This is a genomic window from Flavobacterium pokkalii, assembly GCF_014596575.1.
Lineage (GTDB): Bacteria > Bacteroidota > Bacteroidia > Flavobacteriales > Flavobacteriaceae > Flavobacterium > Flavobacterium pokkalii.
The window spans coordinates 1-57,671 of sequence record NZ_NASZ01000006.1 but is presented as its reverse complement, the minus strand read 5'-3'; the positions used below and the strand labels follow the sequence as shown (position 1 = coordinate 57,671).

Genomic DNA, 57,671 nt, shown 5'->3' with positions numbered 1-57,671 from the left:
TGCTAACCCAATTCCTAAACCACCAATTAATCTATAAATAATAAAGGGCGTAAAAGTGTCAACATAGCCAGTTCCAAAAGCCGAAAGAGAAAAAAATACGGCAGCTAAAATCAAAGGGTTTTTTCTACCAAAACGGTCCGATACAAAACCGGAAATCACAGCTCCAAAAATACAACCTACTAGAGCACTACTCATTGCCCATCCTTGTAAAGCAGGAAGGCTACTGATTCCAAAGAAAAGTTCATAGAATGGCTTAGCTCCTCCTATAACAACCCAATCGTATCCGAATAAAAATCCTCCCATAGCAGAAACCAGTGCTAAAAAGAGTAGGTAAGTGAAATTAAATTTAGTAGTATCCATATGGTTTTTAGGTTATTGTATTTATTTGAAAAAATATTAATCTTTGGTTGTTTTACTATCCCACCAATTAGCATTGGGTTGGAAATCTTTACTTAAAAAATCTTTGCGTTGTTTCTCTAAATCAGAACGCATTTTTGTTTTCCTGTTTTCATATTGTTTTTTTGATAAAGCATCATCATATTTAGAATTCTGGACAGGGATTTTTGCTTTTGTTTCAGTTAAAAAATCATCTAACTCTTTTCTAAGTTGTGTAGCAACAGTCACATTACTTTTGGAAACTTCATTTTTCTCGCCCATATCTTTATGCAAATTATAAAGCTCGTCGTGTCCATCCTCCCAATAATGAATTAATTTCCACTCCCCTCTTCTAATAATACTTACAGGTTCGCCACCTTGATTTCCATAATGTGGATAATGCCAAAACAAAGCTCTTTCATTTACCGATTTTCCTTTTAATAAAGGTGCTAAACTTATACCATCAATTTTCTGTGTTGGTTTGATTTTTACCCCTGTTAGGTCTAATAATGTTGGATAAAAATCCACCCCTGATACAGGATATTCAATCTTTTTGGGACCATTTTTTAACTGAGGTACTTTCATTAGATATGGTTCTCTAATTCCGCCTTCCCATTGATATCCCTTACCACCTCTTAAAGGTAAGTTTGAAGTTGAAAAAGCATCACCACTGGCAACACCACCATTGTCAGAAGTAAATACAATGATGGTATTTTCATCTAAATGAAGTTCTTTTAATTTATCCAAAACCAAACCTACCGCATCATCCATACTTTCTACTAGCCCAGCATAAACAGGATTATCTTGTACCACTCTAATAGGTAAAACACGTTCCATTTCAAAACCTGAATTAGGGATGCCTTGCGCTTCGGCTTTATTTCTATACTTATTCCATTTTTGCTCGGTTGTTTCAATTGGACCGTGAACTGCATAAAATGATAAATAGGCAAAAAATGGCTTGTCTTTATTTTCTGTTATGAAATCAACTGTTTCTTGAGCTAATCTCATTGTTAAGTTTTCACCTTCATATTTGTATTTTAATTTCGGATTATCCCAAGGTGCATAATAGCCTCCTTTAGGACTGCCTACTTCCCATCCTCCAATGTTAATATCAAAACCATTATTTTCAGGTGTTGAAGGTTCATCACCTAAATGCCATTTACCAGCAAAAAAAGTCTTGTAACCACCCGCTTTCATTGCTTCAGCGATAGTAATGTCTTCAGTTGGAATTGTGTGAACGTATTCTGAGGGCAGAATTTTAGTATTGTTTCTTTTAGCCCATTTTTCTCCAGTCTCTGCGCCAATCCAGTCTGTAATACCATGATTCACTGTAAACTGACCTGTTAATATACTTGCTCTAGATGGACTACACACCTGGCATGCGGCATAGCCTTGAGTAAATTCTACTCCTTCATTTGCTATACGGTCTATATTAGGAGTTTCATAATATTTACTACCTGCATAACTTAAGTCATTCACTCCTAAATCATCAGCCAAAATAAAAATGACATTTGGCTTTTTACTTTTTTCAGTTTTAACTATTGCTTCTTTGTTTTTACAACCATTTATAAAAACAGTTGTAAAACAAAGACAACAAACTAAACTAACCACTCTATTTATTCTCATTTTATATTTTATTTTATTAATAGTCCTGTTAATGTGCTAATCGACCTTGCTTCAATGCTGATATTATTTTTACTTATACTAGTTGCTTCTAGATTCTTGTCTTTTGAAGTAACAAATAGTTTATCTAATGTAACACCTGGAATTTCTAGCTCTTTATTTTCATCACTATAATTAATGGCTACTATTGAAACTTCTGAAGTTTTAGTATTCAGATAGGCTGAAAGCATCAGATCCTTATATTGGTCTTTGAGTTCTTTATTACTACTAGACTTTATGTCTATACGAACCATATTAGGTTGTACAAATCTTGAAAAATTCCCCAAAGCCCATAACAATTTTGAATCGTGAAAATTTCCATCTTTCTTAAGCGATTCTTTGTTATACATATCGTTCTCGATTCCAGTATCTAAATAAATCAAACCATCTTTAAAATCAGCATCAGATATTGCTGTCCACCATTGCCAGGAACTTGCATTTGCCAGTGTTAAATCTGCGTGAATTACCCTAGCGACATACAGAGCAGTATCCATTCCTAAATCTCTTTTACCACCGCCGCCGATATCATCTGATTTCTCTAGAATACAAAATTCACTTTGCCAATATTCTAACTTAGGATGTTTTGCTAATTTATCATTTAGCTTTTGCCTAATAGCGATTAAACTGTCTACAGGCCAAGTAGTAAAATAACTATGCCCGGAAATTTTATTTTCTACATTTTTAAAAGACTTTTTTTGACTAAAAAAATAATCAATTTGATTCCCTCGTTCCGGTTTGTTAAAATTTGAATACAACCAACGCAAATCAGCTGCCTCAGCTAAAACTATCTTTGTATCAAGATTACTTTTTTCAATATGAGCATCCAACAATTGTGTGAGTTTTAGAACATTGTCATTGGTTGCAGGCGTGCCTTCTTGTGTTTTTGTTTCCCAATCCCATTGTGGTTCATTTATAGGACTCAAATAGTCAAAAGACAATCCTTTAGATTTAAAATGCTTTAAAAACGCGACCATAAATGCAGCATAATCATCAAAATGTTCTTCTTTTAGATTGATTTCTCCATCTTTATTCCCTACACCAAAGCCTTTACCGTTTTTTGACCATTGAACAGGAGCTGCAATTGAGAATGCTAAAAACTTTTCTACTCCATAGGATTTTGCTTTGTTTAAGAACCATTGTTGGCCTTGTTGTTTATTCCAATTATAATTACCAGTAGCATCTATAAAAGAATCCGCACGCCTCCATTCATTTTTAATCTCTGAACTATCTCCTTGTTCTGCAGTGCCAGCTCCAATATAAAAACGCCATAATGAAAGACCAATTCCTTTAGGGTTTCCGTTTTTGTCAAGTTCTTTGCTAAATAATAATTCGGCTATCTTCTCTTTTTTACTTTCTGGCCAATTTTTACCCACAAATTGGCATCGCCACGCATCTGAAGCACCAAAACCATCTATTGTTTGAAAAACCTTATTCCTGTTTATTTCAACTTTTAATTGTTGTGCATATAAATTTGCACCTATTAATAGAGACATAATAAGAAAACTAAAAACATAAACGATATTGGTATTGTATTTTTTCATTTTTGTTGTGCTCAAATAAGCTATAATTGGCTTGCTGTTATTATACAAATTTAGAGTTATGATATCTTTTAAAAATAGACATAAAAATCATAAATATGGACAATAATACTTTTAAGGTATTTACTTGGCTTTTAATACTATTTTATAGATTTGATATTTACCTTCTTTATTTACATTAAAAACAACCTCATTATTCTTGTTTAATTTAGCCGTCACCTCTTCTGTAATATAAGAAGCTGCTTTATTCGTTTCATTGTAATCTGCTGGCACATATCTTTCAATCTTTTCAATTGAACCGATAGTGAAGTTTGCCACTTTAACAGCTGTTAGAGCCGCAGTTTCCTTTCCTCCTGTAACAAAAACCACCATTGTCTGTGCATCATTCAAAGCCGCTGCAATATGAAATTTATTTGAAATCGTTTTCAGTGCGAATCCTTTGTAGGATTTTGATAATTCTCCCATAATTTGCCCAACTGGAAACACAGTTGAAAAATTCCAATTAGTCAACCCTAAACCTGGAATAGAGGTATTAACTGGAGGCCAATATGCCGCTGCATTAGCATTAGACCTAGCATAAATCTGAATCATATCTGGAATAATATTAGCTGCTTCCATATATAATGCACGATCATTATAATCTCTAGAAGGCATCCACTCAGACAAATAGATAAATTTTTTGTTTGGATTAAAATTAGTAGCACAGGCTTTTATCCTTGACTCTAACTCGGACATATTGTGCGTATCAGTCTGATAACCCGCATAAGTGTGAAGTGCAACACCATCAATAACGTCATAAGCCGTAGTAAACTGTTGCTTCATTGTGGTAAATTCTTCAGGTTTAGTATAATCGCCATTTACCAATAACTTAAACTTATGGTTGGGATATTTTATATTTAGATGTGCTGCCAATGCCATAGCTATATTTGTATATTTAGTTAACTTTTCAGCTCTACTAACTCCTCCAGCCCATTGCAACCACCACTCATTTCCAATTTCAATTATTCCTGATTGTTCTAAACCAGCTTTTGTAATTGCTTTTTCAGCTGTTGCTTTTAAAGTTTCCACAGCCGTATTAAACTGTGCAGATCCTACAGCCTTATCCATTGCTAAAGTAGTAGGAATCACAATCGAATAACTGTTAATATTAGACTTGAGTGTTTCAATAGATGCTCCTGCCACAGATGGTGCAGAATTCCAAGTTGGAGTAGTATTGGTATCCCAATCATAGTACTCAGACTCCCATCCCCCTGGATACCTTACTACCGTATAATTGATACTTTTTAACATATTCGCAAAACCTGTAAAAGTTGAATTAGGAATTTGTTTCCAATCATTATTAACCCCAAAAATTTCAGGATTAATGGCTATTTTATCTGAAGCATCTACAGTTAAAACTACATCTGCAGTTGGTCCATTATCATTATTATCGAGATCATTATATTTAGGATCGTTAGGATCAGTCGGATCATTGTTAGTACATGACACAATTGAAAGCCCTATAATCATTAAAAAAACAATTTTTATTTTATTGATTTTCATTTTATAAATATTTTATTATTAAACAAACTATATGTAATAATTTTAAAAGCTTTAATCAATAGTTAAATGAAGGATTAGTGCAATGTAATCTTTAGGGTTTTGTCCAGATTGCAATAATCAAATTCAACAAATCCAAGCTCTTTCTTAATTAGTTTCATAACTAAAAAACTAAAGACTATTAATGGAATTAATAGTCTTTAATTCATTATCCTTACCTAAAAGACATACTAATAGCCTGGATTTTGTACAATATTACCTCTAGATAACTGAATTTCTTTTGGAGGTATTGGCCACAAAAGATGCTTACTAACGTCAAAAAAGATTCCTTTTTCTTGAGACTCATTTAAATTAGTTGTTTCATAAGGATCTGTACTAATTTGGGTATTATATTTCACAAAAGATCCATTTGGCCCCATAATCAAAGCCATTCTGGGAATACCATCAATTTTTTGTCTTCTTAAGTCATAAAATCTTTGGTGTTCAAGTGCCAACTCTAATCTTCTTTCTTTCCAGATTGCATCTCTCAATGCTATACCTGTTAGCGACATATCGGTTGGTAATTGCACTCTGTCTCGAACTTTTTTCAATGATAATTTTGCCGATGTAGGGTCGTTATTAAAATAGGCAGCTTCAGCATGAATTAACAGTACATCTGCTAATCTTAAATGAATATATGGCAAAGCAATTTGTCCTCTTGCATAAGGCACTGGTCTCTTGGCCACAGGGACATAGTATTTTCTATTAGTACGTCCTGATTTATTCTCAGACGGCAAAGCGTTAAATGATGTCACATCAGGATCACCATACACAGGTTCACCATGTTTAATAATAGTTGAACGCAAACGGATATTATCACCTTCACTTAAAAAAGCATTTTCCAAATCACTAGTTGGACTACCCCAACCCCAACCTTGATCACCTCTACTACCATTGGTAATTGGTAATTGCGCTCCAATTTCTTGAAAAACGGGGTTGTTAATGTAGTCGATTTCGAAAATAGATTCTACTCCATGATGATTATCAACACTATAAATATTTGCAAAATCGGGTTCTAATTGATATTCCCCAGATACAATTACATCGTTAGCATTGGTTTGAGCCAAAGCCCATTTTTCCTCAGTCAAATATACTTTTGCTAGTAATGATTGCGCTGCCCCTTTTGTTGCTCTACCCAAATCTTTAGCCGGATATTCACTTCTTAACGGTAAATTATTTATGGCTATTTGTAAATCTTCTTCTATCAATTTGTAAACATCTGCAACAGAAGAACGTGTTTTATCATTTATCGCAGGTTCTAATAACTCTGTGTATGTTGTTACGATAGGAACACCACCAAAATTACGCACCAAGTCAAAGTAAAAGAATGCTCTTAGAAAATGAGCTTCACCCAACATTCTCCTTTTGATGCTCTCTTCTATTTCTATGGCTGGAATTCTATCTATTGAAATATTTGCTCTAGTAATTCCTATATAGTGATTTTCCCAAAACGAATTAAAATATTGTGATCCTGGAAAAACATTATAGGCAGATATCCCCGAAATATCTGGTCGTGGTTGCGCAGTGTTTCCAGACCAGTTATCATCAGTAGCCATATCATTAATTTGTCGTTGAAAATTGGCCTGCCACCAACTTTCACCATTTACTTTCTTATAAATTCCATTTATAAATGCTTCCGCATTTTGGGGGGTAGAAAAATAATCATCTAACTGTTGTCTCCCTCTTAAGGGTTGATCTAAAAAATCTTCATTATTACAGCATACCATCAGAAAAGATACACAAATAATACATAATAAAACAATCTTTTTCATAATATTTTTATAGTGTTAAATTAAGTCCTAATAAATATGTTTTTGTTACCGGATTTCTAGCATAGTCTATTCCAAAATCATTGATAACATTTCCTCCTGCAGCTACTTCAGGGTCAAACCCGGAATATTTAGTTAGTGTAAGTAAATTTTGTCCTGAAATATAGAATCTACATTTTTGAAATCCTTTAATATTAAAATTATAACCCAATTGTACATTACGCAATCTCAAATAAGAACCATCTTCAATAAATAAATCCGAAGGTCTTTGATAGTTTCCGTTACGATCCAATTGTGTCAATCTTGGATATTTAGCTCCTGTGTTCTCAGGTGTCCAAACTTTATTCAAGGCTCCCTCAGCAACATTCACGTCCTGTACTCCAGAATACAAAAATGTGGAAGGGTAGTTAAAAACATCATTCCCATAGGTTCCATACCATTGCATTGAGAAATCTATGTTTTTATATTGAAGATTTGCTGTAAGTCCTCCATAAAAATCGGCAAATGGATTTCCAATTACTTGTAAGTCATTATCATTTAATAGACCATCTTTATTTTTATCAACAAACCTTAAATCACCTACTTTTGCATTAGGTTGAATGGCAGTACCATCATTAGAGGTATGGGAATTCAATTCTGTTTGATTTTGAAAAATCCCATTAGTTTTAAATCCGTAAAACAATCCAACTGTTTGACCTAATTCACTTATTTTGATAAATCTACCTCCTAAGTCTGGACGGTTTTGTCCAAATATTTGTTCATTACCTGGAGCAAGGGCAACTGCCTTACTTTTGTTTGTAGAAATATTAAAATTCAACCCTAAAGTAAAATCCCCCATTTTTTTGTTATAACCCAATTGTGCATCGAATCCTTCAGATTCAAAACTTCCTACGTTTTGAGCCACTAAACCTGGAATTCCGGTATAATTTGGCAACTCTACATTAAACAATAAGTCTTTGGATGTCTTTTTATAATATTCAAAAGAAAAATCTAATGCACTATCAAAGAAACTGGTTTCAATACCTATGTTTTTATCTCTTACGGTTTCCCATTTAAGATTGGTGTTTCCAAATTGAGACAAGAAGCTACTAACAACTCGCTCTCCATTAAAAACATAACTATCAGAACCTACTGAGAAAAACTGACCTGCTCTACTAATATTTTGATTTCCTACTTCACCAATTCCTACTTTCAAACGTAAGTTGTTAATAACAGAACTTTTGAAAAAATCTTCAGAATCAATATCCCAAGCAAATGAAGCACTTTTAAAATTACCTGTCCGATTATCTTTTGGAAATCTTGAAGACTGATCCCTTCTTAAAGATCCGGTAAAATAATACTTATTGTCATAACTATAGATAGCTCTAAAAATTGCTGAGAAAATATTATCCTGCGCTTCGTTTCCATTTACTGTAATTCCTTCACCCTGAGCCGCATCAAGATATCTCAAATCAGGGTTTTCATTATCTGGCACTCCATCTCTTGAAGCATTCAAATAATTATAATTTTGAGCATCATATAAAATACCTCCTAGAAGATTCATATAATGTTTTTCCTTAATGGTCTTTTTGAAATTAATGGTATTATTCAATACATAATCAAAATTTCTATTCGTATTCCTAGCTATGTTATTGATTTCATTTTGCTGATTTGGAGTAGTAAAATATTGTGGTGTAAAAACATCGGTTTGTGCATTTGTAACATTAAGCCCTAATTGACTGCTAAAAGTTAATTCTGGTGTGATTTTATAATCCAATTGTGTGTTTGAGAAAAATCCAAAAAAGAAAGTTTCATTGAATTGGCGTGCAATATTACCTACAGGATTGGGGACATTATTTTTACTTGCCGCATAGATACTATAAATATTACGTCCTACTCTCTCACTTTGAGGCAAGTACACTTCAGTCAAAGGATCAATTCGTAACAAATTATACAAAGCTGCAGGAGTATTTTCATAACGTTCTACTCTTGGACTCAAATCTTGTTTTAATTTAATTTTATCTGATATTTTAAAATCAACATTGAAACGTCCAGTTACTTTTTGATACCAACCTTTATCATAATTAGATTGTTGATCAAAAAAACTAACACTAGCTGCATAATTTATTTTTTCTGAACCTCCAGATGCTCTAACATTGGCATTTGTTATTGGTGCATAATTTTCGATTACTTCATTCCACCAGTCAGTGTCTGTATTAAAATTAGCCGGATCATATAAAGGTTGTGCGCCATCATTAGTTCTTCTTAGATTCACAACTTTAATATATTCGTCAGCACCAGCCATATTAATTTTTTGCATCTGCTGCATTCCGTAAGAAAGATCAACATTTACAATTGACTTTCCTTCTTTCCCCCTTTTAGTGCTAATTAACACCACTCCATTTGACGCTCTGGAACCATAAATAGCGGAGGCCGAAGCATCTTTTAAAATTTGAAAATTTTCAATATCAGCCGGATTCAAAAAGTTAAGCGAAGTCCCGTCAGGCAACATAACTCCATCCAGCACAATAAGTGGCTGACTCCCATTATTTGTTGTTATACCTCTAACTAATATTTGAGGTGAAGCACCTGGACTACCACCAGAAGAAAGTACCTGAACACCGGCTGCTTTACCTTGTAAAGCTTCTGCTGGATTACTCGCTGTTGTCTTAGCGATATCCTCTCCTTTAACAGTTGAAATAGAACTTGTAATCTCATCTCTTCTCACAGAACCGTACCCAATGACAACTACTTCTTCCAATTGAGCGCTATCTTCTATTAATTTAACTGGAATCATTTGTCTTCCATTGACAACAACTTCTTGTGTTTTAAAACCAATATAGCTAAATACCAAAGTAGCTTTGTTACCCACTTTAATCAAATAGTTCCCATCTAAATCAGAGGCAGCACTGTTTGTTGTATTCTTTTCTAAAATATTTACCCCGGGAATAGGCTGTCCATTTTCGTCTTTTATAGTCCCTTTTACTGTATGTTGGGCTACTGCTGAAAAACCTACCAGTAGAAATCCCATTATAATTAAAATTGCACGTTTCATATAATTTCTTTTGATTGTTTATTTTATCGTCTTATTACTGATAATCTATTTAAGTGGCTATCAAAAATGATGGTATAATTTTTACCATAGGCCTCTGTAGGGAAAACAAATGATGCCCCCCCACCTGGAATCGCTATTGAAGGATCGGTTGCATCCATTCTCCAAAAAGGAGCCCAAGCACTAGTATTTGCGTTTATAATAAATTGATTTAAAGAAGTTGAATTAGGCTCATCATCAATCTTAACATCAATAGTCCACAAATAGGAATTGTTAGCATCTTTAACAAACGGTTTCCCTGAATTAAAATGAAAACACTGCAAACCTCCTGTAACATTTGATACACAGGTAGAGGTATTCCCTACAAACACACCGGTTCCAAGAATGTAAATTTGATCATAAGGTGTGTCGGTTGGTGTATATGGCGTAACGGTATAAGTTTGATTTTTTAAATCCATTTTAACTTCGTAATAGCCTCTTTGAGGTAGCGTAATTGGATTGACACTTATATCAGTTCCCACTATAAGTTTTCCTGGAGTAACAGGATCTGCACCAAAAGAATAGGGACCGAAAGAAGTTTTTTGAGGAATGAATCGTACTTTAGCATTTGCATTTGCCGCATAATATTTTGCTGTAAACACATAACCCTTTTCATTAACTAACTGACTAGCTGTGGTGTTATAAGGAGTACCAAACATATCAGAAACTAATAAATCCTCTTGATTTACATCTGTAACATACATCACATCAAATAACAATTCATTTAAAACATTTACTGTAATAACCTTAGTTGTTGTATTGCCTGATGTATCCTTAACTGTTATTACAAAAGAATATTTATTCGGAGCATCAATATCTAATGCTTTAGTATAAGTGTATGTGGTGCCTGAAATAGGAATAGTTTCATTTAAAACGGAGCTTTCAATTTTAAACTCTGCTAATTTTGTATCTGTAACTGTAACTTCCAACTCAACCTCTTTTCCACCACCTATTAATACAGTAACACCGTCTATTGGTTTTACTACATTTATAACTGGCTTCACAATATCTTGGTCTAAAGTAACTTTAACTTCTTTAGTTACGGATACTCCTCCTGCATTAATAATAGTAACAAGAATGGTATGAGTACTATTTACCTCTGCGGTTGCAGGTACTTTAAACTTGTAATTCAAATCATATGTTTTAGGAAGAGAATCAAAAGCGATTGTTTTGTCTAAAAACCATGACTCATACTTCATATTTATAAATTTAATACCAGCAGGATCTGATACAGTACCTGTAAAAGTAAATGTGCGATCTGGAAGTGAAGAAACTTCTTGAACTAAAGATTGAAATTCTGGAATAGAATCTACTTTTGATGCATTATCATCACTACAGCCTATTACAATAGTAACAATGCTAAAAATGAGCACTAAAATTGTTTTGGTTGTTTTCATTTTAAAAATTTTATTAGTTAGTTAATGAATTGTTTGAAAAAAATAGTACAAATACAGCTGTCATTACAAAAAGACCAAAAAAGATAGATTATTTCACTGAATAAAGCCACCCTTAACTTCTTCTTAAAAACTGACAAAAAAACCATATTAATAAAAAAAAACCCTAAATTTTACATTATAAAAAAAATAACATATCATTTAATACAAATATACAATTGACCTTAAGATCTAAAAATAGACGTAAAAACTGAAAACATGGATAATACTATTTAAAAACTAAGTCATAAATAATTTTCCGACACAAAACCATAGTACAATATCTTTTATTTAAAATATTGTTAATTAAAACGTTTAAGACTCTCAAAGGATCTTTTGTTTTTTAACTATTAAAAAAGCATCGACTTAATATCGAAATATATGAGTTGTGATTTAAGCAATCTTAAACAGATATTGTATTTTGACTTTATCCATGAATTATACAGATAATAAAATGACACATCTGAAAAATATTGCTTATTTATTGTTTTTTTTTCCGCAACCTTAAATAGCACCATCTAATCATAGACGATTACACACAGAATAACCAATAATATCAAAACACCAAAAACGACATTAAATACGTCATTTTAATAAAATAACCATATATTTACTAAATTATAATTGTAAATTATCATTAATAAACCTAAAATATATAGATTTTCAACTTAACACAAATAGACATTAAATTATAAATAATGGACAATAACACTCTAAAAGAAGGCTTTCTAGGTCAAAAAATGATTGCCCTTCCTAAAAACATTATCAATACAGCTAAAAAAAACGCTATAACTCAAAATTTTTATGTGAGCGATTTAGGTTATTATCCCATGGCAAACCATCACCACCGGATAAGAAAAAATGGCGCTAATCAATACATTTTCATTTATTGCACAAAAGGAAAAGGAGAAATAAATTTAAACAATATCAAAACTTTTATTTCACCAAACCAGTTTTTCATCATTCCAAAAAATGTTAAACATGAATACAAAGCAGATGAAAATGACCCATGGAGCATATATTGGTTTCACTTTAAAGGATCGCTTGCTCCTGAACTTTATGATCGATATATTGCCACACATTCTAATAACTACAAAAACGTACCGTTTTCAACAACAAAAATTAAATTATTTGAAAAAATATTTACTCTTTTTAACAATAATTATCAAGAAAACAATATTGAATACGCAAACCTTTTAAGCCTAAACTTTATAAGTTCATTTATATATTACGATTTCGAATCAAACATTAAAATTGAACAAAATGATACTTTAATTGATTCAATCATTGAATTCTTATTGAATAACTTAGAGCAAAATTTTACTTTAGACGAAATTGCAGAAAAATTCAACTATTCTAAATCCTATTTACACACAAAGTTTAAAATAAAAACAGGATATCCTCTAATCGTTTTTTTTAATTTGAAAAAAATTCAAAAGGCATGTGAGTTTTTAAATTATACCGATTTAAGTATTAAAGAAATTAGTTTTAAAGTAGGAATTGAAGACCCCTTATATTTCTCACGTATTTTTAAAAGTTTCATGGGAAAATCACCCAGAGATTATAAAAAAAGCCTAAAATAAATCCTAAAACTATAAGAAAACATTTAATTGCAATAATTCTAAATAAGTTTAAAAAAACTTCTAAACTTAATTTAATGACTAAAATAAAAGCTGTATTCTTTGATTTTGACGGAACATTAGTAAATTCTGATAATTTTCATTTTAATTGTTGGAATGAATCTTTAAAGAAATTCAATGTTAAATTGAAATATCATTATTATTTAAATCATCTTGCCGGAATTCCAACTTCATTAAATGCAGAAACATTAATAAAAAAGTATGCATTATCCATTACTATAAAAGATTTATCAACCCTAAAAGATAGCATAACCAAAAACAAAATAAAAAAAGAAGAAATTAAATTTATGCCAAATGCTCTTGCCATTTTACAACGCTTTGAAAAAGAAAAAATTTCAATGTTTTTAGTAACAGGCAGTCCTAGAGTTGAAGTTGATTATATTTTAAAAAAGATAGAAATTGAAAAATATTTTAAATCTTCTATCACAAGAAATGATGTTACAAAAAGTAAACCTGCACCAGACCCCTATCTAAAGGCAATTCTAAAATCAAATATCAATCCTAAAAACATCATAGTCTTTGAAGACACACCAAATGGAGTCGCCTCTGCTAAATCTGCAAATCTTAAATGCTTTGCAATTCAAACCAATCTTAAATTACAAAAAAAATTAATCAATGCTGATAAAACATTTAAAAATTTCAATCAAGCTATTGAATATTTAGAGAACAAAAAATTAATTTAAAAAAAATCAACAACTATTTTTAACTACATCATCTAAAAAGCAAAGGCTGTATGAAAACATTCTTCCCACACAACCTTAGTCTCCGTTATCAAAACGTCTCTTGAAAAAAAAATTAATTGAACAATTTAAAACCTTTATACTCCTCATTAACAATCAAAGTTTTTTCAGCAAAACCTAACTTTTTCCCTTCACCAATATAGAGACTTACTTTCTTTTTCCTTTTAACCTCTTCTAGCCTTACAATTCCAAAACGACCTTCAAAATTTAATTTCAAGTCTTTATTCGAATAAACAGAATCTGCTTTATCCTGACAGATAATATAGTCGGTAATTAGCGTTTTATTTATTTTAGAAATCACTTTGGCTCCCACTACTTTATTACCATCCATCAAAGGCTCAACACTTTGAACACTAGACTCGGAATTTAAAGAGGGTTCAAATACCGCAATAAAAGGTTTGTCCCAGGCTTCACCATTTTGCCTGATAGCCACTACTTGCGTTTTCTTTTTCAGATACCCATTTTCAGCCTCACGTGTGGGTGGTGCTAAGGCGGTAGTGAATTCACGTTCCACTCCTTTTGGCACCATCATGTGCATGTATTTCTTATCAAAATCAATTTTGAAAGTCACATCCACTCCGTCTTTTATGGACTCGGTTACTTTGGTGTTTTCAAAATAGCGCCATCCTGGAGATTGTACTGGGTCACCAATATCATTGTTGTAACGGTCGGTCTCTTTCAGACTTAAAAGTTGTCCTTTTTCATTTTTTATAATGGTTTCATCACCAATATTGTGATAGATATAATCATGAAATTTATTTTCTCCATTCGATTTCGAACGGAAAATATCCAAATAGTAGGCAGTTTTTTCGCTAGTTCGAATCGTACTTAGTGTTCGCTCCTGAACACAATTATTAACCTCGTCTTTTAAAAATTGAGTAGCAAAGCTAAAATTTTCAGCTATCGGATTTTCCAAATGTTTCGGTTCGGCAGCTATATTTACCGCGTTGTTTTGCCAAACATAAGCATCTCCTTTCCATGAACCTTCATCCAAACCATGAGAACTTCCGTTGACAATTACCGAATTATTTCCGGCATACAATCTGAAATATTTTTCATGAAGCGGAATTTGTCTTTCTTTTACTGAAGCAGGAAGACCTGCATTGGGTCCCATTACATAACCCGCGCCATATAATTCCATAGAAATCCCGGTTAAATGCGAATGCACATACGAAGCACCTCCAATGATACCACACAAACCATAAATTTCATTTTCTTTGGCAACATAATTACGTTGAAGTGCTATACCTGCATGTTTTACAATAACCGTAGGTTTATTAAAATTAATGCGTCCGTCAATTTTTTCAGGAATAGGTTGTCCCCAAAACAAATCTAGTATTTGAAAATTGTTGAAAATATTATCTTCTAATTTAGGCTTATATCCTCCTTTGGCTTCATATGATTGTTTTAAGGCCAGTTGTGCCTTTTGTTTAATATCATCGTAGCCTCTTCTTTCGGCAATATTTAATGTATATAGATACAAATCCTCCGTACTGTCATTATTTCTCTTTGAATCACCGAATCGAACAAATTTCCTATTAGGATGTCTTAGATAATCAAACAGAAAATTGCCATTCAAAATGTGTTGATTTTCCTGAGTCACATTCATTTCTGGATAAATACGATCTACAATATTTAAAGTCATCGTAATAATTGGCATAAAACTATAACTCAAGGATTCCGGCCAAACGCCTTGCTCTCCAAACATTGGTAGAATGGTATTTTTAAATGAATTTTGGTGTGCTGTTCCTTTTTCCCAAAAAACATTAAACAAGCGCTGACGTTCTTTATCATCTTCAATACATAAAATACTAAACAAAGCTCCTGATGCTGTTAAGATAGGATGATTTGAGATAGTTTTACCATGCTTGTCGGGTTTGCCATACTCTTGCAATACATTACCAGCTACATTAGCCATTGCTTTTTGAGCTTTTGCATTGTCAAAAGGAATGCGCTTTTTTTGCGTTTTAGAATAGACCGTTGCATTGGCTTGTTTTAAATACGGGTAAATAAAATCGTAGGTTATGGCAAAAGGCCCATAAGTAGTCCTTGGGTCAAAAAACTCATAGCCACAAATTGTAGTCGTTTGAGGAGTTAAAGGTGCAATATGATCAATATAAACGCCCAAAATATCTGCTGCAAATTGGGCATATTTTTCGTCTTGGGTCAAATAATACAAATAGCCCGCATCCGAGGCAAGCGCCAACACTTTATTGTGCGCTGATGCAAGGGGAGATGCTTTTTGCTCTGAATTTTCACGGTCGTCTTTGGCAAAGGCTGGGACGGAATTCAAAATCGCATTGGGGTCCGATTGATGTTTTTGGAGTGAACCCTCTACCCGCTCATGCAACTGATTGACAATGCTTTTAGCCCAATCGTATTTTTTGATATTTTCCAAAATCTGAGGTCGTTCCTCACTAGTAACCCAAATTACAGGGTGTTTTAAAGACTGTGCTTGTATTGGATTTAAAAATATTGAACTGCTTATTAACAGTAATCTACAACAAAATATTTTAATTGATTTATTCATTTTATATCTATTATTTTTCAGCACCAATAACCTTTACCTCTTTTACTTCTTCCCCTAGACTTCTAGCTCGTTGTTTTACAAAATAGGGTTGAAAATTATATGATGAATTTATATCCCACTTTTCATTTGTATTTGGTAAATATTTTTTCAATCTTTTGATTTCACTTTTATACTCAGGAAACTTAGCTAGATTGGTAAATTCATTAGGATCTATTCTATGGTCGTATAACTCTTGTCCTCCATCTTCATACTGCGTAAATCTATATCGTCCTTGTCTAACAGAATGATTGTTTGCTCCATAAGTTGTGAGTGCAAATGATTTATTCTTGGCTTTATTACTTTTCATAGTTTCGACCAAACTGATACCTTCATTTCTATCATAAGCAGGAAGACCACACAATTCCAAAAGCGTTGGATAAATCGAAAGCATTTCGGCAGGAGTATCAATTACTTTTCCTTTTGGAAGACTAGGAGCCACAAATAAAAGTGGTGCTTTAGTAGCTGAATCCCATAAACCATGTTTAGCAAATGTACTTTTTTCTCCTAAACGGTACCCGTGATCTGACCAAAGTACTATAACTGTATTGTCAGCATATTCACTTTTATCCAAAGCATCTAATACACGACCTATTTCATAATCTACATAACTTATGCAAGCAAGGTAAGCTTGAATCATTTTTTTCCACTCACCTGTTTGAATTGCCCATTCTGTTGAGGGCATCATTGGCAAATCATTAATATCCAACCCTACCTGTGGAATATCATTTAAATCATCCGATAAATAGGGAGCCACTTGAATGCTTTCCAAAGGATGCATATCAAACCATTTTTGAGGTACATACAACGGCACATGAGGACGAAGAAATCCTAATCCCATAAAAAATGGTTTATTATAGGTTTTATTCAAATGCTCAATAGTCCAATCTACAGATTGATGGTCTGGCATTTGGTCATCTCGTTCTGGAAATGCTCCCCAATCAGTACTGGTACGTCCGTATTTGCTTTTATCGGCTGGACCTAAACCGTCCCATATAAAACGTTTTTCTGGTAGTGGACCAAAACCACTCACTCTTCCACCTGATTCGTCAAAGACACCCTTTGGAGCATGGTCATGAAACAATTTCCCCACACCCATAGTATAGTAGCCGTTGTTTCTAAAATATTCTGGTAGGAAGATAATATCATTTGTTTCTGCATTTTCTTTATTGCGTATGGCATTATCAGAGATCATTCCATAGATTCCGGTAGATGAAGGTCGAAGTCCAGTCATAATAGAAGCCCTAGAAGGACCGCACAATGGAGCTTGACAATGCGCATTAGAGAACAAAACACCTCTGGCCGCTAGTCTATCAATATTTGGAGTTTTAGTACCTGAATAATTTTTTAAACACCCTAACCATGTATTTAAATCATCTACTGCTATAAATAACACATTAGGTTTACCTGATTGGGCAACTTTAGATTGTGCCGTAATTGTTGTTCCAACTAAAACAAACACCAATATTACTATTATTTTACTTCTAATTTTCATTTGCTTTTTTTTAATTAATCAATAAAAAGTTCATCAATATAAGGACCGCTTTGACCTGTTGTTTCCAGTCGGATGTTATTGGCACCCGATTTAAAATTCACAATAGTATTTACAAATTCCCAGTTTTGAATCCAGCCTCCTGTGGCAGGAAATTCAAAAGTTTTGATATAAACATCGTTTACAAATAACTTCATTGGGTAAGTCTTGCCTTCATCGTTGTGCATATACCCAAATCGGATGCTAAAATCACCTGCCTCACCATCATTTTCTTGGTAAAAAGTAATACTACCTTCCTTATTATCAAATTTCACAAAACCAGTTCCCTTAAAGTGTTTAGCATCATTACTTACTTTTGCACCCCCTTTTAAAATAGCTTCTTCAGCGGCAATATTTACCCCTCTACCATTCCAAATGTTAGCTGATTTTTCATCTCCCCAAAACAATCCTTGATTAGCACCAAAAGTTTCTTCTAACTGTAAAATCAATTTCCCATTTTGTTTCACAATCGCTTTGACTGTGGTATTGTTTTCTACTTCGAATGGCTTTGTATAAGCAGCTCCTTCTTTCAGAGGGTCAGCTCCATTGGTTGTATATAAAACCTCCAAATTCGATTTAGATATTTCTCCAATAATTCCAATTTTTTGTACATCAATTGAAATCAGATTAGAAAGATACAATGCCTTGTCACCCAAAATAGAGGCCGTAATAACCGAAGCTTTTTTAGCATTATCTTTTTCTCTTAAAAATAGACGTCCTTTTCCAAAAAATAAAGTTCTAAAATCCGATTTGGTACGACTAATAGAATCGATAGGATTTCCATTTTCCATAGATACTTTTTCTACATCCCCTGATATATGATAATAGACTCTGTTTTCACCATAAGGATAAAGAGTAGCTTTCGAATCTATGGATTCGCTTGTAAAAATATAACTTGAAGAAAATCCACCCTCAGCTTTTAGCTTATTGAGACTGTTTTTTAAAGATTGAGGTACACCACTTGTTGCAATTGAAATTCTCTTTTCTTCTTTACCATTATTATAGGCAACAGCCTCTAGTTTTCCTTCTTCATAAGGCACCATCCAGTCGCATTGCATTTCGTTCCAAACAGTTCCAGGTTTGTCTTTTCCTAATGATTTTCCATTTAAGAATAATTCTACCTCATCAGCATTTGAATATACCCAAACAGGAATTACCGTTCCTTTTTTCATTCTTGGATGTGTCCAATGTGGTAAAATATGTACCATGGTTTCCTTAGTCCATTGGCTTTGGTAGAAATAATACAAATCTTTTTCAAAACCCGCCACATCAAGTGCGCCACCCATAAACAAATTAAAAGGCAAACCACCGTGAACCAAACCCGCTTCACCGTAATAATCAAAACCAGTCCAACGGAAATGCCCGCTATGCCAAGGCGTATCTCGCATTACTTCCCAATTTTTACGGGCAGAAATACGAACCGTAGCATTATCATAAGAGGAATTATAACGTTGTTTTCTGTTCTTCCATTTTTTTGGGTCTAAACCTTCGTAAAAAAAGATTTCCTTTTCGGTTAAATTCGGTAACGGATAAGTTCCTGGCAATTCATTATCGCGCCACCAAGTTTGGGTTCTATAGTAGCCACGTGTTTGCCAAGTATGAGGTGCTTCAGTAGATACAAATGGTTTATCAAATTTAGCAAACTCTAAGAATGATTTGGTTTCTGAACCACCGTTTATCCCAGTGATATCCATATCTTCAGGATTACCCGCACCTGATGAATACAAACGAGTATCATCTAAACTTTTTCCAAATTTAACTAACTCAGGAGCCACAGGGCTATGTGTTTCATTCCCTAAACTATAAACAAAAACACTTGGATGGTTTCGGTCTCTGGTAATCCACTCTTTCATATCAGCTTTCCACCATTTATCAAAAGCCTGTTTACCATAATCTTGAGGTGCTTTTTTGTGCCAACCATCAAAGATTTCGTCCATTACCAATAAGCCTATTTCATCACAAATATCATAAAACATAGGAGGTGTTGGGTTGTGCGAAGGACGAATGGCATTGATTCCCATATCTTTTAACAGTTGTAATTTCCAGCGCAACATTGGTTTGGTCCATGCACCACCAACTGGCCCTCCTTCCCAATGCTCGCAAACGCCTTTTAGCTTAACATTTTTGCCATTCAGCCAAAAACCAGTTTTTTTTTTCCATTCGACGGTTCTAAAACCAAAGTTTGTCTTAACCTCATCAATTACTTTTTTATTTTGAATTACTTGAGTGATTAACTGATATAAAACCGGTGTTTCTGGACTCCATAATAATGGATTATTAACCGTTAGGCTAGTATTACTTTTATCTCCATCTAATTTTTGAATCTTAGACTGAATCTTTTTACCTGTTGGCGTTACTACTGTAAACTGATATTGTAATCCGTTAGATGGATTGATGTAATCCACTTCCACATTAACTTGAGCTTGATTAGTCTGGATTTTTGGCGTAGTAATAAATATACCATTAGGACTAATATGACTTTTTGAAACTTCTATCAATTTTACAGGCGCATAAATTCCACAAGGATGGTACCAGCGTGCCGAAGGTTCTAAACTATTATCTACTCTAACAGCTATAGTGTTTTTTCCTTCTTTCAAATATTTTGAAATGTCATATCTGAAACTGATGTATCCATAGGGTCTCTTTCCTAGATGGTTTCCATTTATCCATACATCGCTATTCATATAGACCCCGTCAAAATCGATGTAAATTGTTTTAGTTAAACTAGATTTATTTACAGTAAAAAATTTTCGATACCAACCAATACCCCCATCGTGGTAACCACCACCTTGTCCTTGGTCGCCTCCTTTACGAACTCCTTTTTCAAAAGACCAGTCGTGAGGCACATTGATAGTTGCCCAATTTGAATCTACAAAATTTTCAGCGGAGAATTCTAAATTATCCGTATCAAGTATGAATTGCCAGTTATTATTGAAATTGGATTCTGTGCGTTGTGAATAATTATTTATGGTACATAAAAAAAACACAACTGATAGAACAATTTTAATTTTCATAATTTTAATGTTTTTTGGTGAATTCGTTTTCAAAAAAAATTGAACTATCAAAGTTAAGCTTATATAAATTTTGGTCTGTCCTGTATTGTTATGCTCTTAATATATTTTAATCACCTAAAAAAATCCATAACAAACTTTTCACAAATAATGATCTATAGTAAGTCATCCCGTTTAAAAATAATTTGACATATTTCCAGTTCAAAAGATTTACCCTTCAAAAGGCACAACACATACAAATAAAACCTAGCAAAAAATGTATTTTTGGAAGTTATTGTATATTGTAAAAATTAAATCTAAACTAAAATGAAGATAAAATTCAAAAAATTGGATCATGTCCAAGTTTGTATCCCTATTGGTGAGGAAGAAAGAGCTCGCAATTTTTATTGCAACATATTAGGATTACAAGAACTTGAGAGGCCTAAATCCATACAAAACATTGCTGGATTTTGGCTAAAAATTGCTGATATTTCACTTCACATTGGTACAGAAAACACAGAAGGAATTTCAAAAAGGCATCCTGCTTTTGTTGTTGAAGATAGTATCCTGATTAAAAAATATTTAATTGACAAGGGTGTTAGAATTCAAGAAGAACAAGAGATTCCGGGGATAAATAGATTCTCATTTTACGACCCTTGGAACAATCGGATAGAATTAATAGAAAAAACACCAAATTTTCTTTAAAAAGAATTAATTACTACACAAAAACCCCGTTTGTAACTTATTTTGAGCGTTAACGGGGTTTGATTCTTGTATTATTTAGCAAGTCCATAAAAACTATTTTTCTTAGAAATAACAGCTAATAATTTGAAAGCCTACAACACCTCACCTGTTTGCTTGTACAACCACCACTACATTTACGGACGAGCTTCATTTGGTAATTTTTGAAATAGCAGGGTTGAATCTCTGTAAAATATTCATTTTTCAGGGGATTTTTTAAAATTTTCTAAGAATAAATTTCAAGTCCGAAACAAGAGTAAAAAAGGTACAATTATCAACCGTTTACACATATTCAGTCATTTATTTATTTATTTATTTATTTATTTATTTATTTATTTATTGGCTTTAGGTCCATCATATTCATAATGGAAACTATCAATATCAAAAACGCCTTTTTCCTTATTGTTGTTCCAACAGAAAAAACCAATACGATCACCTGACCAATAACCAAATTCAATTGTAAAATCAGTTGCCACTTTTATAAAATTCTTACCGTTTGTACTGTATTCAAAAAATGCCTGATCGCCTTTGTTTTGGGTTCGCAAATACAGTTTTTTTGATTTGATTATTTCACTTTCCGTTTCCTTTCCTTCTTTGTCCATAAAGAAAAGTTGTTTGCTTCCGTTTTCATTTATTTTTACACCAAACAAATGAGAAACACTACTAAACCTGACCATACCGGCTCGCTGACCGACTACCATACCCGATAAATCAACTTTTGCCGTTGCTGTTCCTGTGGTGTTGCCCATGATACGCTGACTAATCGTATTAGGCGCTCTCCAAAAATCTGCATTTATTCCAATATTTTTTTCTCTTGAAGAAACAGTTGGACCGAACCCTTCTTTGTTTGGCAATAATTTACTTGCTATCAGGCGCAAGTATCCTTTTCGTTTGTTAAGCGACCAGTGTGAATCGCGTGAATTGTGGTTCCATTCCCATTGATGACCCAATGTTGAAGAATTAAATTCGTCATCGGTTTGTGGCGCTTTTATCGGAAATCCGTTAATAGGCTTTTTGTACGACCAAACCGGTTCACCAATGCCATCATCGTCAATATCCTCTCCAATAATCGGCCAACCATCAACCCAGGTTACAGGCTCTAAACACTGTGGACGACCCTGAAACGGACTTTTTATATTTTGAACTAACTGGTGCATGTACCACCACGAATTATCAGGTGCCTGAACTAATGAGCCCTGGCAACTGCTTCTTTCAAAGCCATTTCCCCTTTCCAATACCACTTTTTTCTCATAAGGACCATAAATGCTGTTGGTGGTTGAGCGCAAAACAAACTGTTTTCTGTCGCCTCCATTAAATTCTCCACCTTTGGGGTTATTGGAATCTTTATTGAACCATTCAGCCATAAAAATGTAAAATGTACCGTTAATTTTATGAACCTTTGCTGCCTCTGCCACTTTACCAACGTAATATACCTGTCCGCTATCAAGCACCGAAAGACCGTCCCAGCTCATTTTATAAATGCGGTTTTCGTTCATTCGTTCTTTTTTCATTTCAGGATCAGGATTCACCCTAAAAGCATTATTGCACACCAAAAATGCCTCATGAGTATCATAGTCCCAAAATACAGTAGGATCATCATGAGCGATTTCGGGAGGTAACATTTTTATAGGTTTGGACCAGGGACCGCGAATGTTTTCGGCTGTGCTTACCAATAAACCATGTCTGGAATCAATCATATAGCAATAATATTTCCCTTCATGATAAGCCAAATCTCCGGCATAAACGCCACGACCATAAGCAGACAATCTGTCCCAGTTATAGTCGGGTGACCAATCCAGTTTATCCCAAACATGGCCAATAATCTCCCAGTTTACCAAATCGTCCGATTCCAGAATAACCATACCGGGTGAAAAATGTTGTTTAGATGCAATCATGTAATATTTATCCCCGATTTTTTCAATGTCAATATCTGGATAATCGGCATTAAGTACTGGGTTTTTGTAAGTACCATCGCCTTGGTCGCCCCAACTACCTATTTTGTAGTTTAAATCTTTATCATTTAAAATATAATTCCTGTTGTCATTCAAGTTAGTTTCGATTCGTTGTGAAAAAACCGAAACCGAACTTAGGATAAAATAACATCCTATTATACATTTTGTTAAACTATTCATCTTCTGGAACACCTTTAGAAATTATACTTTTTTTGAAGGGTCCCATATCAACAGGGAATTGATTATCAAGATTTTTTTTCATTCGCTGTTCTATTTTTTTGTATTTACTATTACCCGCTAAATTTTCGGTTGCTAAAGCACTTTGCTTATGGTTATATAATTCTTTACCTACTACTTCTTGAGTATCTGCGTTGCGCCATTCGGTATAACGCCATTGGCCATCGGTACAAGTACACCCCATATTTTTACCTCTAGGATATACACTATAAGCTGCATTATCCCATTTCATCTTAGGATTGTCTAATAATGGTAATAAACTTTTACCATCGGTTTTGGGTAGGCTTAAGTTACAAGCCGCTGCAATGGTTGAAAAAACATCTATATATTCTACAAGGGCATCACTTCTTTGATTCACTTTGCGCCCTTGATAGTTAGTTTCTCTACTGATTATTAAAGGCACTTTTACATCATGCTCAAAATTAGTATGTTTACACCAAGCCCCATATTCCCCCAATTTCCAACCGTGGTCACTCATAAAAACTATCATGGTGTTTTGACGTAAGTTTAACTCGTCTAACGTTTGCAATACTTTACCCATTTGTGTATCAATAAAACTCACACTGGCATAATAGCCATTTATTAATTCTTTAGATAAATCATCACTTAAATCTCCTTTTTGCGGAATCCCATAATAGTTACGTAATTCGCCCCAATTACTCATTGCAGTAGGAAAAATATTTGCTGGCTTGTCCCTTGATGGAACAACAATATTTTTTTTATCGTATAAATCCCAATATTTTTTAGGAACATTAAAAGGCAAATGGGGACGACTAAAACCAACCACCATCATAAAGTTTTCGCCTTTTATATCTTTTAGCGTTTTTATTGCATTATTAGCGACTTTGGCATCACGATACGTATCGTCAGGCACATCAACACATTCAAAAGCAGGGGCTTTTACTTTTTGTCCTGCTTTTTTTTGCTTCTCCATAATGGCTATATTTTCTGGATTGGCATAGGTATTTCCTTCTCTGGGAAACAAAATGCTCCAATTTTCTTTGTCATCATTAGCATGATGATATACTTTACCCACTGCAACAGTTTTATAGCCATTTTGCTTAAAAAATTGCGGTATAGTGAGCAAGTCTTTGTGTACTTTTCGAAGGGGCGTTTCTAAATCGTAAATCCCAACATTTTCTGGTCGCATTCCTGTAAGAATACTGATTCGTGAGGGAGCGCAAATTGCTTGTTGACAATAGGCTTTGTCAAACAACACTCCGTCTTTGGCTAATTTATCAATATTAGGTGTTTTAATTATACTGTTATCATAGCAACCTAATTCTGGTCTTAAATCATCTACTAAAAAAATGAGTATGTTGGTTTTTTGTTGTGCATTAACGCTATAAACAAAACCAAAAAATAATACAACATATTTATATAATATTTTCATAATTCCCTATAATTTCTTATAAATCTCGATAGCATTTAATACTGGTTCGCCAACATTTTTTTTGAAATTAACAAGTAGTGGTTCAGCTTCTTTTACAGTTATTTCGCCTTTAATTTTAACTGCACGATATTCTCCATATTGCCCCAGTAAATCAAGTTTGTCAACTATTTTTTTATCATTGATTGAAACCGAAAAAGTTCGATTGGTAATTTTAGCTACTTCTTTACTTTCCTCACTTAAATCATAAGGTAAATGTTTTGCTTTTGATCCTTCAAGTTCTGCAAAATGCATAGTTACTTCATAAACTCCAGGTGGTACGTCAAAACGGTATTGCTCAATGCCTACCAACTGCGTTTGGTAAATAGGGTCGTTAAAAGTTCCTTTAATGGTTTGCTTCGCTCCATAAGGTTGTTGCACATTTTTTTCAGGACGTACATAAGGTTTTCCGCCAATGTGCCCCCAACTTCCTGGGGTGTATTCTTTATCGAACATCCAAGCTTGATCAATAGCATCATCATAGAAAAAACGCTTATCCCCTACATTGATAGAAAAACCATTGGCAGGAAATTGTTTCAATGATATAGGCAATACGTTAATTTGTACTGTGGAAAAATCTTCAACCACTGTACCTCCTTTAGTTTTGGCAATCAATTGATTGATTCCGTTAATAAATGGCACATTAAATGTAGCGATAACTCCCTCCGTTTTTTTTATACCGAGACTTTTTCCGTTAAGAAATAATTCTACTTCGCTTTGATTGGTGAAAATTTGTACCGGCATAGTAGAAATGCCAACACCTTCTTTGTCTTCGATATAAGTGCGTTGTTTACCCCAAGTTTTTGTACCAAGAGCTAAGAATGGTTTCTTAAGCAAACTTGCCTGATAAAAGAAGTAAACATCTTTTGGTGAACGGTCTAAACCAACTAATCCTTTATTATTGATACTTTGCACAGCATCAACACGATCTTCCGAGTTAAAATCGGCATAATTCCATACGTTGACACCAGCTATAAAATCATTCTTCATAAAATAGTCAAGATAGTATTTATGAAATTCGGTTCCATATTCCTGTGAATAATCAAAACGCATCGGATATAATGAGTGTAATCGTGGGTCTACTCCCGCACCGTACTCGGTAATAATCATAGGTTTTTTTATTGCTTTACGAATTTTGTTAATATTTTCAGGCAATAAATCGTATGAACCACCATACCAACCCAGATAGATATTCCAGCCTACAATCATAGGAACCTCCGTTAATCCTGGCTCTTGGTAACGCTCTAAACTATTATGATTAGGAATCATGGTATAACGGTACGGGTCTTCTTTACGCGTTAAATTTTCAATTTTCTTAGCTAAATCTACGATGTACTTTGTGTAAACATCATAACGCTTTTTATCATCGGTAAATTTTGGGTGTAAAATCACCTCGTTCATGTATACCCAAATAATCAAACTTGGGTGATTGTAGTTTTGACGAATCATTTCCATTTGAGCACTCAAACAATTTTGAGTAAAAGCTTCTGATTCGGTTACCGTATCAATGACAGGTGTTTCAACAGTAGCAAGAATTCCTAAACGGTCACACATTTCAAGAATAATTGGGTCTTGTGGATAATGGGCAATACGTAAAAAGTTACTACCCATAGCTTTCATTTTCAGTATATCTTCAACATGGATATAATCTGGTAAAGCGTTACTTATGGCTTTAAAATCTTGATGACGGTTAGTTCCTATTAATTTTAAGTGTTTCCCATTCAAAAAGAAACCTTTGTCAACATCAAATGTAAACCAACGAAATCCGAGTGGGTTACTAGTTTCATCTAGTTTTGTATTGTTTTTTGAGTCAACAATCTCACAGACCACCCTGTATAAATTAGGCGTGTCTGGTGACCATAATTCAGGATTTAAAACAGAATTTAACTTCAGGTCAAAATCATTTGAAATACCCGGCTTTAAACTTAATGAAACTATTTTCTCTTGAACCAGCTTTTGGTTTGGAGCATATACTTTTGCCAGTAATTTTACCTTTTGAGTTGAGGCATCATCATTTTTAATTTTAACTTTTAAATTCACCTCTCCACTTTTTTCAGAGACTTTTGGCGTGGTTATAAAAACGCCATTGGATGCATAATCTTCAATGTTAAAGTGTACTTTTTCAGTTACTAGAAGATTGACATCGCGATAAATTCCACCAAAAAATGTAAAGTCAGCATGCAATGGCGGAACATCTTTATCAAAAGCATTATTGGCTTTAACAATTACTTCAAAGGTTGAATATTCTTTGGAAGTATCAAATTTTACATATTTGGATACCGGAACCACAAAGCGGGTAAAACCACCAATATGCTTAGAGGCTAATTGTTTGTTGACATATACCTCAGCAACCATACCTACTCCTTCGAAGAAAAGGAAAACTTGCTTATCTTTATATGCAGTAGGGATTTTTATAGTCTTTGAATACCATCCAGAACCTCGATAATATCCTTCTTCCTCGTCAATAACATCTTTATCATTCCAAGTGTGTGGAATATCTACTTGAATCGATTTTTCTTTCGATTTTGAAATATCCTCAACTTTTGTAATTCCATTGTCTTTGACAAATTTCCAATCCTCGTTGACTGTATATTTAATTTGTGCGTTTGTTAAATTATTTGAAAGACTAAACAAAATAACTAAAAATATTAACAGGTGTTTTTTCATTAGATTTAAATTATTGAGGTTTAAAATAAGTGGATTTGAATTGATAAATTCCAGGTTTAGCTTTTAAATAATAAGCATTAGCTGTTTTTTTGATTAATTGAATCATTTGATTGTTTTTAAAAATGACCCCGTTGCTAATTAAATCTTTGTTTGTATCAGCAGGAATAATTAGAGTAGCCGTTACTTGTGAAGGAATCACTACATCTAAATAAAATTGATTATTTTCTAATTTCCAAGAGGAACCAACTTTTCCATAAGGAGAATCATAAGTAGCACTTGCAGACGTCAAAGGTAAACCTGGCATAGGGGAAATTTCAATTTCTTTATAACCTGCTGCAATAGGTTTTATTCCTGCAATACGTTCGTACATCCAATGACCAATAGCACCATAAGCATAATGGTTGAAAGAATTCATTCCGTCCTTATGAAATCCATCTTTTAGAGTATAACTATCCCAACGTTCCCACATAGTGGTAGCACCTTGATTAATCGAATAAAACCAAGAAGGATAGCTTTCTTTGAATAAAATAGAATACATTAAATCACTTTGCCCCATGTTATCCAAAACAAAAGGTAATATAGGTGTCCCCAAAAATCCAGTTCTAAGATGATTATCACAATCGGCAATAATTCTAACCAAATGGTCAATAGCTTTTAAAGATTTTTCTTTAGACAATAATCCAAAATCTAAAGCCAATAAATATTGTGTTTGAGTTTCAATTTTAGTTGTTGTACGACCATTAGCATCAAAATACTTTGCATCAAATGCTTTTTTGATGGCTTGATGTAACTCTTTTAACCTATTAACATCTTCATTCTTTCCTAAAACTTGTGCTGATTTCATTGTTAATTCAACAGCTCGAGCATAATAAGCTGTTGACACAAAATCTCCAGGGGTATCTCCACGACGAGTCATTTTAGGATTATCTTTTGGAATAGTATAAGGTTGCAACCAATCGCCAAAAGCCATCATAGTTACAATATTTCCTTTGGATTTTGAAGCGTAATACCCTAGCCATTTGTTCATCATATCATAATTATCTTCAAGGATACGCTTGTCTCCCGTTCTAAAGTAAATTTCCCAAGGGATAATTACACAAGCATCACCCCAACCAGAGGAAGATTCTGTTCCCAGAGCATTTGGAATAACATGAGGAATTGCTCCATCAGGCAATTGTTCCATTCTCATACTTTGTAAATAGGATGCCCAGAATGCATACATATCAGCAAAAAAAAGAGAAGTTGGTGCAATGACCTGAGCGTCACCAGTCCACCCCAAACGTTCATCTCGTTGTGGACAATCAGTTGGAATATCAAAAAAATTTCCTTTTAACCCCCAAGTAATATTACTTTGCAATTGGTTTAACTTAGTATGGGAAGAAGTAAAATTGCCATTAAGATTAAAATCAGAATATTGTACAATGGCAGTAACCCAATCTTTTTGTGGTTTAGCCTTAGAATCAAAACCACTTAATTCGATGTATTGATAGCCATGAAAAGTAAAAGTTGGTTTCCATTCTATCATTCCGTCTTTGGCAGCAATATAATAATCCGTTGACTTAGCCCCTCTATAATTTCCGGTGTACATGGTACCGTCTGTATTGAGCATTTCGGCAAAACGAACCGTGAGTGTATCTCCTTTTTTCATTGGTACTTTAATCAAAGGTACACCTACATTATTTTGTCCAAAATTAAAGATTGGTTTACCAGCAATTGGCTCTGTAATTGTTTTAACGGGAATGATCTCTTTATTCTTAACTGTTTGATAGCGTTTAGGCAATAACAAAACGGATTCTGATAGTTGCTCTTCAACTACTTGGGACCATTCAGAATCATCATAGTTATTGTTTTTCCAATTTCCTAAATCAAAGTTAGCATTATAGGTTTCCCCATCATAAATATTTGCTTCTCTTATAGGTCCATTGAGGGTAACTTTCCAGGTTTTATCAGTTACAATAGTTTGAGTACCTTTGGTAGTTTGAATCTCTAACTGGCACAATAAAAAAGGTGCATCTTTTTTCTCTGCATCACGTCTAAGATAAATACGTCCAGAATTCCAACCCTCAGCAAGAACTGCACTTAATGTGTTGTCTCCTTTTTTGATCATATCCGTCACATCATAAGTCAAAGTGCTGATGTTTTTATTTGTAGGTGTCCAGCCTGGTGTCATCACATCAGTTCCTACCTTTAAGCCATTAATATAAGCTTCAAAAACTCCTCTAGCGGTAATATACAGTCTTGCTTTTTTAACATTTGAATCGACATTAAGTTTTTTTCGCATGTATTGTGGTCTAAACAGTACTGATTTTTTTCGGGTAAATTCATTCAATTGTGTTGGAGAAACCGAAATCCAATTCCCCTTCCAATCTTTATTACTTAGTAAACCTAATTCAAAATGAGTTCTCTCACTCCAATTTGAAGCTTTTCCCTTATTATCCCAAAACTTAACTTGCCAATAGACTTTTTGTCTGGATGACAGCTTTTTACCTTTATAGTTTACAAATAATGTTTGGTCATTATTCACCTTACCACTATTCCACAAATCAGGATGGTTAGGTAGTAATTCCGGTGAACTTGCTACTACTATGCTATAAGCTGATTGTGATTCAGTACCAACAGGAAGTTTCCATGAAAATGTGGGACTACTATCATAAAACCCTAATGGATTGGTTAAGCCTTCACTGATGGTTAAATTTGTTGGAGCCTGATTCAAATTTCTATGCTGTACAAATGAACATAGCAATACTAATAATACTGCACATCCCACAAGATATTTACTATTCATATAATTCATTATTTTTTCAAACTAGTTGACAAATAAACCAACTAATTTTTTTTATATTCAATTGCTTAATTCTTAGTAAGAATCTTAACAAATTATTTAAAAGGAACCGTACCCGAATCATCCAAGGTATATCCCCATTTTTTCACATATTCCATTCCTGGTAGAAACTCATCTTTATTATCCTGTAAGCGTTTTAGCAAACGTTTTTCTAGGTCATCCTGAATCATCTTGTAATTAGGGTTATTGACTAAATTTTTTAATTGATAAGGATCTTTTTCATTATCAAAAAACAACCAAGGTCCGTTTAAATCTTTCACATAAGTATAGCGTTCAGTTACCAATCCTCTATATTCTTTACCGCCTTTTTTTCTGTTCCATTGTCCAAAGGGTTGTACACAAGTGATTATTGTTTCTTCACCTACTTTCAAATTTCCTTTTCCTTGCATATATGCTGTGTAATTAATTCCTTCGACACTTTTAGGTATTGAAATATTACACAAACCCAATAAAGTAGGTAAAATATCTTCGGAGTTCAACATTGCGCTTCGGTCGCCTGCTTTAATTCCGAATCCCTTGGGAACATAAAAAAGCATCGGTACTTTCACAGATTCAGCATAGGGCTGTTGCTTGTAACTTTGACGATGAGACCCTGACATATTACCATGGTCTGATGTAAATACTATTATGGTATTATCTAATTGATTAGAGGCTTTTAAATTATCTAATAATTTGCCCATCATTTCGTCTAAGGCCGCAATATGTGCATAATAACCCGCTAATTCTTCTTTAGCAGCTTCTTCTTTTCCCTTTGGCACATTAGGACGTAATTTGATATCATTAGGATTAAACATTTTTTTATACTTCTCAGGTGCTGTATTATATGGTGAATGTGGGGTTCCCCATGCCAAAACCAGTAAAAATGGATTTACCCCATTTTTTTTTGAATCCATATAAGCTATTGCAGCATCTGTTTGTGCAAAAGTATCGTAATCCCCCCACGTTCTAGGAGTAGGATCATTATTGTCATAATAAACGGAACGGTTGTAGTTATGCGTACATTCATTGGCTTGCCAAAACTGAAATCCTTGTCGGCGACTTCCTGGCGGAATAAATTTAGTTCGCCCATGACCATCCATGTGCCATTTGCCAATATAACCGGTATCGTAACCTGCTTTAGCATAAATATTCCCCATAGTTACTGCAGTGGTATCTAACTGAACATCATTCATAAACATCCCATTTGTTATGGGTCTTTGCCCTGTCATCAATGAACCTCTAAAAGGAGTACAAACAGGCATTCCAGAAACTGCATTTTTAAAATTAACGCTCATTGATGCTAATCTATCAAGATTAGGTGTTTTAATATTTTCGTCACCTGCGTAACTGGTCGCTTGTGCGCGCAATTCATCAGTTACTATAATTAAAACATTGGGAGCTTTTGCATTGACTGTTGATGGTTTTTTTTTAGGTGCATTACAAGAATGTAACACGATTAAACTTAACGAAGCAAGTATAATTTTAAAAGCAGTTTTCATAATAGTTTGGTATCAATTCTAAACTTATTTATAGTTTGGTTAATTTTTTAATCAATAGTAGGAATGCTTCCCCACCAATTAGGATTGGGTTCCCAATCTTTATTCAACATCTTGGTTCGTAGTTCCTCGAGCGATTGTATTTTTTTCTTCTGGCTGTTTACAATCGCTTCTTTTTCTTTATTCTCATCAAATGATGGATTCGGTTTAGGATATTGCGCATTTACCTCTTTCAACCAGCGCAATAACATTTTAGACATGACTTTTGTACGTTTAGATTCTTTTTTGGCTAAGTCATGATCTTCGTGAATATCATTATTTAAATTGTACAATTCATTATGACCATCTTCCCAGAAATGAATTAATTTCCACTCCCCTTTTCGAATGATAGAAACAGGTCTTCCCCCTTGGTTTCCATAATGAGGGTAATGCCAATATAAAGGTCTCTCATCTATTGTTTTTCCTTTTAAGACAGGAACAATGCTTTTTCCGTCTTTATGGTCTTCAGGCTGTAATGGTAACCTAGCCAAGTTAAGAATTGTAGGGTAAAAATCGCTACTGATTACAGGTGTATCATTTCGAACACCTTTATTGTCGTAGCCTGGAACATTAACCATAAAAGGAACCCTTATTCCTCCCTCCCATTGATAGCCTTTTCCTCCTTTAAAAGGCAAACAATTTGTTGAGTAATTATCTCCAGAAGTTACACCTCCATTATCAGAAGTAAAAATAACAATGGTATTTTTATCTAAACCTGTCTCCTGAAGTGTTTTTAAAACCATTCCAACAGCATCATCCATAGTTTCTATTAAACCAGCATATACAGGATTATCTTGATATTTTCGCATAGGCAATAAATCACCGTTTTCAAAACCTTTGTCTGCAAATCCCATTTTTTCTGCTTTGGCTCTATACTTTTCCCATTTCTCTTTGGTAGTTTGAATAGGAGCATGAACGGCATAAAAAGATAAAAAAGCAAAGAAGGGTTTGTCCTTTGATGATTTTATAAAATTAGACGTTTCCTTTGCCAAACACAATGTTAAATTTTCTCCTTTTTCGTGATCCTCAAGCTTAGGATTTTTAAAAGGGGCAAAATATCCACCTGCAGGACTTCCTGAATGGAAACCACCTTTATTTATATCAAAGCCATAATCTTCAGGGTAATTTCCTTTATCACCTAAATGCCATTTCCCTGCAAAAAAAGTAGTATACCCACCTTTTTTTAAAGCCTTTGGTAAAGTTACTACCGACTTATCAATATGATCTTTGTATTCTGCAGGAAACACTTTACTTTTCCTTTTACTATCATTCCACTCGTGACCTGTTTTTGCCCCAATCCAATCCGTAATTCCATGACGAGCGGTAAACTGCCCTGTCATAATTGTTGCTCGAGAAGGACTACACACTTGACAACCTGCATACCCATTTGTAAAAACCATTGATTGACTTGCTAATGCATCAATGTTTGGTGTCTCATAATATTTGCTTCCCATACAACTTAAATCCGAATACCCTAAATCATCAACCAAAATGAACAGAATATTGGGTTTATAATTACTTTTTGTTTGCGAATAAGAGTTACTTAATAATGACAACATTCCTACAACTAGAGCAAATACGAATTTCATATTTGTAAATTTTAAATCTATTTAATTTTGTTTTTGGGGAGAAATCACCTTGCCTTCGCCTTTATCCCAACTCCAAAAATCAATGGCTCTCTTAGATGAGTCAAGTGTATAATTCCATTTTTTCATATAGAATTCTCTTGGTTTAAAATCGTCACCTATCCTTTTTAATTCATTGTTGAGTTGCTTATCTAAATCTATTTGAATCTTTTTATACTCTTGTTTTCCTAACAAATTTGTCATTTGATAGGGATCTTTTACATTGTCAAAAAGATTAGAAGCACCATCTGTCGTTTTAATATAAGTATATTGTTTGGTTCTAATAGCTCGGTACTCTGAATCATTAAAATTAGAACCAAAAGGACTAACATTCATTATTAAAGCCGCTCTATCAGCTTTTGGATTTGGATTTTTAATTAATGAAGATACATCTTCACCTTCAATTCCTTTTGGAATGGCAATTTTGGTTAAGCCTAATAAAGAAGGTAAAATATCAGGTGTGGTTATAGGTGCTTGAACTGTTTTGCCTTTGTTATTCTTGATGTTCGGGTAAGAGATTAAAAAAGGTACTCGTACAGACTCATCCCAGGCTAATTGTTTAACAAATGGTTTTACGCCATGCCCACCCATCATTTCACCATGGTCAGCCGTAAATACTATAATAGTGTTATCAGATAAATGAAGCTTTTTAATTTGCTCCAGTACCGTTCCAATGGCCTCATCAGTAGCGGTACAATGACCGTAATACCCTTGTAACTCCTTACGAACCTTAATCTTCATTTCTTCAGGGATATTAGGTGCTAATACTAAATCCTTTTGAGGATACATATTTTTATACTTTTCAGGGGCACTGTCGTGTGGATAGTGAGGCGTTGCCAACGAGATAAATAATAAAAATGGTTTGTCATCACGAGCGTGGTCATTAAGATACTGATTTGCATCCTTAGTAATGGCAAATGGTGAATACCCCTCCCAATATTTTATTTCGGGGTCATTATTGGCATAATAATGCTCCTTATTGTAATTATGATCACACTCCATTCCTTTCCAGTAATCAAATCCTTGTCGTCTGTCTGGAGCTACATTATTGTCTCTACCATGACCATCCAAATGCCACTTTCCTAAATATCCTGTATTATAACCTTCAGCTTTGAAAATTTCAGCCATACATAATTCTTCTGATGGTAAATAAATATCATTCAAGAACATCCCTGTTGTGGTGGGGAATTTCCCTGTGAGCAAAGCTGCTCGATGCGGTGTACATACAGGTGTAACTGAAACTGCATTGGTAAAATTGACAGCTTCCTTAGCTAATTTATCTAAATTAGGCGTTTTTACATTAGGGTCGCCATTGTAGCCTGTGGCAGAACCTCTCCATTGGTCGGTGAGGATAAAAACAATATTGGGCTTTTTAGTTTTATCTTTTCCTTGTGCATTCATCTGAATGGCTACACAAGTCAATACAATGTAGATTATTCTTTTCATTTTTATCTATATTTTAAGTAATGGTATGTTAATTATTTTCAGTTTTTATGGGATCTGGAAGCAGATTTGGTTTGTCTAATTCATTTTTGATTGTAAACTATACCTCCCCGGCTGTACTAACAATTCAAATGAATGATTTTCCTTTCTTATCAATTTCACATTTGAATTCGATTTAATTTTTTTCCCATCAAAAAGTAAGTCCTGCTTCGTATCTCCAGGAACTATGATTGCAGCAGTTGTATTAGGTGGAATTGTGGTTTCTAATTTGAATGTATTTTTCTCCATTTCCCAAGATGAGACCACTTTACCATAAGGCGTATTGTAGGCAGCTGAAGCCGATTTAAGTGGCGCTTTAGGTTCTGGTGCTATGATTATTTTTTTATAACCTGCTTCCAAAGGTGCAATTCCGCCAATACGCTCATACATCCATTCGCCTATGGCACCATAAGCATAATGGTTCAAACTATTCATTTTTTGAGGATTGAATCCTTCCTTTTTGCTGTAGCTATTCCATCTTTCCCAAATGGTAGTTGCTCCTTGATTTATAGAATAAAACCATGATGGATAGGTTTCATTAAACAACAATTTGTACATTAAATCCACCTCTCCAAATTCATCCAAAACTTCTGACAGTAATGGCGTTCCTAAAAATCCGGTACGCAAATGATTATCTGCTGCTGCTATTTTTTTTAATAAATTAGCTTTGGCTTCTACTCTTTTCTCTTTTGGTAATAAATCAAAAGCTAACGCCAACAAATAAGAAGTTTGGGTTTCTGGAACGTCTTTTACTTTTCCATTTTTATCAAAAAACTGGTTATCAAATGCCTCCGCTACTTTTTTATACAGTTTTTCATAAATGGCTTGCTCTTCATATTTACCTAAAACCTCGGCTGTTTTTGCCGTTAACTTAGCAGAATGAGCAAAAAAAGCAGTGCCAATTAAATCTTGTGAAGTGTCCCCTTTATTATCTCCATTTTCAGGATAGGGTTGCAACCAATCGGCAAAGGAATTCATGTGCGAAATATATTTTTTTGAACTTTCCTGATGATGTTTTACCCAGGCTTTCATCATTTCAAAATTCTCTTCTAAAATTCTTTTATCACCTGTTCTAAAGTAAACTTTCCAAGGAATTATAACCGAAACATCCCCCCATCCTGAACTTACTTTTCCATTATTTAGAACATCAGGCACCACAAATGGAATACCGCCGTTTTTATATTGAGATTCACGAACGCTTTGCAGCCAACTTGCCCAAAACTGATATACATCAGCATTAAAAAGGGATGTTGGTCCAAATACCTGCGCATCACCAGTCCATCCCAAACGTTCGTCGCGTTGCGGACAATCGGTAGGAACGTCAAAGAAATTACCTCGCAATCCCCAAACAATATTACTTTGTAATTGATTTAATTTTTCATTTGAAGTTATAAATGTTCCGTTTTGTTCAAAATCAGAATACTGCACAATACCTGTTACCCAATTTTTTGATGGCACTTTTGTGGTATCAAAACCGCTTAATTCTACATACCTAAAACCATGAAAAGTAAATTTAGGTTGCCATTCGATCGTTTCATTTCGTGCAGCGATATAATAATCTGTGGATACTGCAGTTCGATAATTCTCGGTATAAAAAGAACCATCTGGCGAAAGCATTTCGGCAAATCTAACTCTCAAGGTATCTCCTTTTTTAACGGGTACTTTTACAAGAGGAACTCCTACCATATTTTGCTTTAAATCAAAAATAACAGCACCATCTTTTTTAGTAATCTCCTTTGTTTCAAGAGCTATTTTAGGCTTTACCGTATGATGTCTTTTAGGTTCTAATTGGATACTGTTTTCAATAGTAAAAGCCTGTACATTTTTCCAATTCTTATCATTAAAAGTATTGGTAGTCCAATTTGGCAATTCATAATTAGCATCATAGATTTCGCCATCATAGATTTCAGAAACTCTAATTGGTCCGCTTGTAGTTCCTTTCCAACTTTCATCTGAAACAATCACTTTTTTAGAACCATCTTTCATGGTTAATTCCAATTGGCATAAAATCTTTGGAGATTCGGTGTCATTCCAAAACGATTTCATCCAGCCTAATCTTCCTGAATACCACCCTGATGCTAATTCTACTCCTATAGTGTTTTTACCTGATAGCATTAAATTAGTAACATCATAAGTCAATGTTTCAATTCGTTTTTTATAAGGTGTCCATCCAGGAGGCATTACATCGTTACTTACGTTCTTTCCGTTTATAGCCACATCAAATACACCTTTAGCTGTAATGTACAATCTTGCCGAAATTACATCAACAGATAACTCAAAGCCTTTTCTTAAATACTGTGGTCTATGAATAATATTATCCTGGCTTCCTTTTACTTTTTCATCATTAGTAGGCAAACCAATCCATTTAGCTTGCCAATCACTATTGTTAAGTAAACCTAATTCGAAGTTACTTACTTCACTCCAATTGGAAACTTTATCATTTTGATTCCAATAACGAACTTGCCAGTATACTTTTTGACGAGATTGCAATGCCTTTCCTTGATAAGATACCCAAGTAGATTGATTGCTTTTTTGTTTTTGAGAATCCCACAAATCAGGATTAGTTTGTAATTGCTCAACAGAAGTCGCCGCCACAATTTGATAGGCTGATTGGCTTTTCACTTCCTTTGAAATAGCTAATTTCCATGAAAAAGTAGGCTTAGCATTATAAAAGCCAATAGGAATTTTAAACCCTTCAGAAATGGTAAGTTCTTCAGGCTTTAATATTTGTTGTCCTTTACAGGATAAAGAAACTAGCACTAAAAAACTGATTATAATAAATAAGTTACGGATATTCATATTTTTTTTATTTCGATTAAAACAAATAAGCATGATTGATTTTTTACACAAAAACAATCTCACTTTCAAATTAAACAACTCATATTCAAATTACACTGATGGTACAACTAACTTCTTTTACATTTTTGGGAAACGAAATCAATATCGGTACCACTTCCATTCCTGGTACTTGATTAAAAATACGTTCTTTATCCATTTTTTTAATCGAAAGTGGCACATTCGATTCAACAACTACAATTCCTTCTTTTTTATGAATTTCGATTTTAGTAGCCGAAACTTGTACTACTTTCTCCCCTGTAGGCGAAATAACAGGCAATACCAGTGTATCTCCATTTGCTTCGGAAGTAGTTCTTTGGGCTTTGATAGTCGTTTGATTTTTATCAAAAAGATAATTCAGTTTGAAATCACCGCCTGATGCTAGGGTTTCTTTTTTATTGTTGGTCAGGGCGGTTTCAATAGCAAAATCAATGATTCCTTTTTCGTCTTTGAAGTTTACTTTGGCTTTTAAATCCTGTAAGTTTGTGTACCAAATTCTGTTGACAAATCGCTCAATACGAGGAGTTAGGCAAAAATCTTCTCCTTCTTGTTCTTGTTGGTTATAAGGTTCTACCAACAAGTATTCGACCATACTGGCGGTAAATAATGGCCCTACTTTTTCATGCCATAAAACGGCTAACGAACCTCCAGTAGCCGCTACTGATTTTTCTTTTTTAAAAATTTGGTCATAGGATGAAACGGTGCTTCGCCAAGGTCCTCTAGCTGCTAACCAAACATCAAGTTCCGGAAAATGCTTTACTCCATCATTTGAACTTCTTGGAAGAGGCGTTTTTTTGTTTACCTTTTTTAGTTTCTTGGCATTGTCCATCACAAAAGCTAGGTTTTTTGCATGGGCAAAAGTATGATGCATACAGGGTTTTACCCCATGGGTTTGATAATGCAAACCACCTGCTAAAAGTCCGTTGACGGTACAACGTTGCAATAATTCGGTACTCATAACCGCAGCGGTTCCAAAAGCAGGATTTCTATCCGCCAGCAATGAAAAAGCAGGTTGACAACCATCCGTAGTTCTACTGCCCCAATAGGTCCATTTGTTTTGGCGTGTCCCAAAACTGTTGTCCCAAGCGCCATCAGGCAACATAAACTCTAAGTGACCGTTTAGTGATTGAGTCAATAACTTTAACAACTCCTCATCTTTTGTATGTACTGCATATTGCACCACTGCATTTAAACTTTCTTCTACATTATAACCAATGTCAACAGGCAGTAATCCTTTGGCACTTTTTTTATCGTCTGGATGATTTTCGCCAAATAATAATTTATTAGGTTCTGTTAGGTATTTCGGAATCAGCAAGGCCAATTCTTTACTTCTGGTTTTGTATTTTTCATCGTTAAAATAATCCCCCATAAACGATAGGGCATAAATAGCGGTAAAGCGGTAATTGATATGACTAAAATGATCGTCAAATGTTTTATAGACAAAATCGATTGCTATTTTCAATCGGTTTTCCCATTTTGTTTTGGTCTCTTTTGACAAAAGATGTCCGTGGTATTGTAAGGCTTCGCCTAAAGCAATTACGCCAAAAACAGTAGTTCCATACCAAGATTTTGGGTCAATCATATTGGTCCAACTCCCATCAGGTAAATCAACGTTCACTGACCAATCCATCACTTTGATAGCGGCATCTAGGTATTTTTTATCCCCCGTTTTATCAGCCATGTACAAAAATGGATAAACAGACTCTTGACATCGCCCATGAATCTTCTCACAGGCATGACAATACAAGGCGCCATGAGTTACACTATCATTAGGATTATTGATTTGATCACGAATCATTGCGTCGCACCAAGTCGTCAGTAATTTAAGAGTATTCGTTTCAAAAGTATCTGCACTAGCAATGCCATAGGGAAAAATACTTGATTTACAGGAATACAAAGGCAGCATCAATCCCAAACTTCCTAATGCGGACAACTGAACAAAAGATCTTCTTTTCATTTTAAAAAAATTCAAACAATAGTGGTAAAAATAATGAATCAAGTAAAAAAACCTGTCCTGTATTGCAGGGGCATTTTAGCATCATATGCACCAAAAACCCTTTTACAGCTGTCAGCACTTATTTTATATCTAAAAAAAGAATTATATCCAAAAAAAAGAGGTTAACTTACCAAGCTAACCTCCTTTTCCCTCATCCATTATCATTATTATTCCATGTAAAACACCTCTTCTAAAGACACTGAAACTGGCGAATTATCAGGATTTGTCTCCATAATATCAGCCATAAAATCCCACCATTTTTTTACAATTTCATTAGAAGCTAAATCTTGTGAACCTCCTGCTCCAGAAACTTTTTGAAAAGCAAACAACGTATGGGTTTCTTCATCTAAAAAAATAGAATATTCACTCACTCCATTTTCTTTTAAAAGCGCATGAAGTTCCGGCCATAATTCATTATGACGCTTAGTGTAGGCCTCTTTTTGACCTGGATTCAATTTCATTTTAAAGGCAAGTCTTTGCATGGTTTTTTATTTTTAAGTTAATTAATTACATTCGTGAAGTAAAGAATGGAGTGATACTTTTTTATCACTACCTATTTGGCAATACTCTTCCTTATCAAATTCACTACCCGCCATTGCAAATAGTTCTTTCAAGTTTTTTATAGCTTTTTCCTCATCAGCTATTTGTTTATAATACCATTTTTTTTCTCCCTTAGCGTAGGGTTTCAAAAAATCGAAGGCATTGATTATACTAGCGCCATTAGCCGCCTTATAATTCCATAAATCAACACCCAGCTTTTTTCCTAAAACGGCCAATTCTGTAAATCCTTTTAAATTCATGGTGCTATAAGATAAGGCTTTGGTTCTGGCAAATTCTTGTGGTTGCGATACGTTTGGATTGATTTGTTTGGTAATACGCTCCGTTTTTACAGCTTCCAAAAGCAGATAATTGCACAAATGACCTTATTTTAATTATAGATAGTTGATTGGTTAATTAGAAAATATTTCTAAAATTATTAAAACTTATCAATTCAACTATCCTGTGTTGTTGGGGGACAATTTGGACAAACAAAAAACAGTCAAAATATTTAATCTATTTTGACTGTTCTTCCCTAATTAACTACCACTTTTTATCTATTGAACAATTAATTTATCTTCATAGGTGTTTCCATTATCATCAATCACTTTTACCATATAAATACCCGAAACAAATTGTTGCCCTTTTGCAATTTGAATACTATGTTCATTAGTTTTGGTTTGATAGACAATTTTCCCTAATAAATCAGTTACAATAATTTCCGCACTATTAATACCTTTTAAAGAAATAGTAAATAAATCTTTTACTGGATTAGGATACACTTTTATTGAAGCAATTTCATCGTCAGCATCAACAATGCTTTTATCATCTAAATTTTCTTTTGCAGTTGTTGAACTTAACTCAATAACATTTATTGAAAGTTTTGGTAATTTAACTATAGAACCCTTACCATTCTGTATCAACTCTAAAGGATTAGTATCAATTGGCAATGTTTTCTCGTCAATTTGTTTTACACCTGCAAAATGAAAAGCGCTATGACTGAAATTTTTTGTATAATTAACACCATCAATCTTAATCTGAAATACAACATCATCTTTGTTTGTCAAGTTTAAAACCATAATTCTAATCTTACCATCTTTTATGGCTGCTATTGAAGAAATAGCCTTAACACCAGGTTCTAGCTCAGTAGACGAAGTTTTAGTTGAAGTTGAATATATTTCACTTCCTTCATAAAAGTTCCTAACAATTTCAAACATAGAACCATAGGATGTTTTTTTAGTACGATCAAAAGATTTTTTTCCATTACTATCAATCATTTCAGGATTAAAACCATTTAAAGAACGTGTAGCAGTAAACCAAGTTGCTATTTCAACTTTTGTTGGATTCTCTGCTAAATACATATAACAATCAGCTGCACCTAAAGCCGAAACTGCATTGGGACCATCTGAACTCACTCCCCATTCTGTTAACCAAATAGGTTTATTTGGAGTAATATTTGACGCGTGAACATATTTGGGATCATTAAATGAAGCGGCTAGGGATTTTCTTGCTACTAATGCTGTTCCAAGTCCTGTTGCTTGAACCGGAGCATCAGGATCTATAGTCGTCCCAGCATCAGGGTCTCTACCTTGATATGAATGGACAATAACTGCATCATAAAATGATTGATCGGCAGCCATAACCTCATTCCAATCAGGATTTATTCCATTTGGCTTACGCATCATTGGTACAGCTGTTTTTACAACAGGTATATTAGGAAAATCTTTTCTTAAAGCATTTGCTCTTGCTTTAAGATCAGCATTCATTTTTTTAGCCCTCTTAATATATTCCTCTTGATTTGGAATAATTGAACTGCGTTGACCTGCATAAAAATTTTCATTACCCATTTCTACATATTCTACAGGTAGCCCTCTTCTTACTAAATCATCATAACGCTTTATAGTTTCTGTACTTTTAGTAAAATCAGTACCATCAGCACTCATGTTAAACGTCCAAACCGTTTTAAATTTATTCGTTTGTTCATCATATAAACTTTCAAATTCATTTAGTCCTACAGTCTGATCACTAGCCTCCTTTGCTTGGATTGTACTAAGCTCGCTTATAGTAACATTTTTGGTTCCTGTTGGAGTTTTAACTGTAAAAGAAGTAGTTCCAAAAACTCTAGTTTTGTCTGTTGCCCAATCATGCCAATTTGCAAAAATACCATGTGGATATCTAGCAACTATGGGATTTAATTTCTTAAAATTATTTCTATCCTCTGTTGTTTTGAATCCCTCAAGATTCAATCCAAGTTGCAAATTGTTGTGCTTGACTTTTGTAGCTGTTTTAATATTAATAGCACCTGATACTGTTGCAGGCAAAGTAAAAGGATAACTTTGAGCCGATGAATTAGAACTTATACCTGCTATAAGTATAAGTCCTAAGAATAAAGTAGTGGTTTTAATTTTCATTTTTTTTTGTTTTAATTATATATTTAGCAGTTAATAAGAGACATCATAATTACAAACTATATTTTAAGGAGGTTAATCTTAAAAAACATTTACAGTTTGTAATAAAAATCTAAGGCATGTAAAACACCTCTTCTAAAGACACTGAAACTGGCGAATTATCAGGATTTGTCTCCATAATATCAGCCATAAAGTCCCACCATTTTTTTACAATTTCATTAGAAGCCAAATCTTGTGAACCACCAGCTCCCGAAACTTTTTGAAAAGCAAACAAGGTATGGGTTTCTTCATCCAAAAAAATAGAATATTCGCTCACTCCGTTTTCTTTTAAAAGCGCATGAAGTTCTGGCCATAGTTCATTATGACGCTTGGTGTAGGCCTCTTTCTGACCTGGATTCAATTTCATTTTAAAGGCTAGTCTCTGCATAGTTATATAGTTTTATTAATTACATTGATAAAATAAGGAGTTCGGGCTGTCATTTTTATTCGAACCGATACGACAATAGTCTTCATTATTAAATTCGCTACCCGCAAAAGCAAATAACTCTTTAAGACTTTTTAAAACCTTGTCAGTGTCAGCTATCTGTTGATAATCCCACTTTTTCTCTCCTTTGGCATAGGGTTTCAAAAATTCAAAGGCATTGATTATTCCAGCTCCATTTTCCGCCTTATAATTCCACAAATCCACACCCAGTTTTTTCCCTAAAACAGCTAGCTCTGTAAATCCTCTTAAGTTCATCGTACTATAAGACAAAGCCTTGGTTCTGGCTAATTCATGAGGTTGAGCACCATTTGGCTGAATTTGTTTGGCAATGCGCTCTGTTTTTACCAATTCTAAAAGTTGCTTGGCTTCATCTGTCCGATTTAAAAAAAGCAAAATAGAAATCAGTTGTTGATCATAATGTGTTCCATGATTATTTTTAGTGTTTTTTTCAAAAACGCCATTTTCACTGGTTTGCAACCAATACGCATAATCTGTAAACCATTTTCGCAAGGCTTGGCTGGTATTCGCATCCATTTGTTGGTTTAACTCTAAAATTTCAATTGCTATTAGCACCTTAGTAACATCTGCAAATTCAATAATACCAATTCCTCTCCCAGCATTTTCGCCCGGTACGCCTTGGGCAAAATTGAGGTTAGGATTCATCTTGGTATCTTCATTAACAAACCACACCTGAATTAATTCTAGTACTTTATCTGCATACTGCTTTTTATTCGAAAAGAAATAGGCTAAAGCCAAAGATTCCGTACTGTTGAACATTTTTTGCTTGGTTTCAAAATCAGTACTTCCTTCTCTTGTTAAGGGGTTGACTTTTCCATCTTTTCGTATCCATGGCAAACCGTCAGATTTTGCAGGATCAGGCCACCAATATGGGCCAATCGAATAATAATCGTGCTTATCGCCGCTGGCAGGCATTTGTGTTTTTTGCATGACTGAATAGGTTCCATTCAGCAAGGCGGCATCAGCTTCTTTTATTATTTTTTGATAAAGAGGCTTATAGGAATTACTCGTAGTTTTCTTTTTAGCTTCTATGAGTTCGTTAAAATCTAAAACTGCGTTTTTAGTACTATTTTGAACGACATGGTTTTTACCCATTTGATTGTTTTTTTCATCCTGTGCCTGTAATTTCACAGTTGACACAACCATGACAGGTACTACCAGACTGACTTTAATTATATTCTTTATATCCATAATTGTAACATTTTTCACGATGAAGAGATTCATCATTAATAACTAAAAAATCACCCCATCTCTCTATAACAAAAAAAGACGGAATGATTTTGAAAACTAAAAATACCAAATAAAACTATTTTAATAATTTCCTAATAAACAAACGACTTATTAAAAAAATAGATTGTTTCATATTTAAAACTTCGAATAAGCTGTTCTATCCTGCTTTGTATGGTTTCAGCCCAAAAAACAAACATTTTTTATTTTACAGAACAATACAGCACAGATATAACCTTACAAAAAATTATCTTTAACATCAATTATTAAACTAAAAACATGAAATTAAAAATTTACCTTTTAAATGCATTTCAAGCTATTACTTTATCATTATCTTTCACAGAATATTTTAATTCTTATAAGGATCCAGGCTCTTGCCCACTATAAATTCAAATAATTTCAATAGAATAATAACCCTCTGATGATATATTTAAATATATATATGTAAAATAAGATTTTTAAAACTAAAAGTACATCTCCAAAAAAAATTATTAAATATTTGTGCATAGGTTATTATTATATTCCTTGTGAGAGCAGTTGAAGAATGCTATGAAATCTTACTCATAAGAATACTAATTTTAACAAAATAAAAAAAATCATCCTGTCTTAAAATGACATAAGACAAGATGATTTAAAACTACCAAACTAAAGGATATTTAATATCTAAAAACAACCAATTTAAGATATTAATATACCATTCTAACCAAAAGAATTTTTACAAATTCATTACAAACCTAGCCCTTTTTTACAGTATTCCTATCCTGTATTGTAGGGTAAAATCAAAGAAAAACTAATATCTATAGTTTTCTTTTCTTTAATCAAATTCAGTTTATAAATAAAAAATGATAACTAATTCAATAGTTTACTTTTATCTTTGACACAAGCACTTATTCATTATCATCCGAATATTAATAAAAATTATTCACTACTATTTTTTCCACTATTGCCTTTGTCATTTTGAGGATACGAAGATCGAAGCTGTAATGGATATTGTTTTTCTAACAACAATTTCATTCGCTTAACCTCTTTAGCGTTTTTGGCGTTTTTAGCAAGGTTCTCGACACGCACCATATAATTTTCTTTACAAGTATAAAGTTCACTATCAATTGTTTTTTGTGCTTTGTTGTCCCACCATTCCGTGTATCTCCAAGTTCCATCGGTACAAGTAAATCCCATGACATTTTTACCTCTTGGATACACGCTATAAGCACCTTGACTCCACTTAAGGCTAGGGGAATTTAGCAATAGCAAAAGGCTTTTTCCTTCTAATTTAGGAGTGTCTTTTAATCCGCAGGCATCAGCAAGTGTAGGAAATAAATCCAAATTTTCAACTAAAGCATTGGATTTGGCATTGGTCACTCTGTTTTTATATCCCGTTTCTCTACTGATAATTAGAGGTACATTTACATCCAATTCAAAGTTACTGTGTTTGCACCAAGCACCGTATTCGCCTAGTTTCCAGCCGTGGTCGCTCATAAAAACGACAATCGTATTTTTGCGCAAGTCTAGTTGCTCCAAAGCCTTCATTACCTTACCTACCTGTGCATCGGTGTAACTCACGCTCGCATGGTAGCCATGTATCAATGTTTTGGTCATTTCATCATCCAAAACGCCTTCCTGCGGTATGCCATAATAACCACGCAATTCACCCCAATTGGTCAATGCTAATTTGTACATATCCTTTGGCTCTTCTTTTGAAGGGACTTTAAAATCTTCTTTATTGTATAAATCCCAATATTTTTTTGGCACATTAAAAGGCAAATGAGGTTTGGTCAGTCCTACCACCATCATAAACTTATCGTTTTTCAACTTTTGAAGTGTTTCAATTGCATTTTTTACCGCACGACCGTCTTTATAAGCCTCATCTTCTACCTCTTCACATTCATAGGCCGGCCCATTACTGCCTTTTCCAGATTTTTTCAGACGTTCAATTAAAGCCAGGTTTTCGGGTTTTACCCAAGAATTGCTTTCTTTCGGAAACAGCATACTCCAACTATCTTTATCATCAAAACCGTGATGGTACACCTTCCCTACACTGACTGTCTGGTACCCATTGGCTTTAAAAAATTGAGGCAAAGTCACCACCTCTTTATGAACGGAACGAAACGAAGTAAACAACGAATAAATCCCGAAAGTTTCAGGACGTAAACCTGACAACAAGCTCATTCGAGAAGGCGCACATAGGGCTTGCTGTGCATAGGCCTTTTGAAACAACACCCCTTCTTTGGCCAAGGCATCAATATTAGGGCTTTTCACTATTGGATTGCCATAACAACCTAATTCGGTGCGCAAATCATCAACTAAAAAAACCACAACATTCGGTTTTTCTTGAGCCATCATTCCCAAAGTACAACCTAGATAGGTCATGACAACCAAAGCTCTTTTTTTTATATTATGAATCATACATCACATTATTTATCAAGACAACTATCTTGTTTACTTATCATTTTATTAAAACTTATTGAGACGATAACTATTACCAAGGGTCTTTCATTTGACGAAGAAATACTTCCAACTCCCTTTCCATTTTCTTATCTAAATCTTTATCGATTCCCCATAAATTGGTCATTTGGTACGGGTCTTTTTTATCGTTGTATAAATAATAGAATTTGCTTCCTTTTTCATCTTTAACAACTGCAAAAGTATAGTCAGCATTTCGAAATCCTCTAGTGCCCGAACTAGGATTTTCAGGTTCAGAACCAAAGTAGAGTTGTTTATCGGGGCGGATTACCGACTTATTATAAAAGACATTCGAAAAATCTTTTCCTTCAATTGTTTTTGGTATTTGATGGCTTAATCCCATCAATCCTAACAATGTAGGCATATAATCAGGCACGCTGATTAACAAGTCTTCGGTTTTTGGTTTTACTTTTTTAGGATAATGAACAATAAACGGAATTTCATACGACTCTCTAAACCAGACGTTCTTATGCATCAGTCCTTGACTTCCTAACATTTCTCCGTGATCAGCTGAGAAAACGATAATGGTATTGTCATAGATTCCCATATCTTTTAACTGTTGCACCACTCTACCTATTTGTTCATCAACTCCATTTACAGAAGCGAAATAATCGGGTGCTTGATACAATCTAGCATCCACGCCTCTATCTCCCCTTTTCAGTTCTTTATTGTTTGTAAACTGTACATTAGGACGGTTTAGCAACTCCTTATAATCCCTTCCCTCATACTGTTTTTTATATTTATCAGGAACTTGAGTAAAAGGGGTATGTGGAGGATTGATGGACCAAAACAAAGCAAAAGGTTTGCTATTAGCTCTTTGATTATTTTGATTTTTTAAATAATCAATAATTACATCAGCCTCGTGTATGGGTGACCATTCTTTGATGGTTGTTATTTCGTTTTCTTTGGCATTTGTAGTCCAATAATAGGGTGTATTATGACTATTGTGGGTCCCGTAAGCATGCCAAAATGTAAAACCATGACGATTTTCAGGAGGACACCAAGCATCCCAAATCATTTTTTCTCCCGGTTTGGTAGGCTTAGGACCGTCTAGATGCCATTTGCCTACATAAGCTGCACTATACCCATTATTAACCAAGACATCCGAAAAAGTGATTTCTTCCTTTTTTAAGTAATTCCCAAATTCTGTTCGTGACGATTGGCAATTTGCAATTACGCCATTAGAGAGCGGGTATTTTCCTGTCATCAACATCCCTCGATAAGGACTACAAAGCGGATGGTTAGCAACGGCTTTGCTGAAAAACACCCCCTCTTTTGCAAGTTGGTCAATGTTAGGCGTAACAACAGGGTCTTCGTTCAAAAATCCCAAAGAAGGTCTCCTATATTGGTCAGCAAAAATAAAAACAAGGTTAGGTTGCTTCTCAGTTTTTGATTTTGATGGTTGCGCAAAACCGTCAAAAACAACAAGAAATAACATAAAAAAAAGACTGGCACTATAAAACCCTTTCATCTAATTATTATTTTTCTTTTTTATCTAAATAATTAAGCAATAATGCCTTCACATCTTCTACTTTTCCTTCTTTCAAACCGCCATTGGTTGCTCCTGTAATCCAATACAATACCATCCCCGCATCTGAACAATCCCAATAGCCTTTTTGGAATTTAACCACATTATCAATCTCGGCCAATTTTCCCATTAACCATATAAATTGCATGCGGTCATCAGGGTGATTCTTAGCCCAGTCCCATTGTGATTCTTTTACTTTTAGATAGGTATTTTGGTCTGGAATACGCACTTCTTCTACTCCAAAATCCAGAATTTGCTTCCATTTATAGAAATCCCCAGCATCATCGTTCGCAGGATGATGGGTAATTACCTTTACAAATTTGTGTTTTTCTTTTGGCGTAGCATCCAATGCAAAACCGATGATATCAGGTTCCCCGGCTTCAATTATCCACAACGGATCATCAGCAGTAGAAGCATTGATGGCTTTACTTAAATCCTTGATTGTTTGATCCAATTGCCATTTGGCATCCCAAAAAGTGATATGCTCAAAACCGCCCCAGCGTCTGGCTGTACCGTCACAAGCCGTTTGCATCATGGCGTGCCTTTCCTTTTCTGCCGCTTCCGAAATTCGATCTACTCGTACCAAATCACAACTGTGTGAGTAATGCACCAATCGATCTGTCAAAGCTGTCGCTTTCAATAAAGCCAAGGTGATGGCTGTTCCTCCAAGGTCGTCTGGGTCTGGTGAGTTCCCATCGGCTACAATAGCGATACGTCCCTTTGGCGCTTTTATAGATTGTGCCGACACTAAAGTCGAACTCATTAGCAGAGCGAATACTAGTAATACTCTTTTATTCATTTGAAATACTTTTTTATTGGTAACAAAAATTATTTTTCTTTTAAACGTTCGACCCCTATTCTTGCTCTGTAGGTACATAATTGACATCATTGGTCAGGATAAATTTGTCCATTTCAAAACCATCTTCACGCATACTGAATTGCACGTCATGAATTCCTGCTTGGTCAATATCTAAATAAATTTCGTGAGGAAGACCGCAATGCACTTCTTTAGTCCGTTGCTTGCTTTCCCAAGTCCATTTTCCTTTTCCATCACACCATTGCATTCTTTTGCCATGTTCTGGCCATTGCCCGTTGATTCCCACATGCACGCCGTTGTCTTCACTACCCGTGGAGAAGGCTCTAGCCCATACATAATAGCGACCAGGAGTATTTATTTTTACTCTGTAATGCACCACAGCCATTTTTCCGGCTTGGTCCGTAAAATTTTTATCACGTTCTAGTGGATCATTGTGAGTGACTCTTTCATCAGGCAAGATTTCAATATAAGCCTTATGGCTTGCATTTTCAATATGTATGTCATCATCATCACGGCCTACCTTAGGGGTTTCTGTTATTGAAGTGCGATACCATTGCCTCACATCCGTATTGGATTGTTTGTAAAAAGCTTCTGCTTCTACAGCAACAAGTCCGTTTTTTTCTTCAAAAACAATTGTTTGATTTTTAACAGGTTCGTTTAATCTAGTTGTTTGCGCATGGGACATACTCCCAAATAAGGACAATACAGCTACTAATCTAAGGCAAGAGTTATTAATCACAAGAGTTTTATTTTTTGTAAAAATATTTTCTAAAAATAAGGATTCTTATAGAAAACGCTGTCCTGTTTTGTCAGCCTTAAAAATGAAACGCAATCCGTTGGGTTTAATTTTTTGTACACATAACGAAATATAGAACTCTTAATCATTTAAAGAACAGAATAAAAGTTTAGTATATAAACATTCAATCTATATGATAAACCCATTTGATGAAATTAGTTTTTGGTGATAATTTATCGTCAGTTGAAAACTAATTTGTGACAGAACAATTAGTTTGAAGTATCGAGAACACTTGTCAAACGAAACTTCTTGACACATTGTGGCTTATCCATACTTGCAGTGCATTATCTAAACACCTCCAGCTTAATTATCAGTACCCCGTTGGGTGTAATTAATTTTTGATGATGTTTCTTCGTCAGTTCGAGTAAATTTTCAGAAAATGCGAATAGCTTTTTCTGAAAATTTGTATCGAGAACAAGAAAAATAGCAGCAAAAACGGTTCTCGATACACGTCACTTCGAGTGTGGAGCGTATCGAGAAGTTTTGTTCCGTTTCTCTCCACAAAAAACACTCGAACTGACGTCTTTAATAATTACACTCAACGCGTTATCAGCAATATTAAACAAGACTTCGACAAGCTCAGTCTGTTATAAGTATAAAATACACTAACTACTTAATCAAATCTGTTAAACTCGCATTTCAACTTATTGATAATCATTTTTTTTTTAAGGAAACTAAAAAATACTTGACGAATTATGTTTTAATAAAAAAATAATATATACCCTACAAGGCAGGACAAAGAGTGATTAATCTTTGGATATTTTTGGTAAGAAATTAACTAAAAAAAATGACTGCCAATTTATACAACTTTATTACTGTATTAATTTTACTTACTGTCATAGCCATAGGCTGGATTAACATCGACTTCTTTTACAGCCAGACCAGCTTTGCATTTTACGGATTTTGTTTTAGTGCATTACTTTTTACAATTACCCCCATTCAGTACGATTTAGCCCACAATAAACCATTTCGTTTTACAAAGCCGTTTCTTGCCTTTGCATTATGGACTTTGTATATAACAACACAAAGTGTTTTTTCCTTTGCTGATCCCCATTACTATTTTTACTTTTTGGTATTGGGATTGTTTTTTTACAAAACGGATTGGATTTTTAAGGATACTAATTTCAATTACAGTCTGCTTTTAAAAGGAATTGCCATTCTTTCTTTTTTAGAGTCAGGCTACTGTTTGGGGCAATGTTTTGGCTTAATTCCCTCTAAAGATGCTTTGTTTACAGTAACAGGGACTTGGACTAACCCCAATGTAACCGCTATTTTTCTAGCACTTACAACTCCTGCTTTTTTGTATTTATTTGAAACCTCTGTTAAGAAAATTGCACAATTGGGCTTTGTATTGCTCCTCATTGCCTTGGTATTACTGGAGTGTAGAGCGGCTTACATAGGCACTAGCATTATAATAGTAGCCTACTATAGTTTGAAATACAATTTTTTAAATTGGGCAAAAAATCCAAAGAACAAACTAACGCTCCGGACAGTCTTAGTCTTAGGAGTAATCTTTTTGTTTACGGTAGGGTCAAAATTGTATTATACCAAAAAAGACTCTGCCGATGGACGTAGTTTTATCTGGAAAGTAGCTACGCAACTGGCATTAGAAAAACCCGTTACAGGTTATGGCTATGGCAACTTTGCGTTAGCATACAATCGGTACCAATCCCAATACATACAGGATGGCAAGGCTACCCCAGCCGAAATGCAAAATGTTGCCCGAATCAATATGCCACACAACGAGATTGTACAACAACTTGTAGAAGGCGGACTGATTGGTCTTGCCTTGATGCTGTTTTTCTTTACTTCCTTATTAATTCCTTTCAAAAAGCAAATTCAATCTAAAGGTATTTCGGTATTAGACCTTTCTAAAAACAACTTGTATTATCTAAGCTATGCAGCGGTTTTGGGGTTCATTGCCATGTCAATGGTCAACACTACCCTTGTTGTGAGCCCAGTTATGGCATTGCTCTTGCTCTATGCCGCATTCTTAAACAATAGCCAGGAACCATTACAATGGGGTAAAAAAATACTGCAATTTACCCCAACCAAAAAACAGCAAATAGGTATTGCCTCTCTTTTATTTATTAGTGGTAGTTGCCTCATCTATTTTTTTGCCAACATGGCGATTGCCGACCGAAAAAACAAAATAGCATTTGACCTAAACAAACAAGGACAGTATATACAAGCGCTCAATATATTAAAACCATTGGAGCCAGTACTTCAATATGATAATAACTACTGGGACAATCTAGGCTTAACGTATTTAAAAACTAAAAACTACACTCATGCTTTAGACTGTTTTAAAAAAGCAAGTGCTATAAGCACTGAACTTAATTATCATCTGGGTGCTGCGGCTTGTTACCGCAATTTGAATCAAAACCAAGAGGCTATTATAGAATACCAAAAGCTTGTTTTACTCAAGCCCTCCAAATTCAAGTTTCGTTTTGATTTAATGAAACTGTACATCAAGCAAAAAGACACTACTAACATCCTACAAACCGCTCAGGGAATCATTGATTTAAAACCCAAAATACCCTCAGCAAAGGTAGAGTATTACAAAAAAATAGCCCGCAAAGTAGTATTCCATTTTAGCGACCCTGAAATGAAGAAAATAGTAAAACGTAAAAAGCGCTTCCTTAAAAATTCAAATCCCTACTCGTTTTTAAATAAAGAATCCAAATAATAGAAATATGCAACACCACACTACTTTTTTTAACGCTTCTAAAGCGCTGGTTGTAGCAGTTTTTGCTACCATAAACATGCAGGCACAACACCCAGCGGCAGTACTGGAAAACTTGACCAAAGCCAAGAGTAATCGTGCCGAACTAGAGAAAGCCATTGCTCATTGTCAAAAATCCAACGACCCTTTGAAGTTGAAAGCCATTTACTTTTTGATTGCCAATATGGACATTCACAGCTCTTCCGATTATTATTGGGAAAACAAAGAGGGAACAAAAATAGCTTTCAACGAGTTAGATTACCCTGATTTTGACCAAGCAGCCAAAGCCTTTGAGGCTATCAAAGAACAAAACCAAGGGATACAACCCAAACCTGTTGTATATACCGACCTTGAAACCATCAAAGGCGATTATTTAATTCAGAATATAGAACAAGCCTTTGGAGCATGGCAAAATGCTGTAGTGAAAGATGTTTCTTTTGAAAACTTTTGCGAATATATTTTACCTTATAGAATAAGCGTAGAACCGCTACAAGAATGGCGCACCACTTATAGCGAAAAATTCAATTGGATTAACGATAAAATCAAAGAAATAGGTTTTGCCCAAACCTTGCCTTATGTAAAAGACGAAGCCAACCTATGGTTCAAAAACACTTGGGGCAGTGGCGGACGCAAAGAGCCTTTGCCTAGGCTAGGCAGTATGCAACTCTTGATGCGCAAACAAGGCCCTTGCGAGGATCTGGCAGACTTGGGCGTTTTTACTATGCGTTCCTTAGGGATTCCGGCTACAGTAAACAGTATACCCTATTGGGCAACCGCGACAGGTGGCCATTTTACCAATTCTTTTATGGATGCGCAACAAGCCTTTCCTTTTGATTATGGCGAAAAAAATGCGGTTGGTCCTTTAAAAAGAGAACCTGCCAAGGTATTGCGCATTACTTATTCTAAACAACCCAATACTTTGGCAGCTAAAGTAAGTAGCGAATCTATTCCTGACAGTTTCTTGAGACAGCACAATTACATTGATGTTACCGCAGATTATTGGTCAACAACTAATGTAAACTGTAAGTTGCGCCAGCCAATTATTCCACAAAAAATTGCCTATACAGCCGTTTTTAATGGGCTAAAATGGAAACCTTGTTGGTGGGGAGAGATAAACAATAATCAAGTCGAGTTTACAAACGTATGCAAAAAAACAATCATCCTGCCCCAATATTATATAGAGGGCAAAATGATTCCAGCGGCAGCTCCTGTCCTTATTGGCGAAAACGAAAATAGAGTATTAACACCCGATTACAGTCAATTACAGGATGTAACCATTACCTCCTTTGCTAGCTATTTGTTAATAAAACCCAATATAACCTACAAACTTTACTATTGGGACAACCAATGGAAGCTAGTAAGTGCTCAAAAAGCGACTCCCGAAACAACCGCTTTTGTATATCAAAAAGTGCCTAAAAATGCTCTCCTACTCCTAGTAGCTAGTGATTCCAAAGGACTGGAACGCCCCTTTGTGATAGATGATAAAGGAGAACGAACTTGGTATTAAGCCCCCCTAACCCCCGAAGGGGGAACTTGAAACCTAAAATTACCCCCTCCTTAGCGCCATTGCGCCTTTGCGGTGAAAACTTGAAACTTGAAACAAATAAAAACACTGTCAGGCTGAGCTTGTCGAAGCCCTAACCAGTTACCTCCTGTCAGGCTGAGCTTGTCGAAGCCCCAAACAATTAAACAATTAAACTAAAAATATGAAAAAAATCCTCTTCACCCTTTATCTTTGCACGATTCAACTTGGCTTTGCCCAGCTAAGTACTAAAGTAGTAGATCGTTTCCCTGCACATATACTACATAATGTATATGAACTACATAACACTATCCCACTCACAGAGTCGCAACAAATACAATTAGCAGAACGACTGCTGAGAAATGACAGTATCGCCAATGCTAATAAAAAAATACTAACACACGAAAAGTTAAAACACTTATGCTCTCTTAACAAAAGCACGGCAGAAGATGTTTTGGAAGAAAATCAATTTAATATTTTTTTATATCATGAAGACAAGAGCAATCGTTTGTTACTTGCTTTAGTCAAAGCGACTCAATTAAAACTAAACAAAGAACAATATACAGCAATCCGAAAAGAATTAACAAAACTCGAAAATCCAAATGGTAAAAAACCCGAAAAACGAATCCCCTATTACCGCCAAAAACTAGACTCTATTCTGGACAAAAAACAACACGGCATGCTTACCTACTATGTCTATATCGAGGAGTCTAAAACCCAAACCAACCTAGAGTGGCAAGAAATCAACCAACTGCAACTCATCAAAAACAAAGACCCCAAAAAAGCCTATAATGAATTACTAAATTACAATACAGCACGCAATGTATTCCTTGATGAAGCCGCCGAAAAGATACCGTCAAGAGTAATTACGGAGGTAAAACAAAAATTCATTACCGATAGACAACCCTTGTTTTTGATGCATAAAAATATAGTAGCAAATAATGAGTATAAAAACAACCTTTTTGCCATAGCAATCAGAAATGAAAAACAACTGGAACTTACAGCGCCTCAAGTAGATTCGCTACTAGTGAAATGCAAAGCAGTAGAGCAAATGAAAAACGAACAAAAAACAAATGCCCCGATAGGACTATTCCCTTTTGTAAATAAAAACATTACCCAAATACTCACACCTAAACAAATGCAGATGGTACTGGCAAAAAAATACGAAGCCCAAGCCAACAGCTATGCCCTAGAGAGCTGGAAAACCATCGAACAACAAAACTGGACTGCTGGTCTGGACAAAAACCAAACCATCAAAGATTTTAGAATATACAAACTCAAATCACTAGTGGCCAATGAAATAGTAAAAATGAACAACAACCAATCCAACCTCTTTGCAAGGCGCGATATAGAATCCAAAAAACCCGAACCCCTCAAAAAACTAGACGAACTCAAAGCAGCTGAAAACAACACCAAAAGCACTAAAAACGCTTTGAAATGGTAGCCCCCTAACCCCCGAAGGGGGAACTTAATCACTAGGCTTGAAACCTGAAAACAATTAAACAATTAAACAATTAAACAATTAAACAATTAACCCACAACCAATTAACCCCTGTCAGACTGAGCTTGTCGAAGCCTTAAACAATTTAAACCCTTAAACTTTTAAACCCTTAAACTTTTAAACCATAAACAATTTAAACCCTAAACAATTAACCCCTGTCAGGCTGAGCTTGTCGAAGCCTTAAACAATTTAAACCCTTAAACCATTAAACTTTTAACCCCTAACCAATTAACCCCTGTCAGGCTGAGCTTGTCGAAGCCTTAAACAATTTAAACCATTAAACATTTAACCATTTTTAAACCCTTTCATATATGAAAAAAAAAATCAAAACAGGGCTAGCCCTACTACTGCTTCTGGGCAGTATGCACAGTTTTTCGCAAGAAAAACCAATAGACGAAATGCGAATGGCCAAAATCCAGCTCCTAGAAGGCAGCAGCCGGTACAACCCCACAGCAGCACTAGCCACCTTTACCCAAAAAGCAGCCGAGGGTAATGCTGAAGCCATGAATGCATTAGGAATCATGTACAGCAAAGGTATAGGAGTTCCTGTAAACGAATCCTTAGCCGTAGAATGGTTTGAAAAAGCAGGACAAAACGGCTATGCCAGTGCTTATTACAACCTAGCCTTGTATTACAAAGAAGGCATAGGCGTACCCAAAGACCTGACCAAAACACTGACCTATTATGAAAAAGCAGCCAAAGCAGGCTACATAAGCGCCTGGCAACGCTTAGGGGAAATGTACAAAGACGGAAAGGGTACCGAGCAAGATTACACCCAAGCGATGAACATTTTTGTCCAGGGAGCAAAAAATGGCAGCGCAGGATGCTTGTATGCCCAAGGGTATTTGCATTACAAAGGTTTTGGCGTACCACAAGATTACAGCAAAGCCATAGCTTTATTTGAACAAGCCGACGCCAAAAACCACTCCATGGGAACCTATATGCTAGGCTATTGTTATCAAAACGGTTATGGGGTATCTATGGACGCGGCCAAAGCCAAAACCTATTTTGAAAAAGCAGCCAAACAAGGCCTAAAACGTGCCCAAGAAGACCTTGCCGACCCAATAGTTGAAAACGCTACGCCTAATCAGGTATTGACGGTATCCAAACCCCTAGACCAAGAAGTAGAAAATGCCCCAATTGAAACACCCAAAAAAATCCAAATCGTTAAACAAAAAATCACCAAAGGAGACATTAGTGGCAATTATACTGGTACTTTGCTACGCTACGACTGGAGCGGGCAAAACGTATTGACTCAAACCCCAATTGAGGTGAGTATAGACCAAAATGGTCAAGAACTCACAGGCATCTGGCTAGAGCAACAAGCCGACACCATTAACTTTAAGGCTACGATTAATGACAAAGCCATACAGTTCAAAGACACCAAAATTGACCGTGCCATAAACCGTAAAACCAGCCTAGAGTCCTTTAGATTT

Annotated in this window: 35 protein-coding genes (1 of these 35 running past the window's edge); 7 read left to right on the top strand and 28 right to left on the bottom strand. The window is 34.7% G+C overall.

Going from position 1 to position 57,671, the window contains the following annotated elements:
* From B6A10_RS06115 to B6A10_RS06085, 7 genes are all read right to left on the bottom strand, one after another.
* Nucleotides 1-360, bottom strand: partial view of a sugar porter family MFS transporter gene (locus B6A10_RS06115; RefSeq protein WP_188220140.1) — the start only. 1,047 nt of this gene lie to the left of the window's left edge; 360 of the gene's 1,407 nt are visible here — the first part of the coding sequence; its start codon is at nt 358-360; its stop codon lies beyond the left edge, outside the window.
* Nucleotides 361-396: 36 nt separating this feature from the next.
* A complete protein-coding gene (locus B6A10_RS06110; protein ID WP_188220139.1) occupies nt 397-2,001 on the bottom strand; it encodes a sulfatase in 1,605 nt (534 codons plus the stop codon).
* Between the two features lie 8 nt (nt 2,002-2,009).
* Nucleotides 2,010-3,578, bottom strand: coding sequence for a glycoside hydrolase (locus tag B6A10_RS06105; protein ID WP_188220138.1), 1,569 nt, complete (start codon nt 3,576-3,578; stop codon nt 2,010-2,012).
* Nucleotides 3,579-3,698: 120 nt separating this feature from the next.
* Nucleotides 3,699-5,117, bottom strand: a complete 1,419-nt coding sequence (locus B6A10_RS06100; RefSeq protein WP_188220137.1) for a hypothetical protein — start codon at nt 5,115-5,117, stop codon at nt 3,699-3,701.
* Between the two features lie 227 nt (nt 5,118-5,344).
* Entirely contained in the window at nt 5,345-6,925 is a 1,581-nt protein-coding gene (locus B6A10_RS06095; protein WP_188220136.1) for a RagB/SusD family nutrient uptake outer membrane protein, read from the bottom strand.
* 7 nt (nt 6,926-6,932) lie between these two features.
* Nucleotides 6,933-9,956, bottom strand: a complete 3,024-nt coding sequence (locus B6A10_RS06090) for a SusC/RagA family TonB-linked outer membrane protein (RefSeq protein WP_188220135.1) — start codon at nt 9,954-9,956, stop codon at nt 6,933-6,935.
* A 23-nt stretch (nt 9,957-9,979) separates the two neighbouring features.
* The gene (locus tag B6A10_RS06085) at nt 9,980-11,389 is read right to left on the bottom strand and encodes a hypothetical protein (protein ID WP_188220134.1); all 1,410 of its coding nucleotides are present in this window, start codon (nt 11,387-11,389) and stop codon (nt 9,980-9,982) included.
* Between the two features lie 734 nt (nt 11,390-12,123).
* Here B6A10_RS06085 and B6A10_RS06080 point away from each other — a divergent pair.
* On the top strand, nt 12,124-13,008 hold the full coding sequence (locus B6A10_RS06080; protein WP_188220133.1) for an AraC family transcriptional regulator: 885 nt from the start codon (nt 12,124-12,126) through the stop codon (nt 13,006-13,008).
* Between the two features lie 74 nt (nt 13,009-13,082).
* Nucleotides 13,083-13,748 (top strand): HAD family hydrolase, encoded by a 666-nt coding sequence (locus tag B6A10_RS06075; protein WP_188220132.1) that lies wholly within the window; start codon nt 13,083-13,085, stop codon nt 13,746-13,748.
* A gap of 112 nt (nt 13,749-13,860) precedes the next feature.
* On the opposite strand, the gene B6A10_RS06070 is transcribed toward B6A10_RS06075, so the two are convergent.
* The 3 genes from B6A10_RS06070 to B6A10_RS06060 are packed head-to-tail and all read right to left on the bottom strand — an operon-like array spanning nt 13,861 to nt 20,916.
* Nucleotides 13,861-16,335 (bottom strand): hypothetical protein, encoded by a 2,475-nt coding sequence (locus B6A10_RS06070; protein ID WP_188220131.1) that lies wholly within the window; start codon nt 16,333-16,335, stop codon nt 13,861-13,863.
* A gap of 10 nt (nt 16,336-16,345) precedes the next feature.
* Nucleotides 16,346-17,866 (bottom strand): sulfatase, encoded by a 1,521-nt coding sequence (locus tag B6A10_RS06065; RefSeq protein ID WP_188220130.1) that lies wholly within the window; start codon nt 17,864-17,866, stop codon nt 16,346-16,348.
* A 14-nt stretch (nt 17,867-17,880) separates the two neighbouring features.
* Nucleotides 17,881-20,916, bottom strand: a complete 3,036-nt coding sequence (locus B6A10_RS06060) for a sugar-binding domain-containing protein (RefSeq protein ID WP_188220129.1) — start codon at nt 20,914-20,916, stop codon at nt 17,881-17,883.
* A 303-nt stretch (nt 20,917-21,219) separates the two neighbouring features.
* Between B6A10_RS06060 and B6A10_RS06055 the strand changes: the two genes are divergently transcribed.
* The gene (locus tag B6A10_RS06055) at nt 21,220-21,597 is read left to right on the top strand and encodes a VOC family protein (protein ID WP_188220128.1); all 378 of its coding nucleotides are present in this window, start codon (nt 21,220-21,222) and stop codon (nt 21,595-21,597) included.
* A 368-nt stretch (nt 21,598-21,965) separates the two neighbouring features.
* On the opposite strand, the gene B6A10_RS06050 is transcribed toward B6A10_RS06055, so the two are convergent.
* The 18 genes from B6A10_RS06050 to B6A10_RS05965 form a co-directional block, all read right to left on the bottom strand.
* Nucleotides 21,966-23,765, bottom strand: a complete 1,800-nt coding sequence (locus tag B6A10_RS06050; RefSeq protein ID WP_188220127.1) for a glycoside hydrolase family 43 protein — start codon at nt 23,763-23,765, stop codon at nt 21,966-21,968.
* Nucleotides 23,758-25,215, bottom strand: coding sequence for a sulfatase (locus tag B6A10_RS06045; RefSeq protein ID WP_188220126.1), 1,458 nt, complete (start codon nt 25,213-25,215; stop codon nt 23,758-23,760). The genes B6A10_RS06050 and B6A10_RS06045 overlap by 8 nt, the downstream gene beginning before the upstream one ends.
* A gap of 6 nt (nt 25,216-25,221) precedes the next feature.
* Nucleotides 25,222-27,918, bottom strand: a complete 2,697-nt coding sequence (locus B6A10_RS06040) for a glycoside hydrolase family 2 TIM barrel-domain containing protein (protein WP_188220125.1) — start codon at nt 27,916-27,918, stop codon at nt 25,222-25,224.
* A gap of 10 nt (nt 27,919-27,928) precedes the next feature.
* Nucleotides 27,929-30,703 carry a family 78 glycoside hydrolase catalytic domain gene (locus B6A10_RS06035; RefSeq protein WP_188220124.1) on the bottom strand — a complete coding sequence of 925 codons (2,775 nt, stop codon included), beginning with the start codon at nt 30,701-30,703 and terminating at the stop codon, nt 27,929-27,931.
* A gap of 92 nt (nt 30,704-30,795) precedes the next feature.
* Nucleotides 30,796-32,238, bottom strand: coding sequence for a sulfatase family protein (locus B6A10_RS06030; RefSeq protein ID WP_188220123.1), 1,443 nt, complete (start codon nt 32,236-32,238; stop codon nt 30,796-30,798).
* Between the two features lie 47 nt (nt 32,239-32,285).
* Entirely contained in the window at nt 32,286-33,863 is a 1,578-nt protein-coding gene (locus B6A10_RS06025; RefSeq protein WP_188220122.1) for a sulfatase, read from the bottom strand.
* A gap of 21 nt (nt 33,864-33,884) precedes the next feature.
* The gene (locus B6A10_RS06020; protein WP_188220121.1) at nt 33,885-35,345 is read right to left on the bottom strand and encodes a sulfatase family protein; all 1,461 of its coding nucleotides are present in this window, start codon (nt 35,343-35,345) and stop codon (nt 33,885-33,887) included.
* A 75-nt stretch (nt 35,346-35,420) separates the two neighbouring features.
* Nucleotides 35,421-38,180, bottom strand: a complete 2,760-nt coding sequence (locus B6A10_RS06015; protein WP_188220120.1) for a family 78 glycoside hydrolase catalytic domain — start codon at nt 38,178-38,180, stop codon at nt 35,421-35,423.
* A gap of 85 nt (nt 38,181-38,265) precedes the next feature.
* Nucleotides 38,266-40,173, bottom strand: a complete 1,908-nt coding sequence (locus B6A10_RS06010; RefSeq protein WP_188220119.1) for a glycoside hydrolase family protein — start codon at nt 40,171-40,173, stop codon at nt 38,266-38,268.
* Between the two features lie 206 nt (nt 40,174-40,379).
* Nucleotides 40,380-40,694: an L-rhamnose mutarotase gene (gene rhaM, locus B6A10_RS06005; protein WP_188220118.1), complete on the bottom strand. Its 315-nt coding sequence runs from the start codon at nt 40,692-40,694 to the stop codon at nt 40,380-40,382.
* Between the two features lie 21 nt (nt 40,695-40,715).
* Nucleotides 40,716-41,129, bottom strand: a complete 414-nt coding sequence (locus B6A10_RS06000; RefSeq protein ID WP_238929368.1) for an alginate lyase family protein — start codon at nt 41,127-41,129, stop codon at nt 40,716-40,718.
* Nucleotides 41,130-41,306: 177 nt separating this feature from the next.
* Nucleotides 41,307-43,160, bottom strand: a complete 1,854-nt coding sequence (locus B6A10_RS05995; protein WP_188220116.1) for a T9SS type A sorting domain-containing protein — start codon at nt 43,158-43,160, stop codon at nt 41,307-41,309.
* A gap of 109 nt (nt 43,161-43,269) precedes the next feature.
* Nucleotides 43,270-43,584, bottom strand: coding sequence for an L-rhamnose mutarotase (gene rhaM / locus B6A10_RS05990; protein ID WP_188220115.1), 315 nt, complete (start codon nt 43,582-43,584; stop codon nt 43,270-43,272).
* Between the two features lie 15 nt (nt 43,585-43,599).
* A complete protein-coding gene (locus B6A10_RS05985) occupies nt 43,600-44,850 on the bottom strand; it encodes an alginate lyase family protein (protein WP_188220114.1) in 1,251 nt (416 codons plus the stop codon).
* Nucleotides 44,851-45,804: 954 nt separating this feature from the next.
* Nucleotides 45,805-47,289: a sulfatase gene (locus tag B6A10_RS05980; RefSeq protein ID WP_188220113.1), complete on the bottom strand. Its 1,485-nt coding sequence runs from the start codon at nt 47,287-47,289 to the stop codon at nt 45,805-45,807.
* A gap of 73 nt (nt 47,290-47,362) precedes the next feature.
* A complete protein-coding gene (locus tag B6A10_RS05975; protein WP_188220112.1) occupies nt 47,363-48,817 on the bottom strand; it encodes a sulfatase family protein in 1,455 nt (484 codons plus the stop codon).
* Nucleotides 48,818-48,824: 7 nt separating this feature from the next.
* On the bottom strand, nt 48,825-49,673 hold the full coding sequence (locus B6A10_RS05970; RefSeq protein WP_202986201.1) for a hypothetical protein: 849 nt from the start codon (nt 49,671-49,673) through the stop codon (nt 48,825-48,827).
* A 55-nt stretch (nt 49,674-49,728) separates the two neighbouring features.
* On the bottom strand, nt 49,729-50,376 hold the full coding sequence (locus B6A10_RS05965; protein ID WP_188220111.1) for a hypothetical protein: 648 nt from the start codon (nt 50,374-50,376) through the stop codon (nt 49,729-49,731).
* Nucleotides 50,377-51,274: 898 nt separating this feature from the next.
* On the opposite strand from B6A10_RS05965, the gene B6A10_RS05960 reads away from it, so the two are divergent.
* From B6A10_RS05960 to B6A10_RS05945, 4 genes are all read left to right on the top strand, one after another.
* Complete coding sequence (locus tag B6A10_RS05960) at nt 51,275-53,176, top strand: O-antigen ligase family protein (protein WP_188220110.1); 1,902 nt, start codon at nt 51,275-51,277, stop codon at nt 53,174-53,176.
* Between the two features lie 7 nt (nt 53,177-53,183).
* The gene (locus tag B6A10_RS05955) at nt 53,184-54,719 is read left to right on the top strand and encodes a transglutaminase domain-containing protein (RefSeq protein ID WP_188220109.1); all 1,536 of its coding nucleotides are present in this window, start codon (nt 53,184-53,186) and stop codon (nt 54,717-54,719) included.
* Nucleotides 54,720-54,918: 199 nt separating this feature from the next.
* Nucleotides 54,919-56,178 carry a hypothetical protein gene (locus B6A10_RS05950; RefSeq protein WP_188220108.1) on the top strand — a complete coding sequence of 420 codons (1,260 nt, stop codon included), beginning with the start codon at nt 54,919-54,921 and terminating at the stop codon, nt 56,176-56,178.
* Between the two features lie 419 nt (nt 56,179-56,597).
* On the top strand, nt 56,598-57,671 hold a 1,074-nt coding region (locus tag B6A10_RS05945), incomplete at its 3' end, for a tetratricopeptide repeat protein (protein WP_188220107.1).

Coding starts and splice junctions, on each gene's coding strand:
- B6A10_RS06110 (WP_188220139.1), bottom strand. CDS start 2,001: ATGAGAATAAATAGAGTGGTTAGTTTAGTTTGTTGTCTTTGTTTTACA.
- B6A10_RS06105 (WP_188220138.1), bottom strand. CDS start 3,578: ATGAAAAAATACAATACCAATATCGTTTATGTTTTTAGTTTTCTTATT.
- B6A10_RS06100 (WP_188220137.1), bottom strand. CDS start 5,117: ATGAAAATCAATAAAATAAAAATTGTTTTTTTAATGATTATAGGGCTT.
- B6A10_RS06095 (WP_188220136.1), bottom strand. CDS start 6,925: ATGAAAAAGATTGTTTTATTATGTATTATTTGTGTATCTTTTCTGATG.
- B6A10_RS06090 (WP_188220135.1), bottom strand. CDS start 9,956: ATGAAACGTGCAATTTTAATTATAATGGGATTTCTACTGGTAGGTTTT.
- B6A10_RS06085 (WP_188220134.1), bottom strand. CDS start 11,389: ATGAAAACAACCAAAACAATTTTAGTGCTCATTTTTAGCATTGTTACT.
- B6A10_RS06080 (WP_188220133.1), top strand. CDS start 12,124: ATGGACAATAACACTCTAAAAGAAGGCTTTCTAGGTCAAAAAATGATT.
- B6A10_RS06075 (WP_188220132.1), top strand. CDS start 13,083: ATGACTAAAATAAAAGCTGTATTCTTTGATTTTGACGGAACATTAGTA.
- B6A10_RS06070 (WP_188220131.1), bottom strand. CDS start 16,335: ATGAATAAATCAATTAAAATATTTTGTTGTAGATTACTGTTAATAAGC.
- B6A10_RS06065 (WP_188220130.1), bottom strand. CDS start 17,866: ATGAAAATTAGAAGTAAAATAATAGTAATATTGGTGTTTGTTTTAGTT.
- B6A10_RS06060 (WP_188220129.1), bottom strand. CDS start 20,916: ATGAAAATTAAAATTGTTCTATCAGTTGTGTTTTTTTTATGTACCATA.
- B6A10_RS06055 (WP_188220128.1), top strand. CDS start 21,220: ATGAAGATAAAATTCAAAAAATTGGATCATGTCCAAGTTTGTATCCCT.
- B6A10_RS06050 (WP_188220127.1), bottom strand. CDS start 23,765: ATGAATAGTTTAACAAAATGTATAATAGGATGTTATTTTATCCTAAGT.
- B6A10_RS06045 (WP_188220126.1), bottom strand. CDS start 25,215: ATGAAAATATTATATAAATATGTTGTATTATTTTTTGGTTTTGTTTAT.
- B6A10_RS06040 (WP_188220125.1), bottom strand. CDS start 27,918: ATGAAAAAACACCTGTTAATATTTTTAGTTATTTTGTTTAGTCTTTCA.
- B6A10_RS06035 (WP_188220124.1), bottom strand. CDS start 30,703: ATGAATAGTAAATATCTTGTGGGATGTGCAGTATTATTAGTATTGCTA.
- B6A10_RS06030 (WP_188220123.1), bottom strand. CDS start 32,238: ATGAAAACTGCTTTTAAAATTATACTTGCTTCGTTAAGTTTAATCGTG.
- B6A10_RS06025 (WP_188220122.1), bottom strand. CDS start 33,863: ATGAAATTCGTATTTGCTCTAGTTGTAGGAATGTTGTCATTATTAAGT.
- B6A10_RS06020 (WP_188220121.1), bottom strand. CDS start 35,345: ATGAAAAGAATAATCTACATTGTATTGACTTGTGTAGCCATTCAGATG.
- B6A10_RS06015 (WP_188220120.1), bottom strand. CDS start 38,180: ATGAATATCCGTAACTTATTTATTATAATCAGTTTTTTAGTGCTAGTT.
- B6A10_RS06010 (WP_188220119.1), bottom strand. CDS start 40,173: ATGAAAAGAAGATCTTTTGTTCAGTTGTCCGCATTAGGAAGTTTGGGA.
- rhaM (WP_188220118.1), bottom strand. CDS start 40,694: ATGCAAAGACTTGCCTTTAAAATGAAATTGAATCCAGGTCAAAAAGAG.
- B6A10_RS05995 (WP_188220116.1), bottom strand. CDS start 43,160: ATGAAAATTAAAACCACTACTTTATTCTTAGGACTTATACTTATAGCA.
- rhaM (WP_188220115.1), bottom strand. CDS start 43,584: ATGCAGAGACTAGCCTTTAAAATGAAATTGAATCCAGGTCAGAAAGAG.
- B6A10_RS05985 (WP_188220114.1), bottom strand. CDS start 44,850: ATGGATATAAAGAATATAATTAAAGTCAGTCTGGTAGTACCTGTCATG.
- B6A10_RS05980 (WP_188220113.1), bottom strand. CDS start 47,289: ATGATTCATAATATAAAAAAAAGAGCTTTGGTTGTCATGACCTATCTA.
- B6A10_RS05975 (WP_188220112.1), bottom strand. CDS start 48,817: ATGAAAGGGTTTTATAGTGCCAGTCTTTTTTTTATGTTATTTCTTGTT.
- B6A10_RS05970 (WP_202986201.1), bottom strand. CDS start 49,673: ATGAATAAAAGAGTATTACTAGTATTCGCTCTGCTAATGAGTTCGACT.
- B6A10_RS05965 (WP_188220111.1), bottom strand. CDS start 50,376: ATGTCCCATGCGCAAACAACTAGATTAAACGAACCTGTTAAAAATCAA.
- B6A10_RS05960 (WP_188220110.1), top strand. CDS start 51,275: ATGACTGCCAATTTATACAACTTTATTACTGTATTAATTTTACTTACT.
- B6A10_RS05955 (WP_188220109.1), top strand. CDS start 53,184: ATGCAACACCACACTACTTTTTTTAACGCTTCTAAAGCGCTGGTTGTA.
- B6A10_RS05950 (WP_188220108.1), top strand. CDS start 54,919: ATGAAAAAAATCCTCTTCACCCTTTATCTTTGCACGATTCAACTTGGC.